Raw genomic sequence first — 56960 nt, 5'->3', positions numbered from 1 at the left:
GGCGCTGCTGGGCGCGGAGCGCGTGGTCGAGCTGCTCGATGCCTTGTTCGCCGCCTACCGCAGCGAGCGCTACCGCGTCAGCCCGCTGCTGCAGCAGCGCCGCTGGGCCTGAGCTGCGGTCGCTTCAGCGGCAAAAAGAAACAAAGCCACCGCGCCGGTTCGGCGGGGTGGCTTTTCCGTTCATGGGCCTGAGGCGGGGTTCAGAGCAGCATGCGCAGATGGGCTTGGGCTTGCAGCAGCGGCGGCAGGCAGTGCTCGACCATCTGGTCCATGCTCATGCGTGAGGCATGGACGCTGATGTTCATGGCCGCGACCACATCGCCGCGGTAGTTGCGCAGCGGCACGGCCACGGTGCGCAGGCCCAGCTCCAGCTCCTGGTCGATGCAGGCATAACCCAGGGCGCGAGCGCGGGCGATCTCGATGCGCAGGCGTTCCGGGTGGGTGATGGTGTGTGGGGTCAGCGGGGTCAGCTGCTGGCGGGCGATCCAGTCGTCCACCTCGGCCTGTGGCAGGGCGGCCAGCATCACGCGGCCGTTGGCGGCGCAGTAGGCCGGCACGCGGGCGCCGGGCTGCAGGGTGGGGGAGACCACGCGGCCAGCGCTGGTGGCGGCGATGCAGATGACGTCGCCGCCATCCAGCACGCCGGCCGAGCTGGCTTCCTTGAGTGCATAGGCCAGCTTGTGCAGCTCGGGCTCGACGATGCGCGGCAGGCGGGCCGAGTGCATATAGCTCTGGCCCAGGCGCAGCACCTTGGGCGAGAGCGCAAACATCTTGCGATCCTGGGTGACAAAGCCCAGGTGGGTCAGGGTCAGCAGGTAGCGGCGCGCAGCGGCGCGGGTCAGGCCGGTCCGGCCTGCCACTTCGCTGATGGTCAGGCGGGGGCGTTCTTGATCGAAGGCTTCGATCACGGCCAGGCCTTTTTCCAAGCCGGCCACCAGATCCCGCTTGAGCGGGCCATCGTTGGAGGGCTTGCTGTCGGACTTGGCGACAGCGGGCAGGGCGCCCTTGTCGAGCGAAGGCTCGGTCAGAGCGGGGACCGCCAGTGCGGTCAGGTCTTCAAATGCGCGTGCAGCAGACATGGCGATGTGTGTTGGGCGCCCTCAAGGCTCAGAGCGCGTTTCAGGATTCAAGACCATCAAATTCCACCCCGGTCGATTGCCGGGTTGATTCATCTCTCGGGCCGACGAAGCGGCCGAGCCGGGTTCACACGCAGGCGCCCGCTCGCCCTTCAGGCGGCGTTTCAGGCGCTTCCCAGTATCCGGTGCGAGCACCCGACACGGAACATTAGAACAGCGAATGCTTCGCATTCACGTTTCAAATCAAGTCTGTGAATCTGGCTGAGATGATTCGGCCTGGCAGGGCTGGCTGGGGTGAAAGAAAAGAAAGACGAAAGCTGAAATTTTTGGCCTGAGCGAGCATCGCATCGGGTGTTGGGCCCCGGTCCTGTCCCCTCCGGGCAGGTTTCACGCGTGATGTCCGCTTGGTGAATTGAATTCAGTATCCCATGCACATCGGGCCATGCCAAAAGACATGTGAAGCCGTTTGTCGGATAGAAAAAAGCGCTGCAGGAGCAGCGCGTGTAAAGAAATGTTATTGCGTTCCAGGTCGATTATTGGCAATTTTCCCTGGATCGAAAGATTGTTTCTTGCGTTTAAGCGAGCTCAGACCCGCTCGATCAGCACGGCGATGCCTTGGCCCACACCGATGCACATGGTGCACAGGGCGTAGCGGCCGCCGCTGCGATGCAGCTGATTCACCGCCGTGGTCAGCAGGCGTGCACCGCTGGCGCCCAGCGGGTGGCCCAAGGCGATGGCGCCGCCGTTCGGGTTGACGCGCGCATCGTCGTCGGCCACGCCCAGCTGGCGCAGCACCGCCAGGCCTTGGGCGGCGAAGGCTTCGTTGAGCTCGATCACGTCGAGTTGGGCCAGGCTGACGCCGGTCTGAGCCAGCAGCTTTTGCGTGGCCGGCGCCGGCCCCATGCCCATGATGCGCGGCGCCACGCCTGCGGTGGCCATGCCCAGCACGCGGGCGCGCGGGGTCAGGCCATGGCGGGCGGCGGCCGCTTCGCTGGCCAGGAGCAAGGCGCAGGCGCCATCGTTGACGCCCGAGGCATTGCCGGCCGTCACCGTGCCGTCCGGGCGCACGATGGGCTTGAGCTTGGCCAGCGCTTCGAGACTGGTGGCGCGCGGGTGTTCATCCTGATCGACGGTCAAGGCATCACCCTTTTTCTGGGCGATGTGGACCGGGGTGATCTCGGCCGCAAAAAAGCCAGCGGCCTGGGCGGCCACGGCTTTCTGCTGGCTGGCCAGGGCCATGCGGTCCTGGTCGGCCCGCGAGATGCCGAACTCGCTGGCCACGTTCTCGGCCGTTTCGGGCATGGAGTCGACGCCGTACTGCGCCTTCATCAGTGGGTTGATAAAACGCCAGCCGATGGTGGTGTCGTAGACGGCGTTGTTGCGCGAAAAGGCGCTCTCGGCCTTGGGCATCACAAAGGGTGCGCGGCTCATGCTTTCCACGCCGCCGGCCAGCATCAGATCGGCTTCGCCGGCGCGGATGGCGCGTGCGGCCATGCCGACGGCATCGAGGCCCGAGCCGCACAGCCGGTTCAGGGTCACCCCCGGCACGCCGATCGGCAGGCCGGCCAGCAGGGCCGACATGCGAGCGATGTTGCGGTTGTCTTCACCCGCCTGGTTGGCGCAGCCGTACAGCACATCGCTGACCGCTTCCCAATCCACGCCGGGGTTGCGTGCCATCAGGGCGCGCAGGGGGATGGCGCCCAAGTCGTCGGCGCGGACGGAAGACAGCGCGCCGCCGTAGCGGCCGAAGGGGGTGCGGATGGCGTCGCAGATGTAGGCGTGGTTCATGGCCTTGGGTCTCCAGCAGCATTGAGAGGCGGTGAAAACTACCCAAGGGTCTCGTTCGAGCTGTGCATTTCTGCTCAGCTGGCCGATATGCCAAGGGCAGGGTGTGAACGGGCGCGCATTCGGCCCAGACGTTGTTTGGTTCTTAATTAGAACATTGGTTCTTCAAGTGAACATTTCGAAGGGGTCAGGTCCAGCTTTCTTGTTCGCAGGCGTGACAATTTGCACGCCGTTTCATGGGCGTGCGTCAGTGATGGGCAATACTGGCGACAGGGCTCAAGTTTGGTGGCGCCGCGGCCGAAGCTGAGCCAGAGGGCGCCGTCAAAATGGCGTAGAAAGAAAATGAAGGACACCACTGCAGATCCTTTGATCGATGTCGGCCAGTTGAAGGTGGGGATGTTCATCCATCTGGATTTGGGCTGGATGTCGCATCCCTTTCCTCTCAGCAGCTTCAAGCTGAGTTCCGAAGACCAGTTGCTGATCCTGCGTCGCCTCGGGCTGCAGCAGGTGCGTTGGAGTCCGGGCAAGAGCGATCTGCAGACTGAAGCCTCGCCCCTTCCTCCCGAGCCTGCGCCTGAAGTGTCCAATGCGTTGTCGGCTGAAGAGCTGGCGCGCGAAGCGCATCGCAAGGCCTTGGAGGCCCAGCGCGCGGCACTCAATCTCTGTGAGCGCCAGTACGCGGAGGCCGCTGGTGCCTTTCGTGGCGTGATGGATCTGGTGCCCACCGATCCACGTCATGCGCGTGATCAAGCCACGGCTTTGACCGCCGCCTTGCTCGACAAGATGTTGGTCGAGGGTGATCTCAACATCCGCCTGCTCAACGAAGGTGCCGGTGACCGCGGCACGGCCCATGCCCTGAATGTCTCCATCATCTCCTTGCTGCTGGGCCGAGCTTTCGGCCTCGGCCGCGAGGAAATGATGGACCTGGGCGTCGGCGCCCTGCTGCATGACATCGGCAAGACCGAGGTGCTGGCCCGCCTGCGCCACCGCGACGACAGCTTCACGGCGGCCGAACTGAACGGCTACCAGTCCCATGTGGCCAAGGGCGTGGCCCTGGCCCAGGGCATGGGTCTGGCCGCCGGGCCCTTGCTCATCATTGCGCAGCATCATGAGAACGCCGATGGCAGCGGTTTCCCGCAGCGCATCAATGTCGATCGCATGAGCGCCGGCTCGCGCATCGTGTCCCTGGTCAATCGTTTCGATGGCTTGTGCAATCCCCTGCTGGCCTCCAAGGCCATGACGCCGCACGAGGGCCTGTCCCTGATGTTCGCGCAGGGGCGCAATCGTTTTGACGCGACCATGCTCAACGCCTTCATCCGCATGATGGGCGTTTACCCGCCGGGTTCGACGGTGCAGCTGACCGACGACCGCTTCGCCCTGGTGGTGGCGGTCAATTCCTCGCGGCCGCTCAAGCCCAAGGTCATGGTTCACGACCCCAAGGTGCCGCGCGAAGAGGCGCTGATCCTGAACCTGGAGCAGCATGCCGACCTGGGCATCCGCCGCAGCCTGAAGCCGCAGCACTTGCCACGCGCTTCGCTGGATTACCTCAGCCCTCGCACCCGTCTGGCTTACTTTTTCGAGCCGACGCTGGGTCCGGGTGCCGCGGAGTTGGCGGCGTGACCCTGGTCAGCCTGCCGCTGCCCTCACCAACGACTGCCACGCCCGCCCAGATCGCCCTGCTTGAGGGCATGCTGGAGGCCGCGTGGCTGGTCGATGGGAGCAGCCGCCGCATTCTTGCGGTGAATGCAGGTGCGGCCGCCTTGCTGGGCCTGAGCGCCGAGCAATGGCAAGGTCAAGGGGTGGAGGCACTGGCCAGCTCGCCCGAGGACGTCATGTTCTGGATGGAGGCCGCGCAGGATCGTCAGGCCCATCTGCTGTCCGACACCGTGATGCGCCACGCCGATGGCCGCATGTTGTGGGTGACGCGGCGTATCAGCTTTGTCGCCGATGCGGCCATGCCGGGTAACGGCTGCTGGCTGGTCAGTGTGCGCGACCAAACCCTGCAGCGCCAGGCAGAGGAGGAACGCGAGGCCTTGGTGGCCGAGCTTCAGGCCACGCTGGAATCCACGGCCGACGGCATTCTGGTGGTCGATCTGGCCGGGCGCATGCGCTCCTTCAACCGCCGTTTTGCCTCGCTCTGGGGCATTCCGCAAGACCTGCTGCGAGAGCGCAATGACGAGGCGGTGCAGACCTGGATGCGCCGCAGCGTCGTGGACGGTGCGGCCTATGTGGCGCGGCTCTCGGCCATCCAGGACGCCGCCTTGCTGCAGAGCAGCGATGTGATCAGCTTGTTGGACGGCCGGGTGCTGGAGCGGGTATCCCTGCCGCAGTTCAGCCGCGGTCGGCCGATTGGCCGGGTCTACTCGTTCCGCGATCTGAGTGAAAAACTGGCGGCCAGCCAACGCATCGAGGAGCTGGCCCATTCCGACATGTTGACCGGCCTGCCCAACCGCCGGGCTCTGGCCGAGCGCATCGACTATGCCCAGGCCATGGCCAAGCGCGAAAGCGCACCCTTTGCCTTGCTCAATGTCGATTTGGATCGCTTCAAGCAAATCAACGACACCTTGGGCCATTCCTATGGCGATCGCGTGCTGCGCGAAGTGGCCGAGCGTCTGAAGGCCTGTCTGCGCGAAGTGGACATGGTGGCCCGACTGGGCGCGGATGAGTTCGCCCTGCTGATCCACCAGGCCGACGCACGCGGCGCCGAAAACGCCGCGCGCCGGGTCCAGGAGGCGATGGCGCGGCCGTTCTGCTTCGACACCCTGAGTTTCACGGTCACCTGCAGCACCGGCATCGCCTTGTTCCCGGGCGATGGCGCCACGGCCGATGAGCTGATGAGCAGCGCCGAACAGGCCATGCACTGGGTCAAGGAAAGCGGCCGTTCGGCCTTTCACTTCCACCAGCCGCGCAAGGATGTGGACCTGCTCTCGCGCATGCGCCTGGACCACGCCATGCGCCAGGCGCTGCAGGAGGGGCAGTTCCGCCTGCACTACCAGCCACAGATCAATCTGGCCAGCGGACAGGTGATCGGCGCTGAGGCGCTGATTCGCTGGCGCGACCCGCTGCGTGGCGAGATCTCGCCGGCCGAGTTCATTCCGGTTGCGGAAGAGAGCGGCTTCATCGTCGCCATCGGCGAGTGGGTCTTGCATCAGGCCGTCGAGCAGGCGGCGCGATGGCTGCGCCAGGGCTGGCGCATGCCGGTCGCTGTGAATGTCTCGGCGCTGCAGTTTCAGCAAAGCCAGTTTGCCGACACGGTGGCCCATGCTTTGCGGGCCTCGGGCCTGCCGCCGGGCTTGTTGGAGCTGGAACTGACCGAATCCATCCTGCTGCGCGATGCCGAAGAAGCCTTGCGCCGGCTGCAAAGCCTGGCGGCGCTGGGCGTGTGCATGTCCATCGACGACTTCGGCACCGGTTACTCCAGCCTCGGCTACCTGAAGCGCTTCCCCATTCAGCGCCTCAAGATCGATCGCAGCTTCGTGAAGGCCTTGCCTTCAGACGCCAGCGATGCCGGCATCGTCAATGCCATCATCCAGATGGGGCAGGCGCTGCGCCTGCATGTGATTGCCGAAGGCGTGGAGACCGAAGCCCAGCGCGACTTCCTGCTGCGCGCCGGCTGTGACGAGTTCCAAGGCTACCTCTACGCCCCGGCCTTGGGGCCGCAGGAATTCGAGGAGCGGGTCTGGCGCCGCGGCAACCCCAGCAGCCCGGGTGGCGGCATGCGGCTGATGGGCGGCTTGTTGATCTGAAGCCGCCCGCGCAGCCATGACTGCGCCGACAATGGCTGGCATTCATCTGAACAGCCATTTCGGGGAGGACCTTCACCATGATCTACCGCTTCAAATCCAAGGCCGGCGCCGACGTGATCATGTTGCAGCCGCAGGGCGAGCAGATCCTGCGCCTGCTGGGGCGCGAGCCTTCCCCGCAGGGCATTTTGCGCGGCGCCGAGCTGCCGGCCGCAATTTCGAGCCTGGAGCAGGCGGTGGCCGAGGACGAGGCAGCGTTTGCTCAGCTGCAAGCCGAAGCCGAGGCCGCCGGTGAGCCGCTGCCGCGACGCGAGGGCATCAGCCTGCGTCAGCGCGCCTGGCCGCTGATCGAGTTGATCCGCCATGCCCAGCGCGCCGACAACGACCTGGTCTGGGGTGTTTGAGGCCATGCCGCTGGACAGCAGCACACGCGTGCTCGCCATTCGCCATGGCGAAACGGCCTGGAACCGAGACAAGCGCATCCAAGGCCAGCTCGATGTGCCCCTGAACGACACCGGGCGTGCTCAGGCCCAGCGTCTGGGCGAGGTCTTGGCCGGGGAATCCGTGGACGTGGTCTATAGCAGTGATCTGGGTCGGGCGCGCGAGACCGCTGCCGCTGCAGCCGCGGCGCTCGGGCATCCCGTGCACTTGGATCCAGGCCTGCGGGAGCGCAGCTTCGGCGTGTTTCAGGGCCAGACCTGGCAGGAGATTGCCGAGCGCTGGCCCGATCACAGCGAGCGCTGGCGGCGCCGCGATCCGGATTTCGGTGCCGAGGGCGGTGAAACCTTGCAAGAGTTTTATGCACGCAGCGTGTCTGCTGTGGAGCGTGTGCTGCAGCAACACGCCGGGCAGACCGTGTTGATCATGACCCATGGCGGCGTGCTCGACTGCCTGTACCGCGCGGCCACGCGCTTGCCCCTTCAAGCGCCGCGCACCTGGACGCTGGGCAATGCGGCGATCAACCGCCTGCTTTTTTCCGACGCCGGTTTCACGCTCGTGGGCTGGAACGATGACGCACATCTGGGTGGCCTGGGCCTCGACGAGCTGGCGTGAGCGAGCCAATCGACCGTTCTGGCAAGTGCCGATCCGCACGAAATGAGGTGTACCAGAGAAGTGTTGCAAATTCGCGTCGGTGCTGTTTCAGCGCTCCGAGCCACTTCTATACTTCCCTCACATTGCGCAGAAGACCGGGCGGCTAAGCCCAGCACACACTCAACTCACAAAAGGCATACGATGAAAAAGATCGCTCTCGTGGCTGCTATCGCAGCTCTGGCCGCTCCCGCCGCTTTCGCTCAAAGCTCGGTCACCCTGTGGGGCCGTATCAACACCACCGTCGAAAGCCAGAAGGTTGGCGCCGGTGATCGCAAGGTCGTCGTGGCCAACAACGCTTCGCGTCTGGGCTTCAAGGGTCAAGAAGACCTGGGCGGCGGTCTGAAGGCCAGCTTCGCCCTGGAACACGGCCTGAATTCGGACAACGGTGCAGCCACCGGTGACTTCTGGAACCGTGAAGCTTCCGTGCAACTGAGCGGCGCTTTCGGTGCTGTGCGTCTGGGTCGTTGGACCCCGGGCTCCTACTTCGCCACCGCTGACTACATCAGCAACCACAACCATGACACCGGTTCTTCTTCGGATGAACTGTATTCGTTCGCAACCTTCAAGCAAAAGAACAAGGTTGGCTATTTCACCCCCACCGTCGGTGGTTTCTCGGGTGAGTTTGCCGTGGGCGCGGGCGAGGGTGCTGAGCCTCGCAGCCTGGATATCTCCGGTAACTACGATCAAGGCCCTTTGCACCTGGGCGCTGGCTTCAGCAAGGTTGGTAGCGCCAAGCAGTTCGCCGTGCGCGGTCTGTATGAATTGGGCTCCATCGTTCTGGGCGCCTATGTTCAACGTGAAGATATGGGCACTGGAGCCAACGATTCCCGCACCATCGCTCGCGTGTCGGCGATGTACGTGATGGGCGCTTCGGAGTTCCATCTGAATGTTGGTGGCTCCAAGGCAGGTGGTTCGATTGGTTCCAATGGTGCCAAGCAGTACACCCTGGGCTACAACTACAACCTGAGCAAGCGTACCAAGGTGTACGGTTTCTACACTGCTATCGACTCCACCGCCGCCAAGAGCGCTGGTGACTTCAGCTCGCTGGCTGCTGGTATCCGTCACAACTTCTGATCGTTCTCGATCGATGTCAAAAAAGCGACCCTCGGGTCGCTTTTTTTATGGGCTTTTCGTCTGCGGCGACTGTGTGCTTGCACCTTGAGCGAGCGCAACAAGAGTCAGTCCTCAGCGAGCAGATGCAAGGGTGCAGCTTGCAGCGGCGTGCGCAGGCCGCGGTTCTGTTGTGCTGGCCAGCCCAACAGGCTTTCGCAAATCGGCCCGCAGATGCGGCCCTGGCATGCGCCCATGCCGCAGCGTGTCTGCAGTTTGGCTTCGCGCCAGTCGCTGTGAGCCTTGAGTTGTCCCAGGCTGACGTCCTCGCAGCGGCAGATGGTGGTGCTGATGTCGGCCAGCTTCAGCACTTCTGGGCGCGAGGAGAAGCGGCGCTGCAAAAGGTCGGCGAACTTCAGAGCGCCCCGTCTTGAACGGCTGGCACCGGCGCGTCCGAGCATGGACTGGGCGGCCAGCGAGCCTTCCACCACTGACTTGTCCACGCCGCCAATGCCTGTGCATTCCCCGGCGGCAAAGACGCCGGGCAGGTTGGTGGCCATGCCGGCGTCGACGGCAATTGCGCCGTCATCCGTGAGCTGGCAGCCCAGCATTTGGGCCAGTTCGGTGTTGGGCAAGAGCCCGAAGCCCAGGCCCAGCGCATCGCAGTCCAGGGCCCAAGTCGCTCGCCCCGTGCTCAGCTGTATGCTTTGCAGCCGGCCATCGCCGCTCGCGCTTTGCACCCAGGTGCCGCTGCGATAGGGGATGCCGCGCAGCCGCCATGCCAAGCCGGCCGCCTGCGCCGCTTTGGTCGCGGGCAAGCCAGCCGCAAAGCGAAGCAGGCTGGCGCGCGAGGCTTGCTCTGCAATCAGCAGGATCTGCCCGCCGGCCTGTCGCACCGTGTCTGCCGCGGCCAGCAGCAGGGGGCCGCTTCCGGCCAGCACCACACGCTGGCCTTCGATGGGCCAGCCTTGCTTGACCAGGGCTTGCAACCCTCCAGCCCCGGTGATGCCAGGCAAGGTCCAGCCCGGAAAGGGCAGAAAACGCTCGCGGCCTCCGGTGGCCAGCAGCAACTGGGGCGCCTGCACCTGGACCGGCACTCGGTTCGGGTGCGCCGGCTGGTACAGCCGCAGGCTCACGGCCTGATCGGTCGCTTCAATGTGCGCATCGATCACCGCATGGCCGAAGCAGCACTGCAGCGAAGGGTGGCTCAAGGCCGCCTCGACCTGAGCGCGCCAGTGGGCAGGCAGGCCCGCTCGCCAGATCTGGCCGCCGGCCTGCGCCGATTGCTCCACCCAGATCACACGCCGGCCGGCCTCCAGCAAGGGCAGCAGGGCGGCGATGCCTGCCGGCCCGGCGCCGATGATGAGGATATCGGCTTGCAAGTGCTGAGCCTTACGCTGCGATGTGCTGCTCATGTCTGCGTCTCGATCTGCATGCCGTCGACCACCAAGGTCATGCAGGCCAGCCGGTGATCATGGCCATCGATGCGAACCCGGCATTCCTGGCATTGGCCCATGCCGCAGAACGCGGCACGTGGCTGCCCGGTCTCGGAGCGGCGACTGTGGCTCAAGCCCGCGCGCTGCAGGGACGCGGCCACATTGCAATGGGCCGGCACCTGCAGGGCCCGGCCGTTGATGAAAACCTGGAACTCAGGCTGGGACAACGACATGCTGGCTTTCGCTGAAACGTTCGGGTCGGAAAGGACTGGGGTCCAGGCTACAGGGCTGGCCCAGGCTCAGCTGCACCAGCAGCTCGGCCGTGGCCAGGGCCGTGGTGATGCCCAGGCCTTCGTGCCCTGTGGCCAGCCAGCAGCGGCGTAAGAGGGGGTGAGCGCCGATCAGGGGCTGGCCGTCGCGGCTGGCGGGGCGCACGCCGGTCCAGCAGCGCAGCAGGCTGAGCTCGCCCAGGCCCGGCATGTAGTGCAGCGCCTGGCGCAGCATCTGCTTCAGCAGCGCGGGGTCCAGCTCGCGATCCTCGCGGCCGATCTGGCGCGAGGAGCCGATCAGCAGCTGTCCGCCCGGCCTCGGCTGCAGATTGAAGGACACCGTGTCCTGGTCCACCAGATGGGCGCGCTTCAAGTAGCCTAGCTCGACCAACTGGTGTTGCACCCGGCCGGGGTGGCGCTGGGTGATGGCCAGATGGCCTTTCTTGGGCAGCAGCCAGCCGGCGGGCAGATGCTGCTGCGCGGCCAGGCCGGTGCAGATCACGGTCATGGCGCCCCAGAGTTCGCGTCCATTGTCCAGGCGCACCGAGGCGCCATCAAAACCGACGGCCCGGGCGCGGAAGAGCTTGGCCTGTGCCTCCTGCAGCCAGCGGCCCGCCACGCGCGGTGGGTAGACGCGGCCATCGCCGGGCACACGCAGGGCGCCCCAGAGGTCGCGGCGCAGCAGGGGTTCCGCTTCGAACAAGGCCTCAGGTTTGAGCATCTCCGCCGCCAGGCCCTGGCCGCCAAACCAGGCGCACTTGCGCTCGGCCAGGTCCAGCTCCTCGGCGTCTGCGGCCAGCCAGAGCGTGCCGCAGCGGCTGTACTCGGCCAGCTCGCGGTGCGCCTCCTGGGCTTGCAGCCAGTCTTGCCAGAGCTGCAGGCTGCGGCGGCTGAAATCCGATTCGGTTTGATCGGCCGGGTCCAGGGCATCGACGGTGAGCAGATGGCCCATCGATGCCGCCGTGGCGCCGCCGCCGATCGGGCCCGGCTCGACCACGGCCACGCTCAGGCCCTGGCGTGCGTACTCGCGGGCGCAGGCGGCGCCGATGATGCCACCGCCGATGACGATCACATCGGCATGGCGACGCGTGGGTAGGGGGCTGGCGGCCATCAGCCGGCGCTGGCGCCGAGGGTCTGGCCTTCGTCCCGGATGCCCCAGGCGAAGGGGTCGCCGGGCTGGAAGACCAGGTTTGCATCGAGGGTGACAAACGCCTGTCCGTGGATGCGCGGCAGCACGCGGCCACCCTCTGCGGCCTGGTAGCTTGCCGTGAAATGGCTGCCGATCACACTTTCCTGCACCCAGGCTTGCCCGGGCGCCAGCTTGCCGTCGGCCGCCAGGCAGGCGATCTTGGCGCTGGTGCCGGTGCCGCAGGGGGACCGGTCGTAGGCTTTGCCGGGGCAGAGCACGAAGTTGCGGCCCTGGTGGGCTGGGTTTCGGGCCGGCCCGATCAGTTCGATGTGGTCGATCTCCTGGCCGCCTTCGCCAGTGATGCCCTGGGCCTGCAAGGCCTGGCGGATGCGCCAGGACAGATCGGTCAGGGCTTCGACCTCGCTCAGGCGCAGGTCCAGCCCATGGTCATCGCAAAGGAAGAACCAGTTGCCGCCCCAGGCCACATCGCCGTGGACGCGGCCATGGCCGGGCACTTCCACGGGAATCTGGCGAGCCCAGCGGTAGGCCGGCACATTGGCGACGGTGACGCTGCCGTCGGCGTGCAGGGTGGCGCTGACCGTGCCCACCGGCGTCTCGATGCGGTGCTCGCCCGGCTGGATGCGCCCGAGATAAGCCAGCGTGGCGACCAGGCCGATGGTGCCGTGGCCGCACATGCCGAGGTAGCCGACGTTGTTGAAGAAAATCACGCCCGCGCTGCAAGTCGGGTCTTGCGGCTCGCACAGCAGGGCGCCGACCAGCACGTCCGAGCCGCGCGGCTCGTTGACGATGGCGCTGCGCCAGGCGTCGTGCTGCTCGCGCAGGCGCGTCAGTCGCTCCGCCATGCTGCCGCGGCCCAGGTCCGGGCCGCCGTCAATCAGGATGCGGGTCGGCTCGCCGCCGGTGTGGGAATCGATGATGCGCATGGCGTGAAGATGACTGAAAAAGATGTCAGGCGATGACGGCGCTGGCAAAGCTGCGCAGATAGTCCATCAAGCCATCGGCCGCGGCACTGGCGCGCTCGGACTCGCCGGCCGCGATGGCCTCGGCCAGCACCAGGTGGCAGCGCGAGCCTTCGCTCATATCGCCTTGGTGCTGGTAGGCGTACCAGAAGCGCCGGCACTGGATGATCATGGGCACGACGGCCGCCACCGCGAATGGGTTGCGGCAGGCCGCATGCGCCACATGGTCCAGCGCCTGGTCGGCCGCCATGTAAGCCGCCAGATCGCCGGCCTGGCTGGCCTTGATCATCTGCTGCGCGCAGTGCAGCAGATCCTGGCGCTGCTGCGGCGTGGCACGGCGCGCGGCGGAGGTCGCGATCAGCCGCTCCAGCACGCGCCGCGCCTCGATCAGATCCAGATGCTCGGCCAGGCGGATGTCGCTGACCAGCAGGCCGCGGCGCGGCTGCTGCACGATCAGGCCGCTGGCCACCAGGCGCATCAGGGCCTCGCGGGTGGGCGTGCGTCCCAGGCCGGTGCGCTCGATCAGCTCGGCCTCGACGATGGGTGCGCCCGGACGCAACTCCAGGGTGGCGATCATGGACTCCAGTGCGTCGTAGGCCTGGTCGGCATAGCGGCGCTTGTCGGGCTCGCCGTCTGCCGCGGTGGCGGCGGCTGAGCTGATGAGGCTGGAGTCCTGGGTTCGGCTGGTTTTCATGGGCGCATCATCGCAGGCCCCGGGCCTGCTCGGGCAATCAGAACAGGCCGCTCAGGTCGGGCCGGGTGTCCAGGCCCCGCTGGATGATGGTGGCCACGCGTTCGCGTTCGGCGCCGACCAGGGGCAGGCGCGGGCGGCGCACGTGCTCGTTGCCAACGCCAGCCATGGCCTCGGCCAGCTTGATGTTTTGCACCAGCTTGGCGCTGACATCGAGGTGCAGCAGGGGCATGAACCACTGGTAGATCTTCAGCGCTTCGTCGTAGCGCTTGGCCTGCATCAGCTTGTACAGCGCCACGGTTTCTGCCGGGAAGGCATCGCACAAACCAGCCAGCAGGCCTTCGCAGCCCAGGGCCAGGGCTTCGAAGCTCAGGTCGTCGACGCCGATGAAGAGCTGGTAGCGGGTGCCCAGGGCATTGCGCAGGTCGGTGACGCGACGGATGTTGTCGGTCGATTCCTTGATGGCCACCAGCCACTCGCAATCGGCCAGCTCCACCATGTCCTCGGGCTTGAGGTCCACGCGGTAGGACACCGGGTTGTTGTAAATCATGATGGGCAGCTGGGCGGCCTGCGCGATGGTGCGCACATTGGCCATGGCCTCGCGCGTGTCGGCCGGGTAGAGCACGGCCGGCATCAGCATCAAGCCCTGAACGCCCAGCTTGGCGGCGGCTTCGACATAGCGGATGGCATTGCGGGTGCTGGTTTCCGACACATTGGCCAGCACCGGCACGCGGCCGGCCGAAACGCGCAGGGCGGTGGCGGCAACCTCGAGCTTCTCTTCCAGTGTCAGCGTGCTGGCTTCGCCGAGCGAGCCGCCGGTGACCAGGCCATGCACGCCGTTCTGGATCTGGAAGTCGAAATGGCGCTCCATCTCGGCAATGTCCAGGTCTTCGTTGGCCTTGAACTTGGTGGTCACAGCGGGGAAAACGCCGGTCCAGCGGGGCAGGTCGGCACGGGCGCAGGGGATTGTTGGGCTGAGGTCGGTCATGAAGAACTCCGTTGGTATTCTGTAAATATATTTATTGAAGGGCTTGCCGTCAAGCGGGCGCAACCCCAAATACAGCGACTCCGGCGTCGACTTCGTTCTGCGCTGCCCCAAACGTGCCGGCTACGGGTTGGTCTGGGCAACGGGTGAGGTCGTGGCGCACATACAATCCGCCGTTCATTTGATGCCGCCCTGGCCCAGAACTGGGTGTCGATTGAATCGCGCCCGACCACTCGGCTTCACCACATCTCCAAAGGGAATTTCCTCGTGTTCATCTCCAATGCTTTCGCCCAAGCTGCTCCCGCGGCAGCTGCTGCACCGGAATCCAGCCTGCTGAGCATGCTGCCCCTGGTGCTGATGTTTGTGGTGCTCTATTTCGTGATGATTCGTCCGCAGATGAAGCGCCAGAAGGAGCACAAGGCCATGATCGACGCCATCGCCAAGGGTGACGAAGTCATCACCTCCGGCGGTCTGCTGGGCAAGATCAGCAAGGTGGGCGAGAGCTATCTGAGCCTGGAAGTCGCCAATGGTGTGGAACTGCAAGTGCAGCGCGGCGCCGTGGTGCAAGTGCTGCCCAAGGGCACCATCAAGTAAGCCAATCCAAGAACACCGGTCGGCCCGCTCCGCAGAGGGAGGCGGCGCCGCTGGACTAGCCAGCCTGCCGCCGCGTGCGGCGGGCTCACCCGGCACCGCCGGCACTGCCTTGATGTTTCGAGGCGGCAGCCCCGGTGCATGGGCCTGAGAGGAAGCCTTCATGAACCGTTATCCGCTGTGGAAGTACGCGATCCTTGTTGTCGCGCTGCTGATCGGCTTCATCTACACGCTGCCGAATTTCTTCGGTGAAGCGCCTGCCGTGCAGGTGTCCAGCGGCAAGGTCACCGTCAAGGTGGACTCGGCCGTGGCCGCCCGGGTCGAAAAGGCGCTCAGCGATGCGCAGATCAAGCCGGACTATGTTCAGTTCGAAGGCAACTCCGTCAAGGCCCGCTTTGCCGACCTCGACACCCAGGTCAAAGCCAAGGACGCGATCAGCAAGGCGCTGAACACCGACCCCAGCGACCCGAGCTACATCGTCGCGCTCAATCTGTTGTCGCGTTCGCCGCGCTGGCTGACCGCCCTGCACGCCAACCCCATGTACCTGGGTCTGGACCTGCGCGGCGGCGTGCACTTCCTGATGCAGGTCGACATGAAGTCGGCCCTGACCAAGAAAGCCGAGAGCCTGACCGGCGATGTGCGCAGCATGCTGCGCGAGAAGAACATCCGCCACGCCGGCATCAGCCGCGATGGCAATGCAGTCAACGTCAATTTCCGCGAAGAGGCCGTGCGCCAGCAGGCGCTGACCGTGCTGAACGACCAACTGCCCGATGTGCAGTGGCAGCCGGTGACGGAAGGCCTGGATCTGCGCCTGGTCGGCACCCTCAAGCCCAAGTCCCAGGTGGCCGTGCAGGAAGCTGCGCTGCAGCAGAACATCACCACGTTGCACAACCGGGTCAATGAGCTCGGTGTGTCCGAGCCGGTGATTCAGAAGCAGGGTCTGGACCGCGTGGTCGTTCAGCTGCCTGGTGTGCAGGACACCGCCAAGGCCAAGGACATCATCGGCCGCACCGCCACGCTGGAACTGCGCATGGTGGATGACAGCGCCGAGGCGCAAGCCGCCCTGGCCGGTTCCGGCCCCGTGCCCTTCGGCACCGAGCGCTTCATCGATCGCGGCTTCGGCCCCATCATCGTCAAGCGCCAGGTGGTGCTGACCGGTGAAAGCCTGAACGACGCCCAGACCACCTTCGACGACAAGCAGCGCCCCGCCGTGAGCCTGACCGTGGACGCCAAGGGCGCCCGCATCATGAAGGACATCTCGCGCGAGAACATCGGCAAGCGCATGGCCATCATCCTGTTCGAAAAGGGCAAGGGCGAGGTCGTGACTGCACCGGTGATTCAGGGCGAGCTGGGCAACCGCTTCCAGATCACCGGTTCGATGAACACCCAGGAAGCCAACGACACGGCCCTGCTGCTGCGCGCCGGTTCGCTGGCCGCACCGATGGAGATCATCGAAGAGAAGACCATCGGCCCAAGCCTCGGTGCCGAGAACATCGCCAAGGGCATTGCCAGCGTGACCTGGGGCTTTGTCGCCGTGGCCGTGTTCATGTGCATTTACTACATGCTCTTCGGCCTGTTTTCGTCTCTGGCTCTGGGTTTCAACCTGCTGCTGCTCTTGGCCGTGCTGTCCATGATGCAGGCCACGCTGTCCCTGCCGGGCATCGCCGCCATCGCCCTGGTGCTGGGCATGGCGATCGACTCCAACGTGCTGATCAATGAGCGTATCCGTGAAGAGTTGCGTGCCGGCATGGCACCACAAGCGGCCATCAGCGTCGGCTACGAACGCGCCTTCGCCACGATTCTGGACTCCAACGTCACCACCCTGATCGCCGGCGTGGCCTTGCTGGCCTTCGGTTCGGGCCCGGTGAAGGGCTTTGCCATCGTGCACTGCCTGGGCATCCTGACTTCGATGTTCTCGTCGGTGGTGTTCTCGCGCGCCCTGGTCAACCTCTGGTACGGCCGTCAGAAGAAGCTCAAGTCCCTGTCCATCGGGCAGATCTGGAAGCCTGAGCCCAGCCCCGGCGCGGCCTCGGCCGGCGATGCCGACTCGCAACCCGTGGCCAAGGCCTGAGACCAAGAAAGCCTCGAATCATGGAACTCTTCCGAATCAAGCGGGATCTCCCGCTGATGAAGCATGCGTTGATCTTCAACGTCATCTCCTTCCTGACCTTTGCCGCCGCCGTGTTCTTCCTGGTCACGCGCAGCCTGAACTTCTCGATCGAATTCACGGGTGGTACCGTGATGGAGATCGAATACGCCAAGACGGCCGAGATCGACAAGACCCGTCATGTGGTCGAGCAGATGAATTTCGGTGAAGTCACTGTGCAGCCCTTTGGCAGCTCGCATGACGTCATGCTGCGCCTGCCGCTGCGTGGCGACATCAAGCAGACCGAGCAGGTCGGCCGCGTGTTCGCCGAGCTGTGCAAGGCCGAATCGGGCAGCATCAGCCAGCGCCAAACCGTCAGCGACAAGGGCGAGGCCATCAGCAAGCAGGTTTGCCTGACGCCGGACGGCGCCGAACCGGTCAAGCTCTCGCGCAGCGAAGTCGTCGGCCCGGCCGTCGGTGAGGAACTGGCGCATGACGCGGGCCTGGCCTTGGGTATGACGGTGATCGGCATCATGATCTACCTGGCCTTCCGCTTCGAGTGGAAGTTCGCCGTGGCCGGCATCATTGCCAACCTGCACGACGTGGTCATCATCCTGGGCTTCTTCGCCTACTTCCAGTGGGAGTTCTCGCTCGCCGTGCTGGCCGCCATCCTGGCCGTGCTGGGCTATTCGGTGAACGAGTCGGTGGTGATTTTTGACCGGGTGCGGGAAGCCTTCCGCAAGTACCGCAAGCTGAACACGCACGAGGTCATCGACCACGCCATCACCAGCACCATGAGCCGCACCATCATCACCCACGGCTCGACCCAGCTGATGGTGCTGTCCATGCTGATCTTCGGCGGCCCGACCCTGCATTACTTCGCCGTGGCGCTGACCATCGGCATCTTGTTCGGCATCTACTCCTCGGTCTTTGTGGCTGCGGCGATCGCGATGTGGCTCGGTGTCAAGCGCGAAGATCTGGTGAAGACGCCCATCAACAAGGAAGATCCGGACGATCCAAACGCCGGAGCCGTGGTGTAGAGTGGCCGAAAACCACTCAGCATGATCCACGAATTCTCATGAGCGCAGCCGCCCGCAATCAGGCCTTGGCCTCTCAGGCGCGGCGCATCTATATCGAGTCCCTGGTGCGCGGCATCTCGGCGCTCGGCAAGGTGCTCAACGAGGCTGCCGCCCAACTGTTGCTGCAGACCGCCGAGTACGCGGTAATGGTGGCGCGCCGTGACGGCGTACAGTCCTGGAACCGTCACGGCCCGGCCTGGGTGTCGGGCGTGATCAGCGGCCTGCGCCATGCCGCCGTCTACGGCATCATCGAAGCACCCAGCGCTGCAACCGCGACCTCTGCGGCACCGGCGCCAGCGGCCATGTCCCTGGTCGACGACGACACCATCGAGCGCGAGATCACCAGCTCGCGCCTGGCCCTGGCCATGATGGACAAGGCGACCTGGGAGTTCACCGATCTGCGCACCCGCATGCAGGTGCTTGAGAAGCAAGACGATCTGCCCGCGCAGGATTTGCTGCGTGCCAACGTCGTTGCCAAGCTGGTGATGGACGCCTGGATGCGCAGCGGCCTGGCCACCTCCGACTGGCAGATGCTGCGCAGCACCTTGCACGAGGAGTTTTCGCAGCTGCTGGTCGAGTGCTACCACGAGACCAACCGCTGGCTGGTTTCGCAGCAGGTCTTGCCCGAGGTGGACCTGCGCCCCTTCATTCGCCGCAGCGCCGACAACGGCCCGGTGCCCGCTGCCACGGCCTATGTGCCCGGCGCCGGTGTGCCCTACGGCGGCACCCAGTTCGGTGCGGCCACGCGCACACCGCAGATCCGCGGCTCCTCGGGCCTGCCCGAGGCCGGCCAGGCACCGGTGCGAAGCCCGGCCAGCAGCCAGGCCGAAGAGGTCTTGCAGCTGCTGCAGAAAATTGTCGGCCGCCAGGTGCCGGCTTTCGGGGCCACGGCCATGGCCGAGTCGGCTGCCACCCGCATGGGCGCCACCCGCATGGGCTCGGCGGCTGCGGTTCAGCCCCCGGGCGCCGGCGGCAGCCCGTCCGGCGCCAGCAGTGTCTCGGATCCGGCCATGGCGCCAACCCAGGTCGAGGCCCAGCCCTTCCCGCCCTCGCGGCCTGCCGCGCCGCGCCTGAGTGCGGCCATCAAGCATGCGCAGGAGTCTTTGCAGCGCGAATCCGTTCATTCCGACGGTCAGCCCGTGCCGGCGCCGCAGCTGCTGGAAGAGATCAAGACCCGCAACCAGGCCTTCAAGTCGGTGCTCAAGCAGGCCGCCGACACGCCGGCCGAGCGCGCCACCATCGAGCTGGTGGCCATGATGTTCCAGAGCATCCTGATGGAAGAGCACATCCCGGCCTCCGTGCGGGTGTGGTTCGCCCGCCTGCAGATGCCGGTGCTGCGTGTTGCTGTCAGCGAGCCCGATTTCTTTGCCACCACCGACCACCCGGCGCGCCAGCTGATCGACCGCATGGGCGCCTGCGTCATGGGTTTCAGTGGCAACACCGGCACCAGCGGCGCCGCGGGCGACCCGCTGGAGCGCGAGATCAAGCGCGTGGTGCAGGTGGTCGAGGCCTATCCGGACACCGGCCGCCGCGTCTTCCAGACCGTGCTGACCGAGTTCGAGAAGTTCCTCGACAACTATTTCAAGAACGAGAACCAGACCACCCGCCACGGCGTGTCCCTGGCCCAGCAGGTCGAGCAGCGCGAGACCCTGGCCATCCAGTACACCATCGAGCTGCGCAAGATGCTCAACGAGGTGCCGGTGCAGGACGGCGTGCGCGAGTTCCTGTTCCACATCTGGGCCGATGTGCTGGCCGTGACCGCGGTGCGCACCGGCGCCCAGTCCGACAACACCAAGCAGATGAAGCGCGCGGCGGCCGATCTGATCTGGTCGGCCAGCGCCAAGGTCTCGCGCGAGGAGCGTGCCGAGGTGATCCGCCGCCTGCCGCCCCTGCTCAAGACCCTGCGCGACGGCATGGGCCAGGCCGGTTTGTCTGTGGACAAGCAGGACGAGCACATCCGCGGCCTGAACAATGCCCTGGCTGCGGCCTTCACCGCCAAGACCGCCGCCATCCCGCGTGAGCGTCTGGACGAGCTGATGGATCAGCTGGAAACGCTGGAAACCATGCTGCCCGAGGACGGTGAGGAGTCCGACATCAGCGAGCTGCTGGTGCGCGACCTGTCCGGCCACGAGGCCGAAGGCATGGAGGTGGTGGCCGAGGGTGGCTCGGCGCCGACCCCGGCCATGCTGGCCTGGGCCCGCGAGCTGCAGGTTGGTGGCTGGTTCATGCTGGATTACCGCGGCCGCAACGAAGCGGTGCAGCTGGCCTGGCGTGGCAACCGCCGCCACATGACGCTGTTCGTCACGCCGACCGGCCGTGGCGTGCTGTTCCCGCTCAACCGCCTGGCGGCGTTCCTGCAGGCCGGCCTGCTGCGCCCCGCGCAGGACGAAGCCCTGACCGTGCGCGCGACCCGCAATGCCTTGGCCAAGCTGGACGTCGATCCCTCGCGTCTGCTGAACTGAGCGGACGCGAAGGCCGGCAAAAGCGGGCAAAAAAGCGGGCAAACAAAAGGGCTGCCTCGGCAGCCCTTGTCGTTCATGCGCGCCGAATTGCTCGGCAGCCCTAGTGGATCAGCCGGTCTTCCGGGGCCACGAAGAGTTCGTCCAGGATCAGCGCGTCGGGCTCTTCGCCCAGGCTCCAGAACACCATCAGCACGATGATCTTCAGGTCTTCGAGGTCCATGGGGCCACCGGAGATGGCCATGGCGCGGTCGATCACCATCTCACGCATGGGCGGGCGCAGCACGCCGGCCGAGGCGAGGAAGGTGATGAAGCCGACCGAGGGCTCGCCCAGGTGGTCCAACTCGGCGGTGGAGTACACACGCAGACTGTCGACGCCTTGCTGGCCCTGGAAGGAGGTGGCCGCGCTGGCCAGGCCATCCAGCCAGGACAGGGCTTCCTGGATTTCGTCCGTCTCAAAGCCCACTGCCGACAATTTGCGAGTCAGCTGGGCATGATCCGGGCAGGCGTCCGGCCGCCAGTAGGTTTCGTAGAGGTAGACCAGGACGTCAAACATGGGCTGACTATAACCCAGGGCCTCCGACGGAATGGGGCGAGAAACCGGCCAAACAGGCCAGAAAAGCCCGTCTCAAGGCCCCAAACTGCGTTTCCGAGCGAGGGCGGCGCGCCGGCTTCAAGCCCCGCCGCGGCGCTGGAATTGCTGCCCCGGCAGGCGGCCGATCGCGCCGTTGAGCTCCAGTTCCAGCAGGTGAGCACTGAGCTCGGCCACTGGCCAGCCGCCACGGGCCTGCAGGGCATCGAGGCCGATGGGGTCGAAGCCCATCAGCTCCAGGACCTGGCGTTGGGCGGGGCTGCAGTCCAGCGCTTCAAAGGGCGCTGACGGCTGCATGCTGCTGGTCGCCACCGGGCTGCCCGGCCAACTACCGGGCGGCAGCTCTTCCAGCACGTCCTGGGCGGTTTCCACCAGCTTGGCGCCCTGGCGGATCAAGGCGTGGCAGCCTCGGCTCATGGGTGAGTGAATCGAGCCCGGGATGGCGAACACCTCGCGGCCCGCCTCGCTGGCCAGCCGGGCCGTGATCAGCGAACCCGAGGGCAGGGCGGCTTCCACCACCAAGGTGCCCAGGCTCAGGCCAGCGATCAGGCGGTTGCGGCGCGGGAAGTTGCTGGCCAGGCCCGGCATGCCCCAGGTGTACTCGCTCAGGATCAGGCCTTGCTCGCTGATCTGCGCGGCCAGCGCCTGGTGCCGACGCGGGTAGATCTGGTCAAAGCCGGTCCCCATCACCGCGATGGTGGCGCCACCGGCGGCCAAAGCGCCCTGATGCGCGGCGCCGTCCACGCCCAGGGCCAGGCCCGAGGTGATGCACAAGCCGGCCTGAGCCAGTTCGCGGGCAAAGGCGCGGGCATTGTCCCGGCCTTGCGCTGTCGGGTTGCGGCTGCCCACCACGGCCAGGCAAGGCGAGCGAAGCAGCTCGCGCCGGCCCTGCAGATAGAGCAGCAGCGGCGGGTCGGCCGTGGCCATCAGCTGCGGCGGGTAGTCGGCATCGCCGAGCAGCAGAATCTGGTGCGAGGGGTCGGCCTGCAGCCAGGCCCAGGTGCCGTCCAGCGCCGCGTCCAGGTGCTCGGGCGGGCGACTCAGGCTTTCGCGCTGCTTGGGGGTCAGCAGATCCTGCCAGGCGGCACCCGGTAGATCGAACACCGCTTGCGGCGAACCCAGGCTCAGCAGCAGGCGGCGCGCGGTGTCGAGGCCGATGCCGGGGCTTTCCAGCAGGCGCAGCCAGGCGCCCAGTTCATCGCGGTCCCACATGGCTTGGCGACCGCGTGGCCGACCTCAGGGCTGGGTGAAACGATCGCCGGCCTTGACGGGGTCCTTGACCGAGATGATCAGGGCGTAGGACACGCGGGCGTAGACCTGGAACACAAAGAGCACACCGTGGCGCTCGTCGGGCAGCTTGATCTCCTCGCGCTGGCCGCCGCTGCGGTCCACCATGCGCCGGCCTTGCTGCCACAGGGCCAGCACATGGCCGCGCTCCATGCCGTCACGGGCGCCGCGGTTCAGGGCCACGATCTGGTTCTGGCCGGCATTCAGACCATCGCCGTAGATCGAGACGATCTGGCCCGACATGGGCTGAGCCGGTGCATGCGGCACGTAGCGCGAGAAGCTGCGCTGCGGCACCGGGGCCAGGCGGTCGCCGACGCCAATTTCCTGGCGCACCGACTTGATGGTCAGGGTGGCCGGCACGATTTCGCTCTTGCCATCGGGCAGCTGCGTGGTCTGGCCCGGGCGGGTCAGCTCGGCAGTGCCGAGGTAGGGCGCTTCATAACCGAGCAGTTCCTTGGTGCTGGGGTCCAGCAGCGGGCGGGTGTTGCGGAACACGCGGTAGTCGGTGGCCTGGCTCAGGTCGCCGCGGGCATAGGCCAGGTCGCCGCGGGTCAGCAGCACGCGGCTTTCCGGCGTGGCGACGATGCGGGGCGCCTTGGCCAGCTCATCGCTGTCGAAGACCACGGCGTCGTTGAGGAAGGGCTCGATCAGGTTCAGGGCAATGGCGCTGATGGAGCCGTCGTCCACGCCTGAGCTGCGCACGCGCGGCGACAACTTGACCGTGTCGCCGCTGCTGCCGCTGCCCACCGGCTGGGCCAGTTGCAGGCGGGCGCGGCCGTCCACCTTGACCAAGACCAGCACCTGGCCGGGATAGATCAGGTGTGGGTTGCTGATCTGGTCGCGATTCATGCCCCAGAGTTCGGGCCAGCGCCAGGGGCTCTTGAGGAAGAGCTTGGAGATGTCCCAGAGCGTGTCGCCGGCCTTGACGGTGTGGGAGTCGGGGGCGTCGGCGGCCAGCTCGCTCAGCGGCACGCCGGCCTGGGCCACGCGGTCGGCGGTGGCGCGTTGTTGTCCGGTGATGGGCAGGCTGCTTGTTTGCGCGGCGGCGCCCAGGCTGAGGGCCGAGAGGCTGGCCGCCAGCAGCAGGTTCTTCACAAACAGGGCGGTGTTCTGGGCGGGCCGGGCGGACATCAGCGATTCACAAACAGGCATCGAGCACTCTCTACCGCAGACCGGCTGCGGGTGGGTTGGACAGACTTCGGGGTCTTTTTTTCAAGCCATCGCACGGGGTGCTTTGCCGCGGCCTCGGACCAGCGGCGCCAATTCAGCGAAAATCCCCCCAGGCCGCGACGATTCTGCCCCCAAAAACAGGGCGTCGCAACGAACAAAGCGGGCGCTTTTGCCCTCTTGCAAGCTCTTACAAACAGGCGTTGTGCTGAGTCCACACACGCAAGCTCATGGCGAAACTGAACATTCTGCGTTACCCCGATCCTCGTTTGCACACCGTGGCCAAGCCGGTCACGGCGGTGGATGAGCGCATCCGCCAGCTCGTCGATGACATGCTGGAAACCATGTATGCCGCTGAAGGCGTGGGTTTGGCCGCCAGCCAGGTCGATGTGCACGAGCGCGTGGTGGTGATCGACACCTCCGAAGAGCGCAACGAGCCCCGCGTGCTGATCAACCCCGAAATCATCGAGACCAGCGCCGAGTTCACCGAAGGTGAAGAAGGCTGCCTCTCGGTGCCGCAGATCTACGACAAGGTGCCGCGTCACTCGCGCGTCACGGTGCGCGCGCTCAACCGCGAAGGCCAGAGCTACGAGTTCAAGGCCGAGGGTCTGCTGGCCGTCTGCGTGCAGCATGAGCTGGACCACCTGATGGGCAAGGTCTTCGTCGAATACCTGAGCCCGCTCAAGCGCGAGCGCATCAAGACCAAACTGGTCAAGAAGGCTCGCGAAGAAGAAGGGCGCCGCCGCTGATGGCCGGCGCTGCTGTGTCGGCTTCGCGTTCGGGCGGCCCGCGGGTCGCGTTCGCGGGCACGCCGGAGTTTGCGGCCACCGCCCTGGCGGCCTTGATCGCGGCCGGTTTTGAAGTGCCTCTCGTGCTGACCCAGCCCGACCGGCCCGCCGGCCGTGGCATGAAGTTGCAGGCTTCGGCCGTCAAGCAGCTGGCTTTGCAGCATGGCATCCCGGTCGCCCAGCCGCGCAGCTTGCGCCTGGATGGCAAGTTCCCGGACGACGCCGAGGCGGCCCGCCAGGCCTTGCTGGACGCCCGCGCCGATGTGATGGTGGTCGCCGCCTACGGTCTGATCCTGCCGCAATGGGTGCTGGATCTGCCCGGCGCAGGCCGCAGCACGGGCCTGCGCGGTTGCCTCAACATCCACGGCTCGGTGCTGCCGCGTTGGCGCGGTGCCGCGCCCATCCACCGCGCCATCGAGGCCGGAGACGCCGAAACCGGCATCACCATCATGCAGATGGATGCCGGCCTGGACACGGGTGACATGCTCTTGATCGAGCGCCTGCCCATTGCCGCGGATGACAGCACAGCCCGCCTGCACGACAAGCTGGCGGCCCTGGGCGGCCGCATGATCGTCGAGGCCCTGGAGCTGGGCGCCTGCGGTGGCTTGACGGCCACGCCCCAGCCGGCCGAAGGCGTCTGCTATGCCCACAAGATCGAGAAGGCCGAGGCGCAGATCGATTGGCAGCAGGATGCGGCCCAGATCGCCCGCCGCCTGCGCGCCTTCGATCCTTTCCCAGGCGGTGCTTCACAGCTGGACGGCGAGCTGCTCAAGATCTGGCGCGCCGAAATCTGCGAGCGCGGGGACGGCCTTGCCGCCGAGGGTCAGGTCTTGCGGGTGGATGAGTCCGGCATCGTCGTCGCCTGCGGCCAGGGCGCTGTGCGCCTGACCGAGCTGCAGCGCGCCGGCGGCAAGCGCTTGCCGGCGGCGGCCTTTTTGCAGGCGCGGCCGGTGGCCGTGGGGGCGCGTTTCGAGCGCAGCGCCGCCTGAGGCGGTTCTTTCTGAATCTGCTTGAAATCGGGTCTTTCGGCCCGATGTGCCTGCTTCCACCGAAGTCTCGCGAGGAGCCCGCTGCCATGTTCAATCTGATGAAGACCGCCATCCTGATGGCCGCCATCACGGCCTTGTTCATGGCCCTGGGGCGCTTGATCGGCGGCCAGGCGGGCATGATGCTGGCGCTGCTGGTGGCCCTGGGCATGAACTTCTTCAGCTACTGGTTCTCCGACCAGATGGTGCTGAAGATGTACCAGGCCCGCGAAGTGGACGAGACCTCGGCGCCGCAGTTCTACGGCATGGTGCGCGAGCTGGCCCAGCGTGCCCAGCTGCCCATGCCCCGCGTCTACCTGATCGACGAGGACGCGCCCAATGCCTTTGCCACCGGCCGCAACCCCGAGCATGCCGCCGTGGCGGCGACCACGGGCATCTTGCGGGTCTTGTCCGAGCGCGAGCTGCGCGGCGTGATGGCGCACGAGCTGGCCCATGTGAAGCACCGCGACATTCTGATCAGCACCATCAGCGCCACCATGGCTGGTGCGATCTCCATGCTGGCCAATTTCGCCATGTTCTTCGGCGGCCGCGACAGCGAGGGCCGTCAGAGCAATCCGCTGGTCGGTTTGCTGGTGTCGATTCTGGCGCCGATTGCGGCCGGCCTGATCCAGATGGCCATCAGCCGGGCGCGTGAGTTCGAGGCGGACCGCGGCGGCGCCGAGATTTCCGGCGACCCGCAGGCCCTGGCCTCGGCCCTGAACAAGATCCATCGCTTTGCCCAAGGCCTGCCGATGGAAGCGGCCGAGCGCCACCCCGAGACGGCGCAGATGATGATCATGAACCCGCTCTCCGGCAGTGGCCTGGCGGGCCTGTTCAGCACCCATCCGGCCACTGAGGAGCGGGTGGCGCGGCTGATGGCCATGGCGCAGGGGCGCTGAAGCCTCGCCCTTCGTTCATTCCCTGTCTGCGAACGCGGCGCTCAAGCTGACCCGTGGCTGGCCGATACTGAAGACATGAAGTCGCACCCGACCGCGCCTCGTCGCGCCCTCCTGACCCTGTCTTTGCTGGCCAGCCTGCTGGCCCTGACCGGCTGTGAGCAGCTGGGCATCGAGGACCCGGCCAAGGTCATGGCCGCCAAGGAAGCCGAGGGCAAGGCCATCGGCAGCGCCTGCCGTCACGCCATGCGCGCCATCGAAGACTGCTACACCTTGAACCCCAAGGCCCACAAAGCCTCGGTCTTCAATGGCTGGAAGGAGATGGACGAGTACATGCGCGAGAACAAGCTCGAAGGTGTGACCCCGGTCGTACCGAGGCCGCCCAAGCCGGGCAGCCCCGAGGCCCTGGCGCTGGAAGAAAAGGCTGCTGCGGCGGCCGAAGCCAAGGACAACGCCGAGAAAGAAGCTGGAAAAGAGGGCGGGAAAGACGGCGCCAAGGCGAGCAAGGCCAAAGCCCACTGATCGCGCCCACGCCGCCCGCCCTGCGTGAGCCCCGGCCGCTGCAGCCCCGTGCTGCCGCGGCTTTTTCACACCTTGGCTTCATGTGGTTCCGTGCTTTTGGCATTTGAAGCTGCCGCGCCTGCATTTGGTCGAATCGCGCTGGGCGAGGTCCGGCGGCACGCCGAAGATGCATGCACCTCATCTTCTTTCGGAGCCTGACCATCATGTTGCAACGCCGCCTGTTCTCTCTCGCTGCCGTCACCGCCCTGACTGCCCTCAGCCTGACCTCAGTCAGCAGCCAGGCCTGGAGCTGGGGCAGCTCCGAACGCATCAAGGGCACGGGCGATGTCAGCAGCGAAGTCCGCGATCTGGGCAGCTTCGAGAGCGTCAGCCTGGCCGGTGGCTTCAAGCTGCTCGTGCGCCAAAGCTCGCAAGGTCGGGTCGAGGTCAAGACCGACCGCAACCTCCACAGCTATATCGAAACCCGCATCGTCGAGGGCAAGAAGGGCGGCCGCACCCTGGAAATCAGCCCCAAGCGAGGCTATGAGGTGCAGGGTTCGGTGACCCCCGAGATCGTGCTGGACATGGCCCAGCTGCGCAGCATTGCCGTGGCCGGCTCGGGTGATGTGCGGGTCGAGGCCATGAAGACCGGTGAGGTGGATGCCAGCGTGGCCGGTTCGGGCGATGTGCTGTTCGCCGATCTGAGCAGTGAGCGCCTGGGTGTCAAGGTGGCCGGCAGCGGCACGGTCACGGCCAACGGCCGCTCGGGCAGCCTGAGCCTGTCGATCGCTGGATCGGGCGATGTGCGCGCGCGCGGCCTGCTGGCCGAGGCGGTCAAGGTCTCGATCGCAGGCAGCGGCGATGCCGAAGTCAATGCCAGCAAGACGCTCAAGGTGTCCATCGCCGGTTCCGGCGATGTGGGCTATGTGGGCTCGCCCGAGCTCAGCACCTCCATGGCGGGCAGCGGCCGCGTGCGCCGCTTAAACGGCAACTGAGCGGCAACTGAGCTGCCCTGCTGGCAGCCGGGCGGTCGCAGGATCGCCCCGGGCGGTGCTGGCGTGATCTCCCTGCGACAGCGGCCCCGCGCTCGGGCCGCGACAATGGCGCATGCTTCAAACCTTGAAGGCGCAGTGCCGCCACCCTGAATTCCGGCGCGGCGCGCGTGAGATGGCGGGCATCACCCTGGGCATCTCGGCCTGGGGCCTGGTGACCGGCGTGGCCATGATCAAGAGCGGCCTGTCAGTCGGGTTGGCGCTCTTGATGAGTCTGGTGGTGTTTGCCGGCAGTTCGCAGCTGGCGGCCTTGCCCCTGATCGCCAGCGGTGCGCCCATCTGGGTGATCTGGGCCACGGCCTTTTGCGTCAACCTGCGCTTCATCATCTTCAGCGTGCAGTGGCGCATGTACTTCGGCCACCTGCCGCTGCTTCAGCGCCTGCACATCGCCTACTTCGCGGCCGATCTCAACTACGTCGCCTTCCTCAAGCGCTTTCCCGAGGCCAAGCCGCACCCCGATCAAGCGCCCTATTTCTGGGGCGGGGTGTGCTTGAACTGGGCGGCCTGGCAGATCCCGTCCATCGCCGGCATCCTGCTGGCCAACCATGTGCCCACGCAGTGGGGCCTGGGTTTCGCGGGTGTGCTGGCGCTGCTGGGCCTGTCCTACACCTTGCTCAAGGACCGCAAGACCTGGGTCTCGGCGGCCCTGGCCGGCTGCGCCGCGGTGGCGGCCTATGCCTTGCCGCTGCGCCTGAACATCATGGTGGCCATCGCCGTGGCGGTGACGGCCGGGCTGCTGATGGAGCATTGGTCGCCCTCATCGGCTGAGGCGGCACGAGAGGTGCGTGAGTGATGGCCACGACGATGATGATGAACGACTGGCTGATCGCCCTGGCCATCGTCGGCATGGGCTTGATCACGCTGCTGACCCGTGGCTTTTTCATGATTCCGAAGAAAGAGCTGCCCATGCCCGACTGGGCCAAGACGGGCCTGCGCTATGCCCCCATCGCCGCACTGGCCGCCGTGATCGTGCCCGAGATCGTCATGACCCAGGGCCAGCTGATCAGCACCTGGCAGGACGCCCGGCTTTACGCCACCGCAGCCGGCACCGCCTACTTCTTCTGGAAGCGCGGCATCCTCGGCACCATCGTCTGCGGCACGGCCGTGATGCTGGCCCTGCGCATCGGCCTGGGTTGGTGAAACCGCTTGGATTCGGTGTGCGGCATCGGGCTTGGTAAGCTAGCGGGCCTCGCACGGCCGGGTCCTTGTTCGACCCCGCCACCCCCCGAATTCCAAACTAGCCCTGAGCTCAACCCATGAACGTGATCCGTTTCACCGACCTGATCGCCGCTGGCAAAGTTGCCGGCCAACGCGTCTTCATCCGCGCCGACCTGAATGTGCCGCAGGATGATGCCGGCCACATCACCGAAGACACCCGCATCCGCGCCTCCATCCCCTGCATCGAGCAAGCCCTGAAGGCCGGCGCTGCCGTGATGGTCACGTCCCACCTGGGGCGCCCGACCGAGGGCGAGTTCAAGCCCGAAGACTCCCTGGCCCCGGTGGCCCAGCGCCTGGGTGAACTGATGGGCCGCGAGGTCAAGCTGGTTGCCAACTGGGTGGACGGCGTGGATGTGAAGCCCGGCGAGCTGGTGCTGCTGGAAAACTGCCGCGTCAACAAGGGCGAGAAGAAGAACAACGAAGAGCTGGCCAAGAAGATGGCCGCTCTGTGCGACATCTACGTCAACGACGCCTTCGGTACCGCCCACCGCGCCGAGGGCACGACCTACGGCATCGCCCAGTTCGCCAAGATCGCCTGTGCCGGCCCGCTGCTGGCCGCCGAGATCGACGCCATCAGCCAGGCGCTGAGCGCGCCGAAGCGCCCCCTGGTGGCCATCGTCGCCGGCTCCAAGGTCTCGACCAAACTGACCATCCTCAAGGCCCTGTCCGAGAAGGTCGATGGCCTGATCGTCGGCGGCGGCATCGCCAACACCTTCATGCTGGCTGCTGGCTTGAAGATCGGCAAGTCGCTGGCCGAGCCCGATCTGGTGGCCGAAGCGCAGGCCGTGATCGATGCGATGAAGGCGCGCGGCGCCGCCGTGCCGATTCCGGTGGACGTGGTGGTGGCCCAGCGCTTCGCGGCCGACGCCCCGGCGACGGTCAAGGACGCGGCCGATGTGGCTGAAGACGACCTGATCCTGGACATCGGCCCCAAGACTGCGGCCCTGCTGGCCGAGCAGCTGAAAGCCGCCGGCACCATCGTTTGGAACGGCCCGGTCGGTGTGTTTGAGTTCGACGCCTTTGCCCAGGGCACCGAAACGATCGCCCGCGCGATCGCCGCCTCGCCGGCTTTCAGCATCGCCGGTGGTGGCGACACCCTGGCAGCCATCGCCAAGTACGGCATCGAAAAGGACGTGGGCTACATCTCCACCGGCGGCGGCGCCTTCCTGGAAATCCTGGAAGGCAAGACCCTGCCGGCCTTCGAGATCCTGAGTCGGCGCGCACAAGGGTGACGGCTCACCCCTCCTGATACGGGCCATTGGGCAATGCGGCCACGCACTTGCTGAGCGTGCTGATTGCAGACTGGGCCTCGCATTGCGAGGCCCTTTTTGCGAGCAGCCCCGGGTCTGTCGAGCAAATGCCTGTGGAGTTGGCGAACGCATTGACCCGGCCTCGCCGCTTGGTCTCTTGTCGCTGACGCTGGTTGCCCATGGTTTGGTGGCGTGACATTGCTCACATCTGCCGGAGCCGCTACAACTTCAGGCTGTTCAGGCCAGGCTTGCCGGCGTAGGCTCAAGCCACTGAAGCGGCGAGGCTTGCAGATGCGCTGGACTGGCGAACTTGAGATGTTTCCGTGTCGTGGGTCGCTGGCATTCACCCAGGAGGCCGGTGCGAATGAAGCCGCAGACCTGGAGCAAGTGGCAGTGCTGGCCTGGGGTCTGCGTCAGCAGGACAGTGAGCGTGCGCTGCAGTTGGCCCACGAGGTACTGGCGCAGGTGCCGTTGAGCGACCTCGCGGACGAGGTGCGCAATGGCATTCAAGCGCGCATGCGCCTGGTGCAGGCCGAGGTGGCCTTGCTGGGTATGAGGCTGGATGAGGCACAGGGGCTGCTCGATCAGGCCGAGCTCGATTTCAGCGCGCTGCAGGATTTGCGCGGCTTGTGCGATTTGCATTGGTTGCGACATTACGTCGCGGCCGATCGGGGTCAGGCTGAGTGCTTGCGGCAGGGGCTGGAAACAGCCATCGAGCTGGCAGAGCGCGTGGGCGATGGCGAGAGACTCCTTCTTTTGCAACTGACCTTGGCGCGCTCAGAGCTGTTTCGCGACCAGATGGTGGCCAATCACACCTGGGATGCGCGACTGCCTCGCAGCACCGAGGGCTTGAGCCCAGCGTGTGCGGCTGCAGTGGCCGACTACCGTGGTCTGCAGTGCGGCCTGTCGTCCGAGTTTGCGCCGGCGGCGCAATGGCTGATCGAGGCCTACCGCTGGTCGGTGGCCTCGGGCCAGCTGCGGCGGGCCTTGTCGGTGGCATCCAACCTGGGCTACACCTACACCAGCATGTCCGACTATGCGCAGGCGGTGGAGTGGCTGCAGCGCGGCCTGAGCCTGGCGCGTGAGTCCGGCTGGCCCGGCTCGCTGTCACTGGCATTGGCGCAGACCGGGGATGCAATGCGGCGCATCGGCCAGCTCAGCGCGGCGCGCGAGCTCTTGTTGGAGTGCCAGGCCTTGCTGGCGGCCCACCCTCACAACCGCAGTGCCATGCTCGCCCTCAAGTACCTCTCGGAGATCGAGCTGGATCTGCAGGAAAACGAGAGCGCGCTGCAGCATTTCCAACTGTTGGCGGAGCGGGCGCAGTCGGTCGACTCCAAGGACATGCACACCGACGCGGCCCTGGGGCAAGCGCGCGCCCTGTTGCGCCTGAGGCGCCTGGCCGAGGCCCGAGAAGCTGCCCTGCATGCTCGCGAGGTGGCGCAGCAGCAGCGTGAGCGCAGCACCCTGGTCGACATCTTGTGGACGCTGGCCGAAATCGGCCAGGCCGAGGGCCAGTCGCCCGAGGCGGTGCTGCCCTGGTTGCAACAGGCCCTGGCCCAGGCCGAGCGTTTGCCCGGGTACTGCACGCCGCCGGCCTTGCTCGAAAGTGCTGCGGCTGCGCACGCGGCCCGGGGAGATTTCAGTGCCGCGTACCAGCTCAGCCAGCGGGCCAGCGAAGTGCGGCAGCAGGTGTTCACGGAAGAATCCGGTAAGCAGGCGGCGGTGCTGCATGTCCAGCATCAGGTGGAGCGCGCGCGCGCCGAGCAAGAGCATTTGCGGCAGTTGGCGCAGGCCGAGTCGGCGCGTTCGCAGGCTTTGCAGAGCTTGCACACGGTGTTGTTGCATCTGGGCGAGAGCGGCAAGGAGATCACCGCGCAACTCAATGTCGGCCGGGTGCTGGCTGTGTTGCAGCGTCATGTGGAGGAATTGCTGCAGAGCAGCCGGCTTTCGTTTTTTTTGCTCGACGAACGCGGCGAATGGTTGGAGTGCGCGCTCGGATGCCTGGATGCAGCCACGGCTGGCGCCCGCATCGCAGTGTCCGACGCTCAGCACGAATGCGTCCGCGCCCTGCGCAGCCGCACCGAACTGATGATCGAAGGTCAACGTATGGTTGCACCTTTGCAAGTGGCTGATCGCGTCATTGGCGTGATGCGTGTGATTGGGCTCCAGGCACAGAGCTTTGGCGAGCGCGAGCAGCTGGTCTTCAGAAACCTCTGCGCCTACGCTGCCGTGGCCATGGACAACGCCAAAGCCTACGAGAAGCTGGGCGAGTTGCAACGACAGGTGGCGGCGCAGGAAAAGATGGCCTCGATCGGGCAGTTGGCGGCCGGCGTGGCCCATGAGATCAACAATCCCATCGGTTTCGTCAATAGCAATCTGGGCACGCTGGCGCGCGATGTCGGCAGCTTGCTGGCGCTGGTGCAGGCTTACCGGGAGGCTTGCGGCGAGAGTGCCAGTGCTGAACAGCGACAGCGAGCCCAGACGCTGGAGCAAGCCCTGGATCTCGCCTTTTTGGCGGAAGACCTGCCGCAGATGATCCACGAGAGCATCGATGGCCTGCAGCGGGTCAAGCGCATCGTGCAGGACTTGCGCAGCTTCTCGCGCGTGGATGCCTCCGACTGGCTGTATGCCGACTTGAACGAGGGCATCGAGTCCACCCTGAACATGCTGATGCATGAGATTCGCTATAAGGCGCAGGTGCGAAAGGAACTGTCACCCCTGCCGGCCGTGTACTGCCTTGCCGCGCAGATCAATCAGGTGCTGATGAATCTTCTGGTCAATGCTGGCCATGCCATCGAGCGAGATGGGTTGATTCTGATCCGCTCCTGGGTGGACGGAGCCTGGGCCTGCGTCTCGGTGCGTGACAACGGCTGCGGCATGGCTGCCGAGGTGATGAAGCGCATTTTCGAGCCCTTTTTCACCACCAAGCCGGTCGGACAGGGCACCGGGCTGGGGCTGTCCCTGTCCTTCTCCATCATCCAAAAGCACAAGGGCCGGATTGATGTCGATTCCGCCCCCGGCCAGGGCACCTGCTTCACCCTGCGTCTGCCTGTTCAGGGCCCGGACTCGGTGGTGGCTTGAGACCCGCTGGGCTGGGCCGGTTCGTCGGTGCATCATGCGGCCGGTATTGCCGTCTTTGCATGAAAGTCAAAACTCTCGGCATCAGCGCGTCACATGGGTCGATGTAACCTCCCGGAACTTTGATTTTTCCCAATTTCCAGGAGAGCAGGGAATGAGCGAACAGAACAACAAGGCTTTGTCCCCGGCTGAAGCCGCGCTGCGCGATGCCGCCCGCGAGTACCACCGCAGCCCGACGCGCGGCAAGATTGCCGTCACCCCGACCAAGGCCTTGTCCAACCAGCGCGACCTGTCCCTGGCCTATTCGCCCGGTGTGGCCTATCCCTGCCTGGACATCGAGGCCGACCCGCAGAAGGCGGCCGACTACACCTCGCGCGCCAATCTGGTCGGCGTGATCACCAATGGCACGGCGGTGCTGGGCCTCGGTGACATCGGCCCGCTGGCCGCCAAGCCGGTGATGGAGGGCAAGGGCTGCCTGTTCAAGAAGTTCGCCGGCATCGATGTGTTCGACATCGAACTGGCCGAGCGCGACCCCGACAAACTGGTGGACATCATTGCCGCCATGGAGCCCACCCTGGGCGGTGTGAACCTGGAAGACATCAAGGCGCCCGAGTGCTTCTACATCGAGAAGAAGCTCAAGGAGCGCATGAACATCCCGGTCTTCCACGACGACCAGCACGGCACGGCCATCATCTCCAGCGCCGCGCTGCTGAACGGCCTGGAACTGGTGGGCAAGGACATCGGCGCCGTCAAGCTGGCTGTGTCCGGCGCCGGTGCGGCGGCGATCGCCTGCCTGGACGTGATGGTGGGCTTGGGCGTCAAGCGCGAGCACATTTTTGTCTGCGACTCCAAGGGCGTGATTCACGCCGAGCGTGAGGATGCCAAGGCCGGCAAGCTCGATGAATCCAAGCAGCGCTACTGCCAGACCACGACGGCGCGCACTTTGGCCGATGTGGTGAATGGCGCCGACGTCTTCCTGGGTTGCTCGGCCGCCGGCGTGCTCACGGCCGAGATGGTCAAGACCATGGCTGCCAGCCCCATCATCCTGGCCCTGGCCAACCCCGAGCCCGAGATCCGCCCCGAACTGGCCAAGGCCGTGCGCCCGGATTGCATCATCGCCACCGGCCGCTCCGATTACCCGAATCAGGTCAACAACGTCCTCTGCTTCCCCTACATCTTCCGCGGCGCGCTGGACTGCGGCGCCAGCAAGATCACCGAGGAAATGAAGCTGGCCTGCGTGCGCGAGATCGCCGCCCTGGCCAAGGCCGAGACCAGCGATGAAGTCGCCGCGGCCTATGCCGGCGAAGAGCTGCACTTCGGCCCCGACTACCTGATCCCCAAGCCCTTCGACGCGCGCCTGATTCTGCGTATCGCGCCGGCCGTGGCTCAGGCTGCCGCCGACTCCGGCGTGGCCGAGCGCCCGATCGCGGACATGGCGGCCTACCGCCAGTCGCTCGAGCGTTACGTCTACCAGACCGGCATGTTCATGCGCCCGGTGTTCACGGCCGCCAAGGCCAACCCGGCGCGCGTGATCTACGCCGAGGGCGAGGACGAGCGCGTGCTGCGTGCGGTGCAGGTGGCGCTGGACGAAGGCATCGTCAAGCCGACGCTGATTGGCCGGCCCGAGGTCATCGCCACCCGCATCGAGCGGGCCGGCCTGCGCCTCAAGCTGGGCGAGGATGTGGCCGTCATCGACCCGAACAATGACGCGCGCTTCCGCCAGTACTGGGAGGCGTACCACCAGGTCATGGGCCGCCAGGGTGTGACGCCCGAGATGGCCAAGGCGGCCGTGCGCCGCTCCGCCACCACCATCGGCGCCCTGGCCATCAAGCTCGGCGATGCCGATGCCATGATCTGCGGCATGGTCGGTCGCTTCGACAACCATCTGGAGCATGTCTCCGACCTGATCGGCCTGAAACCCGGCGCGCGCAATTTCGCCACCATGAATGCGCTGATGCTGGACGAGCACACGCTCTTCATCACCGACACCTTCGTCAACGACCAGCCCGATGCCGAGCAGCTGGCCGAGATCGCGGCCATGGCGGCCGAGGAGGTCAAGCGCTTCGGCCTGCCGCCCAAGCTGGCCTTTGTGTCGCACTCGATGTTCGGCTCCAGCAAGCGGCCCTCGGCCGTGAAGATGCGCCGTGCGCGCGAGCTCTTCACCCAGCATGCGCCCGATGTCGAGTGCGATGGCGAGATGCATGGCGATGCGGCCCTGAGCGAATCGGTGCGCAACACCTTCCTGCCCGACAGCACGCTCAAGGGCGCCGCCAATCTGCTGGTGCTGCCTTCGCTGGATGCGGCCAATATCTTGTTCAATGTGCTCAAGATCACCGCAGGTCAGGGCGTGACGGTCGGCCCCATCCTCTTGGGTTCGGCCGCGCCGGTGCACATCCTGACGCCTTCGGCCACGGTGCGCCGCATCGTCAATATGACGGCGCTGGCGGTGGCCGATGTGCTGGCCGCGAAGGGCTAATGGCCGGACACTGGTTGTAACTCGCTGAAACCCTTGTTCGACGTTTGAGCGGCCACAAATGCGCCGCATAATCAGCCGCTTGTAACTTTATTTCAGCGAGATCTGCCATGTCCCGAGCCACCAAGATCGTTGCCACCCTGGGCCCTGCGTCCTCCTCACCGGAGGTGCTGGAGCGCATGATCCGAGCCGGCGTCGATGTGGTGCGGCTCAATTTCTCGCATGGCAAGGCGCAGGATCACATCGACCGCGCCCGCCTGGTGCGCGAGGCCGCCCGGGCCGCCGGCAAGGAAGTGGCCATCATGGCCGATATGCAGGGCCCCAAGATCCGCGTCGGCAAGTTCGAGAACGGCAAGATCGAGCTGATCAACGGCGAGCGTTTCATCCTCGACGCCGACCGCACCGAGCTCGGCAATGAGCAGGCCGTGGGCCTCGATTACAAGGAACTGCCGCGCGATGTGAAGCCCGGCGACACCTTGCTGCTGAACGACGGCCTGCTGGTGCTGACCGTGGAAGCGGTGCGCGGCGCGGCCGTGCACACCATCGTCAAGCTGGGCGGCGAACTGTCCAACAACAAGGGCATCAACAAGCAGGGCGGCGGCCTGACCGCCCCGGCCCTGACCGCCAAGGACATGGAAGACATCAAGACCGCGATGAGCTTCCGCTGCGAATACCTGGCAATCAGCTTCCCCAAGAACGCCACCGACATGGAAATGGCCCGCCAGCTGGCCAATATGGCCGGCGAGCCTTACGGCCACAAGCCCAGCATGATTGCCAAGATCGAGCGCTCGGAGGCCATCCCTCACCTTGAGGCCATCCTCAAGGCCAGCGACGGCATCATGGTGGCCCGCGGCGACTTGGCCGTGGAGGTCGGCAACGCCGCCGTGCCGGCCCTGCAAAAGCGCATGATCAAGATGGCGCGCGAGCTGGACAAGGTGGCCATCACCGCCACGCAGATGATGGAGTCCATGATCGTCAACCCGGTGCCCACGCGTGCCGAGGTCTCGGACGTGGCCAATGCCGTGCTGGACGGCACCGATGCCGTGATGCTGAGCGCCGAGACGGCGGCCGGCAAGTTCCCGGTCGAGACCATCGAGCAGATGGCAGCCATCGCCCTGGAGGCCGAGCGCGCCGAGTTCGTCAGCCTGGACACCGATTTCGCCGGCCGCCAGTTCGGCCGCATCGACCAGTCCATCGCCATGGGGGCGCTGTTCACCGCCCACCACCTGGGCTGCAAGGCCATCCTGGCCCTGACTGAATCGGGCTCGACCGCGCTGTGGATGAGCCGCCACCGCATCCAGGTGCCCATCTACGCCCTGACCACCCAAGAGGTCAGCCAGCGCAAGATGACGCTGTACCGCAATGTGCGCCCGCTGCTGATGCCCAAGTTCGAGGACCGCGACGCCGCGCTGAAGGCGGCCGAGCAAATCCTGGTCGAGCAGGGCGTGCTGATGCCGGGCGACACCTATGCCATCACCTGCGGTGAGCCCATGGGCTATCCCGGTGGCACCAATATGCTCAAGGTCTGCCGCGTCGGTTAAGTGTTTGAGAGTTTTTTACTGCGCGACTGCCATGAGTCGTTGGTCCGGTGTTGGCTCCGACATCACATTCGCTTCGCGAATATGAGTCTTGCCGCAACTCCGTTGTCGGAATCCTCACGTACAAGAAGTACGTTCCGGTTCCTGCGCTCCGTCCGCCTCGCCTGACAGCCGCTCGCTACAAAAACTCTCAAACACCGGTTGGTCGAAGGCGGGTAGAGCCCGGCCAACGTCGACGGGTCTCTTGGTTCTCAGGCGTTCTGCGCGCTCTTGATCAGCGCTGCGATGCGCGGCGTCATGTGCGTCGGCACCAGTTCCACCTCGGTGTGGGCGCGGGCGAAGACGCGGAACAGCTCGTCGGTGAAACCGTGGCCCACATCCTCCACCCCTTCAAAGCTGACCTCGGCCCGTTTGAACTGCGGCAGCCGGGCCGCCACGCGGCGAGCCTGGGCGCGTGAGTCCAGGGCCTGGCCGGGGCCGGCCAGCAGGCGTAGATTGATGGTGGTGCGGTCGAATTCGATGCCATCACCGGCCAGGCTCCAGGATTCCATCACCTGGTCCAGGCTGCGCTTGGTGTCCAGGGCGATCGCCATGTAGATGGAGCTGCCCTGGCGCGGCAAGGGTTTGCCTTTTTGCCAGCCGGTGCTTTCCCAGGCGCGACGCTGGAAGGCGGTGCCGTTGGCATGGATGTCGAAGACATCGGCCAGCTGCGAGCTGAAGAACAGGCCGCGGCCGGTGTGCATCTCGGGCTGGCTGGTCAGCCGGCCCTTGCTCAGCTCCAGCATGGCGTGTTGGGCATCGGCGATGTCGAAGGCCGAACAGATCTTGTCGAACACGCCGCAGCCATCGTCGGACACCAGCAGCTGCACATGGCTGGGCGTCTGGCGCAGCGAGACGGTGACGCTGGTGCCGCCGCTGTGGTCGATGGCGTTGTTGACCAGTTCGGTGAAGCCATGCTGGATCATGCGCGCCACATGGGGCGGCAGGTCGAAGTGGGGCGCAAAGTCGCGCTGCCAGGGCAGGTCTTCCTGCAAACCGTGCAAGGTGTAGGAGCGCGCCACCTGGCGCAGCAGGCCCGGGCCGTAGACCGGCCGGCGGCTGCTGCCTGAGCGCACCAGCCAGTGCGCGTCGACCAGGCGGCGCAGCGCGCCCAAGGCCGAGCGGTGGCTGGCGCCGGTGCGCTCCTCGAGATGCTGGGCCAGGTCGTGCGAATGCTCGCGTGCGGCGGCGGTGATCCAGAGGGTCAGCTGGTCGAGTGCGAGTCGTGTCATGCGTGGGGCTCCATGCGTGCAGTGTGACCAGGGTTGGCCCCCGTGAAGGCGTGAACAAAAGGGCACTGAGAGCCTAAATGCTTGTCAACATTGACACAAGCGAGGCTGCCCGGGCTGTGGTTTGCCACCCCACCGCTAGAATCCGCGCCAGTTACAACGCGGTTACATGGCCCGCGCCGTCATCAATCGACGGATGATGGGCTTGTAGGCTGCGTCAATCGGATTTCAAACTCCCGGAGAACTTCCATGGCTCTCGTCTCAATGCGCCAACTGCTGGACCATGCCGCCGAACACGGTTACGGCATCCCGGCCTTCAACGTCAACAACCTCGAGCAGGTCCAGGCCGTGATGGCCGCCGCCGACGAGGTCGGTGCCCCGGTGATCCTGCAGGCCAGCGCAGGCGCCCGCAAGTACGCCGGCGAGCCCTTCATCAAGCATCTGATCCAGGCCGCGGCCGAGATGTACCCACACGTTCCCCTGGTCATGCACCAGGATCACGGCACCAGCCCCAAGATCTGCCAGGGCGCCATCGACCTGGGCTTCGGCTCGGTGATGATGGACGGCTCGCTGATGGAAGACGGCAAGACGCCCTCGTCCTTTGAGTACAACATGGACGTGACCCGCCGCGTCGTCGAAATGGCGCACAAGGTCGGCGTCACCGTCGAGGGCGAGCTGGGCTGCCTGGGCAATCTGGAAACCGGCGATGCTGGCGAGGAAGACGGCATCGGCGCCGTCGGCAAGCTGGATCACAGCCAGATGCTGACCGACCCGGAAGAGGCCGCCACCTTCGTCAAGGCCACCCAGCTGGACGCCCTGGCCATTGCCATCGGCACCAGCCACGGCGCCTACAAGTTCAGCCGCAAGCCCACCGGTGACATCCTGGCCATCAGCCGCGTCAAGGAAATCCACGCCCGCATTCCCAACACCCACCTGGTGATGCACGGCTCCTCGAGCGTGCCGCAAGAGCTGCTGGCCATCATCAACCAGTACGGCGGCCAGATGAAGGAAACCTTCGGTGTGCCGATCGAGGAAATCCAGGAAGCCATCAAGCACGGCGTGCGCAAGATCAATATCGACACCGACATCCGCTTGGCCATGACCGGCGCGGTGCGCAAGTTCCTGTTTGAAAACCCCGACAAATTCGACGCCCGCGAATGGCTCAAGCCGGCCCGCGAAGCCGCCAAGGCCGTGTGCAAGCAGCGTTATCTGGAGTTCGGTTGCGAAGGCCAGGCCGGCAAGATCCAGCCGCGCACGCTGGTGGACATCGCCGCGGCCTACGCCCGCGGTGAGCTGAACCAGATCGTTCAGTAAGACCGACCGAGGACGCCCGTCCGACCCAGGCCCGCCCGGTTCGCGCCCGGCGGGCCTTTGCGTTGTTGAATGCCGCCTAAAATCCCGGCGAACTTTTCCCGGATGCCCACCATGACCGCTGCCTTGCTGAACTCGACCCTCACCTCCTTGCCCCTGATCGCGCGCGGCAAGGTGCGCGAAAACTATGCGGTGGGCGAGGACCGCATCCTGATGATCGCCAGCGACCGCATCTCGGCCTACGACGTCATCATGGGCGAGCCCATCCCGGGCAAGGGCGAGTTGCTGACCCAGATGGCCCTGTTCTGGTTCGACAAGCTCGACGGCATCGTGCCCAACCACCTGACCGGCGACGACCCGCTGTCGGTGGTGACGGCCGAGGAGCAGGCCCAGGTGCGCGGCCGCTCCATGCTGGTCAAGCGCCTCAAGCCCCTGCCGGTCGAGGCCGTGGTGCGCGGCTACCTGGCCGGCAGCGGCTGGGCCGAGTACAAGACGAACGGCCAGGTCTGCGGCGTGCAACTGCCGGCCGGCCTGAAGAACGCTTCCAAGCTGCCCGAGCCCATCTTCACCCCGGCCACCAAGGCCGAGATGGGCGACCACGACGAGAACATCAGTTTCGACAAGATGGTCGACATCATCGGCCTGGATCTCGCCACCCGCGTGCGCGACATCTCCATCCAGCTCTACCAGCGCGCCGCCGATTACGCGCTGAGCAAGGGCATCATCATTGCCGACACGAAGTTCGAATTCGGCCTCGATGCCGACGGTACCCTGACCCTGATGGACGAAGTGCTGACGCCCGACTCCTCGCGTTACTGGCCGGTGGAGAGCTATGCCGAAGGCATCAACCCGCCCAGCTACGACAAGCAGTTCCTGCGCGACTGGCTGGAGGCGGCGCAAGTCGACGGCAAGCTCTGGGGCAAGACCGCGCCGGCGCCGGCCCTGCCGGCCGAGGTGATCGAGAAGACCGCCGCCAAGTACGCCGAAGCGCTGCAGCGCCTGACCCAGTCATGAGTGGCGCCAGCCGCAGCCCCTCGGGCAAGCGAGCCGCGGGCGCCGCGCGTGCGCCGGCGGCGGCGGGCGAGGTGATCAAGAACCGCCTGCTCACCCGCATCGAGGCCGAGATCGCCGCGGCCACCAACCAGACCCAGTCGGCTTGCGCGCGCGCCCGTCGGGCCCTGCTGCTGGCCCGCCATGGCCGCATGGAGCAGGCGCGCAGCGAACTGACCGGCCTGCACCAGCTGGCCTTCCAGCACCCCCATCCCGAACTCGGCGCCTGGCTGCATTTCGCCGAAGGGCTGATGAGCTACTACACCGATTTCAGCAGCTCTTCGCACGAGAAGATCGCCCGCGCCCAGCAGATCGCCCGCGCGGCCGGCCTGGCCGATCTGGAGGCGCTTTGCGCCGCCTGGCTGTCCCAGCTGGCCTATGTGCGTCATGCCGAGGACGAGATGCTGGCGCAAGCGGCGCTGTGCGACCGCCTGGCCGCGGCCGACGATCATGGCGCCCGTTACCGCTTGTGCATGACCCTGGGCCTGGCCCATCAGCACGCCAATCTCAACACCGAAGCCCTGGCCTGGTATTCCCTGGCCCGCCGCCATGCGCTCAGCGACGGCGACGATGCCTCGCTGTCGGCGCTCATGTACAACATGGCCGAGATGCGCACCGCGCAGGCGCGGCGCGCCAGCCTGTCGGAGGCTGTCAAGGCCGGTGAGGGCCTGCTGCTGGGTGCCGATTCGATCAAGCATTACGACGCGGCCATGGGTGGTTCGGTCATGCCCGATCTGACGCCGCTGCTGCGCGCCCAGATCCTGGTGGTGGAAGGGCAGTTCGCCCAGGCGCTGGAGCTGTACGAGGCCCATCTGCCGCAGGCCATGGCCAATGGCCTGGCGCGACTGGGCAGCAGCCTGCTGGCCGACCTGGCCTGGTGCCGGGTCAATCTGGGCCAGCCCGAGCGGGCGCTGATGCAGGCGCGTGAGTCCGAGTTCGAGCTCGATGCGCACTGCGATGTGGACGACCGTGCGGCCACGCACAGCCGCCTGTCCCAGGTATACGCCGCCCTCGGTCAGGCCGAGGTGGCGGCCCAGCAGGCCAGCCTGGCGGCCAGCGAGTGGCGCGAATTTGCGGCCCACCAGGCGCAGCTGGCGGCACGCCTCAAGGCGCTGGCCCTGCAGCCGCGCTGAGCTGCGAAAGCGGGCGCCGCTGGCTCGTGCCTGCAGCGCCCGTGGCGTTCAGAACAGCGCCATGCTGAGCTTGCGGCGGTACTGGTCGATCAGCGGGTCGCTGGGTGGCACGACGGCACGGCCGGCCAGCTCCAGGGCGCTCTTGGGCTCGTTGGCGGCCGGCTTCGGGGCCGGCTTGCTCAGCAGCTCCAGGATGGCGACATAGGTCTTGCGCGCCAGCTCGCCGTTCCAGGCCTTGTCGCGCATGATGATTTCCAGCAGCTCGTCCATGGCTTCGGTGAAGCTCTGGTTGGCCATCAGGCCCTGGGCTAGGGCGTAGCGGGCCTCGAAGTCGCGCTTGTTGGCGGCAATTGCGGCCTGCAGGGCGCCGATGTCCAGGCCGGCGGCCGTGCGCTCGCAGGCCTGCAGCCACAGGCCCAGGGCGGCGAAGCGCGGATGCGGCGTCAGCGTGTCGGCGGCCTTGGCTGCCACCGGCGCGAAGGCGGCCTGGGCTTCCTTCAGCAGGTCCAGCTCCAGCAGGGCGCGGACGTAATCGAAACGGGCCTGGTCGTTGGCCGGGTCGGTCTCGACCGCGGCTTGCAGCTTGACCAGGGCCGATTCCAGATCGCCCTCGGCCATCAGGCCTTCGGCCTCGGCCACTTCTTCCTGAGCCTCCAGCATCTCGCCGCTGGGCACATGCTTGTCCAGGAATTCGCGGATCTGGGCTTCGGGAATCGCGCCGACAAATCCGTCCACCGGCTGGCCGCCGGCAAACATCACGCAAAACGGAATGCTGCGCACGCCGAACATCTGGCTCAGCTGGCTGGCGATCTCGGGCACCTCGTCGCTGTTCAGCTTGGCCAGCTTGAAGCGGCCGGCATAGGCCACTTCGAGTTTTTCCAGCACCGGGCCCAGGCTTTTGCAGGGGCCGCACCAAGGCGCCCAGATGTCCAGCAGCACCGGCTGCTGCATCGAGCCCTGGATCAGTTCGGCTTCAAAATTCTGGAGGGTGATGTCGATCATGGTGGCGTGTCGGTCTCGATGTGGCGCGGGCCTCGGGCCTGCGGAGTCGGGGGAGGGGCGGCGCGTGCAAAGCCGGTCGCCAGCGGTCAGATGGCTGCGGCCGCCTACAATTCAAGGTTTCCCAAGCCCTGGAGCGCGTCGTGCCGGATTCTCAACATCATCAGCAACAGTCAGCGAGCACAGCCCCCCTGGTTGGCGTGGTGATGGGTTCCAGCAGCGACTGGGACACCATGAAGCACGCTGCCGACATTCTCACCGAGTTCGGCATTCCCTTCGAGGCCAAGGTCGTGTCCGCGCACCGCATGCCGGACGATATGTTCGCCTATGCCGAGAGCGCCGCCAGCCGTGGCCTGCAAGCCATCATCGCTGGTGCCGGTGGCGCCGCCCATCTGCCCGGCATGTTGGCGGCCAAGACGCCCGTGCCGGTGCTCGGCGTGCCCGTGGCCAGCCGCCATCTGCAAGGCGTCGATTCCCTGCATTCCATCGTCCAGATGCCCAAGGGCATCCCGGTCGCCACCTTCGCCATCGGCACGGCCGGCGCCGGCAATGCCGCCCTGTTCGCCGTGGCCATGCTGGCCAATCAGAACCCCGCCCTGCGCGCCCAGCTGGAGGCCTTTCGCGCCCGCCAGACCGAGGTGGCCCGGGCCATGAGCAAGGACCTGGTCTGATGTCGGCGGCCTCGCTGAAACCTCTGCTGCCCGGCGAAGCCACGCTGGGCGTGATGGGCGGCGGCCAGCTGGGCCGCATGTTCGTCCACGCCGCTCAAAGCCTCGGTTGTCGAGCCGTGGTGCTGGATCCGGATGCCGACAGCCCGGCCGGACTGGTGGCCCACGAGCACATCCACGCCGGCTATCTCGACGAGGCGGGGCTGGCGCGTCTGGCCGAAGTGGCCGACGCCATCACCACCGAGTTCGAGAACGTGCCGGCGCAGGCGCTGGCTCGTCTGGCCGAGCGCCGTTTTGTCGCGCCGGCCGGTGCCGCCGTGGCCTACTGCCAGGACCGTGCCGCCGAGAAAGCGCATTTCGGCGCCAGCGGCGTCGCTTGCGCGCCCTACGCGGTGATCGAGAGCGCGGCCGATCTGGCCGCGGTGGCCGACAGCCTGCTGCCCGGCATCCTCAAGACCAGCCGCATGGGTTACGACGGCAAGGGCCAGATCCGCGTGCGCAACCGCGCCGAGCTGCAAGCCGGCTGGGACGAGCTCAAGCAAGTGCCCTGCGTGCTGGAGCAGATGTTGCCGCTGGCGCTGGAGCTCTCGGTGCTGAGCGCCCGTGGGGCCGATGGCACAGTGGTTCAGTTCCCGGTGCAGCAGAACCTGCATCGTGACGGCATCCTGGCCGTCACCCAGGTGCCGGCGCCCGCGGTCAGCGAGGCCTTGCAGCAGCAAGCTTTGGCCTCGGCCGCCCGCATCGCCACCGAGATGGGCTATGTCGGCGTGCTCTGCGTCGAGTTCTTCGTGCTGCAGGACGGCTCCCTGGTCGTCAACGAGATGGCGCCGCGCCCGCACAACTCGGGCCACTACACGATGAATGCCTGCGATGTCTCGCAGTTCGACTTGCAGGTGCGCGCCATGGCCCGCCTGCCGCTGCGCACGCCGCGCCTGCATTCGCCGACGGTGATGCTCAATCTGCTCGGAGATTTGTGGTTTGACGCAGCCGGCGCCGAACGTACGCCTCCCTGGGACGCAATTCTTGCCTTGCCCGGCACCCATCTGCATCTTTACGGCAAGACCAGCGCGCGCCCCGGCCGCAAGATGGGCCACCTCAACATCACGGCCGCCACCCCGGCAGAGGCCGAGCGCCTGGCGCGCGAAGCTGCGGGCCTGCTGGGCTTGCCCCAGGATTGGTGAGCGAGGCCGCCATGCTGCTCGACGCCCGCCAGCCCGATGCCATCGCCGCGGCGGCCGCCCGCCTGGCGGCCGGCGAGTTGCTGGCGCTGCCGACCGAGACGGTCTACGGCCTCGGTGCTCGTGCCGACGACGATGCGGCCGTGGCCAAGATTTTTGCGGCCAAGGGCCGTCCGGCTGACCATCCGCTGATCGTCCACGTCGCCGATGCGGCCGATGCTGAGTTGTTTGCAGCCGAGCTGCCGCCGGTGGCGCGGCGCTTGATGGCGGCCTTCTGGCCCGGTCCCTTGACCGTGATCGTGCCGCGCAAGCCCGGCGTGGGCGCGGCCGCAGCCGGCGGGCAGGACACGATTGGCCTGCGCTGCCCGGCCCACCCGGTCGCGCGCGACTTGCTGATCGCTGCTCGCGCTCTGGGCGTGGCCGGTGTCGCGGCGCCCAGCGCCAACCGTTTCGGCCGGGTCAGCCCGACCCAGGCCCGCCATGTGGTCGATGAATTCGAGCCGGGTCTGTGGGTGCTGGATGGCGGCGATTGCGAGGTCGGCATCGAATCCAGCATCGTCGATTGCAGCCGCGCCCATCCGGTGCTGCTGCGCCCTGGCGTGCTGACGCCGGAAGAGATCGCAGCCGCCGCGGGTGAGCCGCTGCGCGCGCCGGACGCTCAGGCGCCGCGCGCCTCGGGCACCCTGGTTGCGCATTACGCACCCCGTGCGGTCGTGCGCCTGTACGACACCGAAGCCTTGCGTCAGGCCCTGGCCGAAAGCGGCTCGGGCGGCCGGCTGGCCGGGGGGCTGGCGGTATATTCGCGATCGGTCGAGCCGCCGCAGGGTGTGCTGAGCCGGCGCATGCCGGCCGAGGCACGCGCCGCGGCGCATGAGTTGTTCGCCGTTCTGCGCGAGCTGGACGGTGCGGGCGCGGCCGAGATCTGGATCGAACTGCCGCCGCTGGATGCGGCCTGGGACGGAGTCAGGGATCGCCTGAGCCGTGCTGCCGCGGCCTTTGTAGGCCTGTAGGTCCCGCGGGATTGATGGAAGATGGAGCGCGGAGCCAGGTGCCATGGGGTGCCGACCCGCTGAGCTTTTAATGGTTGGAGTGTTCATGAAGAGTTGCAAACCGGGCGCAGGTCAAGAGATTCGCCAAACTCGTACCTGGGTGGCGATGCTGGCTTTGGCCGCTGCCGGTGTTCTGTCGGCTTGTGGTGGCGGCACCCAGCAGATCGACCCTTTCGTTCCGACCCGCATCATTGCCTTGGGCGATGAGGCCAGCGCCATCACGGCGGCCGGCAAGAAATACACCATCAATGGCCTGGATGCGACCACCGGCTTGCTGGCTTGCGCCGCCAATCCGAACTGGGTGCAGATCGTGGCGGGCAACTTCGGCCTGGTGTTCAAGGAGTGCAACCCCACCAATATCGCCACGCCGACCGGCATCATGTACGCCGCCGCCGGCGTCAAGGTGGCCGATGTGCGGGCCCGCCTCGACGCGCATTTCGCCAATGGATCGTTCGGCCCCAAGGATCTGGTGACGGTGATGGCCGGCACCAACGACATCCTGGAGCTTTATGCCCAGTACCCGGCGCAGAGCAGCGATTCCTTGTTGGCCGAAGCCCGCGCCCGCGGCAAGCTGCTGGCCCAACAGGTCAACCGCATCGCCGATGCCAATGGCCGCGTGGTGGTGGCCGTGGTGCCCGATGTGGGCCTGACGCCTTTCGCCGTCAAGGAAGCTGCGGCCAAGCCGGGCAGCCTGGACCGCGCCAAGTTCCTGTCCAGCCTGACCGAAGAGCTGAATTTGGAAATGACCATCAACCTCAAGAACGATGGCCGCCTGATCGGCCTGGTCAAGACCAATGACGACGGCAGCGGTGGCATCCAGACCATGGTCAAGTTTGCTTCGGGCTTTGGCTTTGCCAACGTCACGTCTGCGGCCTGCCTGGACGCCGTGGCGCTGACCGATTGCACCACCAAGACCCTGGTGACCGGCGCCGCCGTGGACACCTGGCTTTGGGCCAGCGATGTGCAGCTGAGCCCGGCTGGCCATCAGCGCCTGGGCTCGCTGGCCCTGGTGCGGGCGCGCAACAACCCCTTCTGAAGCCCCGGCGCGTTCGGCGCCGCCTTCCGCCATCGCCGGGTCGCGCAAGCGCCCCGGCGTTTGCTTTTTTGAGTCCTTTGCAAGCCCGGGGCCGCCAAGGCCCGCGGCTACACTTCCGCCATGACCGTGTTGTTGGCCCTCGACAGTTCCACCGAAACCATGGCCCTGGCCCTCAGCAGCCCGGCGGGACGCTGGTTGTTTGAGGCCGAGGGTGGCCCGCAGGCCTCGGCCCGGCTGGTGCCGGAGGCCCAGGCTTTGCTGGCCCAGGCGGGCCTGGCCATGGCCGAGCTGGATGCCATCGCCTTCGGCCGCGGCCCCGGTGCTTTTACCGGCTTGCGCGCAGCCTGCGCGGTGGTGCAGGGCCTGGCTTTTGCGCTGAACAAGCCGGTGCTGTCGCTGTGCAGCCTGCAGCTGGTGGCCGAGGACGCGCGTCATCAAGCCGAGGCCGAGGGTCGGGCGCTGGAAGGCACGATCTGGGTGGCCATGGACGCGCGCATGAACGAGATTTACGCCGCGGCCTTCCGCTGGGATGGCGTGCGTTGGCATCAGGAGGCCGCGCCGGCTCTGTACTCGCCCGCCGCCTTGCTGCAGTGCTGGGAGACCCCGCCGGCGGCCTTGGCAGGCTCGGCGCTTGCGGTGTTCCCTGAGCTGCAAGGCCAGGCCTTGGCGGGCGTGCGCCAGTGGCCGCGCTGCCAGTCACGCGCCGCGGCCTTGGCGGAGTTGGCGCGCCAGGCCCATGCGCGGGGCGAAGGGCTCGATGCCGCCGAGGCCATGCCGCTCTATGTGCGCGACAAGGTGGCGCAGACGACCGAGGAGCGCTTGGCGATTCGCCTGGCGGCCGAGAAGCAGGCCGAACGACAGAGCGAACTTCAGGCCGGGAGTGCCGCATGAGCGCCTGCCCCCGGGAAGCAGATGTGTTGGCCGCCGAGCCGCGCCTGCGCGCCATGCGTGGCAGCGATGTGCCGGCCGTGCTGGAGATCGAGCGCGCCGCCTACCCCCTGCCCTGGACCGAGGGCAATTTCATCGATTCTTTGGCGGCCGGCTACAGCGCCTATGTGCTGCAGTCCGAGGACGGCCGCGTGCTCGGCTACTGCCTGGCCATGCAGGGCTTTGGCGAGGTCCACTTGCTCAATATCGCGGTGGACCCGGCCTGCCAGGGCCGCGGCCTGGCGCGGCGCATGCTGGCGACCCTGGCCCAGCTCTGCCGTGATCGCAAATGCCCGCAGCTCTGGCTGGAGGTGCGGGTGAGCAACCAGCGCGCCCGCGAGGTCTATCTGCGCTATGGCTTTCGCGAAGTGGGCTTGCGCCCGGCCTACTACCCGGTGTTGCAAGGCCCGCGCGAAGACGCGGTGCTGATGAGCCTGGACGTCATGGAAGACGGCGAGGCACGGCCATGAGCTGGGACGCCCGCCAAACCGCCATGCTGGCGGCCATGGGCCTGCGGGTCTGGCCGCGCCCCGATACGGCTGAAGCCTCGACCGACCCGGCGGACAGCGCGGTGGCCGTGGCGGAGCGCGAGGCGCCGGCCGTTGCCGCGCCTGCGGCCGTTCGCCCGCCCGCCGCTGCGCCGGCGCCTCGCCCACCCGCACCGGCCCCGGTCGCCGCGCTTGCCGCCGTGGCCGAGCTGCTGCCACGCGCTCCGCAGGCGGCACCCGCGCCCAGTCGCCCCGCCTTGCCTGCTGGTCAGCGCGAGCAGCTGGTGGCCGGCCTGGGCTGGCCCGAGTTGCGCTATGAGGCGGCCGAATGCCAGGCCTGCCGGCTCTGCCAGGGCCGTCGCGCCCATGTCTTCGGTGCCGGGCCTGAGGCGGCCGATTGGCTGATCGTGGCCGACCCGTCCGGCGAGGCCGAAGATCCAGCCCAGCCCTTCGGTGGCGAGGCCGGCGCCTTGCTGGCCAATATGATGCGCGCGCTCAAGCTGGACCCGGCGCCCGCCCTGGGCCGGCCAGCGGCCGAGCCGGCCGCACGCGAGCGCCAGGCCTACATCAGCCTGCCCCTCAAATGCCGAGCTGGCCCGGGCGTGCCGAGCGGCCCGGCCGAAATCCAGCAGTGCAGGCCCTTGCTGGCGCGCCAGGTGGCCCTGCTGCAGCCGCGCGTCATCGTCGCCCTGGGCCGGGCATCGGCCCAGGCCTTGCTGGGCAGCGATGAGCCGCTGGGCCGCTTGCGCGGCCGGGTTCATCACTTTGAAGGCATCCCGGTGCTGGTCAGCTATGGCCTGGACTACCTCCTGCGCAGCCCGGCCGACAAGGCCGGTGCCTGGGCCGACCTGTGCCTGGCGCTGGAGTCTGCCAAGGGTCAGGCATGACGCTGACGAGCTTGCCGCCCTCTCAGCCGGAGCCGCTGGGCTGGGATGAGTTGCCCTGCGCCGCTTGTCTCTTGAGCCCGGAAGCCACGCTGCTGCAGGCCAACAGCGCCTGGCATGCGCTGCATCCAGTCTGGGCCGGCAGCGAGCCTGGGCGCTGGTTGGAGGCTGTGTCGGCCGCCGACCGGGCCCGCTTGCGCGCGCTGCTGGCGGCCCGGGCCGACTTCGAGTTTCAGCTGAGCGGCGCCGATGCCGGCCCGGACCTGGCATGCCGTGCACGTTGGTTGCCCGCGCGCGAGGCCTTTGCCTGCTGGTGGAGCGATGTCACGGCCCAGCGCCGCCAGGCCCAGCTGGCGCGGGAGCAGAGCGAGGCATTGGCCTTGCAAGCCAGCCAGATGCGCTTGCTGGCCGATCATGTGCCGGCGCTGCTGGCCTTTTACGACGCGCAGACCTATCGCTGCCATTTCGCCAACCGCCAGTACGCCCAGGCCTTCGGGCTGGACGAGCAGAGCATCCTCGGCCGCAGCTTCACCGAGGTCATCGGGCACGATGCCCAGCTGCTGGTTCAACCCCAGGTGGACCGCCTGCTGCGCGAGCGGGTGACCGTCAGCTATGAGCGTTATCTGCCCGGCCCTGACCCGGCACGCAGCGAGGATGGGCGCTGGGTCGAGGTCAGCCTGATCCCGCATCTGGTGGGCGCCGGCGAGCCGCAGGCCTGCTTTGTGATGATCAACGACATCACCCGCCACCGCGTGGCCGAGATTGCCGCGCGTGAGTCCGAGGCGCGGCTGCAGAAATTCATGCAGGCCTCGGTCGAGGGCATTCTGTTTCACCGCCAGGGCCGGATCAGCGACGCCAACCCGCCGCTGTGCCGCCTGCTGGGCTACGGCCTGGACGAGATGGTGGGGCGCGCGGCGCTGGATTTCGTCGTCGATGATTTGCGCGAGCAGGCCGCCCGCGTGATGGCCGAGCGGCGCGAGCTCAGCTACGAATCGGCCCTGTTGCACCGCGACGGCTCGCGCATCCCGGTCGAGCTGATCGTGCGCACGCTGGAGGCGCAGGGTGAGCATCTGCGCATGACCATCGTGCGCGACATCCGCGACCGCCTGGCCGCTCAGGCCCGCATCCAGCACCTGGCTCACCACGATGCCCTGACCGGCCTGCTCAACCGCGCAGCCTTCATGGAGCAGCTGGGCCCGGCCCTGCAGCTGGCCGAGAGCCGCGATCGCCGCCTGGCCCTGCTCTTCATCGACCTGGACAACTTCAAGCGCGTCAACGATTCGCTCGGTCATCTGGAAGGCGACAAGGTGCTGACCACGGTGTCCGAGCGCATCACCGATTGCCTGCGCTCCACCGATTTGGTGGCGCGCTTCGGTGGCGATGAGTTCGTCATCCTGCTGCGCGACATCACCAGCCGCGAGGATGTGATGGTGGTGCTGATGGCGCTGCTGGCCGTGGTCGAGGTGCCGGTGCTGGCCGATGGCTGCCGCTTGTGCGTCACGCCCTCGATCGGCGTGGCCATGTTCCCCGAGCATGGTGGCCGGCCCGAAGAGCTGATCCAGCATGCCGACATGGCCATGTACCAGGCCAAGGCCGGCGGCCGCGCCAACTACCAGTTCTTCGATGCGGAACTGGCCCGCCATGCCTACTCCGACCTGGTGCTCGAGAGCGAGCTGGCCCAAGCCCTGGAGCGCGGCGAGTTCGAGCTGTTCTTCCAGCCCCAGGTGGCGGCGCTGGGCGGCGAGCAGGGTGGAGCACTGATCGGCGCCGAAGCCTTGCTGCGCTGGCGCCACCCCACGCGCGGCCTGCTCGGGCCCGATGCCTTCATCGATGTGGCCGAGCGCCATCGCCTGATGCTCAAGCTCGGCGAATGGGTGCTGCGCGCGGCGGCCCTGCAGGCACGCGACTGGCGCGAGCGCCGCGTGGCGGCGGTGCCGATTGCCGTCAACCTCTCGCGCATGCAGTTCCGCCTGGAGGGCTTCGGCGCTGCCGTGGCGCGGGTGCTGGACGAGGTCGGCATTGCCGGCGAGTGCCTGGAGCTGGAGCTGACCGAGCGCATGCTGATGGACGAGATCGCCAGCGCGCCGGCCACCCTGACGGCCCTGCGGGCACTGGGTCTGGGCGTGTCGGTCGACGACTTTGGCACCGGCTACACCTCGCTGGCCCACCTGACCCAGCTGCCCCTGGACAAGCTCAAGATCGACCAGAGCTTTGTCGCCAAGCTGCCCGAGGACGGCGGTGCCGCGGCCATCACCCGCGCCATCATCCAGATGGCACGCGGCCTGGGCCTGCATGTCAGCGCTGAGGGCGTGCGCAACAGCGCCCAGCGCCGCCTGCTGGCCGATTGGGGTTGTGATGAGCTGCAGGGCGAGCTGATCGGCCCGCCCATGGCCGCCCCCGATTTTGAGCAATGGCTGCGGCAGCGCCGCAGCGCTTTCCATGACTGACGATTCTTCCCAAGCAAGCCCGCTGAGCGAGCGCATTGCCGCCGAGATCCGCGCCGCTGGCGGCTGGCTGCCCTTCGACCGTTTCATGGCCCTGGCCCTGTATGCCCCGGGCCTGGGCTATTACAGCGGCCCCAGCCAGAAGTTCGGCCTGATGCCGCAGAGCGGCTCGGACTTTGTCACCGCGCCGGAGCTGAGCCCGCTGTTCGGCCGCGCGCTGGCGGCCCAGGTCGGACAGGCCTTGCAGGCCTGCGGCTGCGACGAGGTCTGGGAGTTCGGTGCCGGCACCGGCGCCCTGGCCGAGCAATTGCTGGGTGCTCTGGGCACGCAAATTCGTCGTTATCGCATCGTCGATCTCTCCGGCACCTTGCGCGCCCGCCAGGCCCAGCGCCTGGCCGCCTGGGGCGATCAGGTGGAGTGGCTGGACCAGCTACCCGAACAGCTCGACGGCATCGTCGTCGGCAACGAGGTGCTGGACGCCATGCCTGTGCAGCTCCTGGCCTTCGACGGTCAGGCCTGGGCCGAACGTGGCGTGGTCTGCACGCCCGAGGGGGGCTTTGCCTACGCCGACCGTGTTCAGCCGGGCCTGGCTCTGCCGCTGAGCGAGCCGCCGGTGGGCGCCTTTCCGCCCGGCATGGTCACCGAGACCCATGCCCAGGCCGAGGCTTTTGTCCGCACCCTGGCCCAGCGCCTGCGGCGCGGTGCAGCTTTTCTGATCGACTACGGTTTTCCCGAGCGCGAGTACTACCACCCGCAGCGCCACGGCGGCACCCTGATGTGCCACCATCTGCACCGCAGCGACCCCGATCCTTTGGTGCTGGTGGGCGAGAAAGACATCACCGCCCACATCAACTTCACCGGCATCGCCCTGGCCGGCCAGGACGCCGGGCTCGAAGTGCTGGGCTACACCAGCCAGGCGCATTTCCTCTGGAACTGCGGCCTGGCCGCCCTGCTCGAAGGCGCGGGCGTGGCCGAGCGCAGCATGGCCCACAAGCTGGTTGCCGAGCACGAGATGGGCGAGCTGTTCAAGGTGATCGGCTTTGCGGCCGCGGGCTCGGGCTTCGAAGCGCTGGGGTTTGCAAGCGGGGATCGCTCGCACATGTTGTGAGCCGCTGCTGCCGCATTGGGTTTGAAGGCAAGCTCGATGCGGCCTCGTCTGGGAAGATGAACTTGAAGTCGCACTGGCAGATGCATCTTCTTGATGTGATCCGAGCAAGCTGGGCGGCCTGCGTCCCGCCGCGTTGAGCTTGTATCAGTTTCGCGCTCGAAGCCCTGATGCCGCGTGATGCGGTCAAGCTGTAAGTCCTGACAGGCTGACGGCCGCAAGCTCTTTGAGCATATTCCCGCCCGGGACAAACGCGGGCCTTGGACCAGCTCCAACTCAGCGCGTTTGGCGACATCAAGCAGAGAACAACAACAGGTTCCGTGACCGAACCGTGAGCGCAGCCACCAGGCCGCCCGGATCTTGGCGAGGGAGTGATTCATCAATTGGGTGAGCTTTCATCAACGCCTGTGCGTGGGGCCGTGGTGCGCCTGCGCGCTTTGTGGGTGGCCGTGGCAACGATCTCGGCCTGCGTCTCCGCAGGAGCGGCAACCTACTACGAGGAGCAGGGGCAACTGATTCGCGGTGGCCGTTCGGTCGCGGCCTTGGGGCCCAATCTGTTCGGCGACAAGGTCAATCTGTACACCGGCGCGACCGAGTTTGTTCAGACGGATGTGTCGCTGCCCGGCAATGACGCCCTGCCCATTGCGGTCACTCGCCGCCTGAGCTCCGGCGTGGCCGCGCAAGAAGTGTCTGGACTGTTTGGCCGTTGGGATCTTGATTTGCCTCGGGTGCAGGGCATTTTTTCGACTCGCAATGGCTGGTCCATCGGTGGCGCCTCGGGAAACAACCGCTGCAGCAATTTTGTGTCGCCCGGTACGGTGCGCGGCACCAATCTGAGCTCGTACTGGGATGCTCCTGAGTACTGGCGAGGCTCCATGCTGTATGTCCCAGGCCAAGGTGAAACTGAGATCTTGAAGCGGGCCCCGTTCTCTCCTCCGGGGCCGAGTGATGGCTATACCTATCCGCTGTTGACCCGCGACTTTTGGAACATCCGCTGAATTTCGCTGAAGTCCAATGCCTTCGCTTCGGAAAGTCAGAACAACGCGGGTGAAGGCTTTCTCGCCGTCAAGCCCGACGGCACGAGCTATCGCTTCGACTGGCTGGTTCGCCGCACGGCTTCGGTCATCTATCGCGCATCAGAAGTGCCTGATGGTTGGGCTGCCGAGCCTGCGGATCCGAATCGCAAGCTGGACCCTGCGGCCGTTCCTACCCCTTCCTTGCTGCGCAGCGAAGTGCTGATTCTTCCCACCGAGATACGCGATCGCTTCGGCAACCGCTTGCTGCTCAAGTACAACTCAGCCAGCCCCTGGCAGCTGGAGTCGATCACGTCAGATGACGGGCGCTCCTTGACCTTCAGCTACGTCGCCGGCAGCTACCGTGTTGCGACGGTCAGCGATGGCACGCGAACCTGGCGCTACAACTACGGCCCCGATCGTGATTTGAGCTCGGTCGAGCAGCCCGACGGCAAGCTCTGGACCTTCTCCAACGCCGGTGTCTTGGCCTACCCCCCGAGATACGCGATCAACCCGGATTGCTCGGGTTCACCGGGGGTGTTGGCTCCGTTCTCAACCACACCGATCAGCTTCCAGCACCCCAGCGGAGCGCGAGGCGAGTTCCGGTTTCAGGCGATCAGCCATGGTCGATCTTTTGTCCCCGAGCAGTGCTTCGGTGGAACCGAGGAAAGACTGCGTTATCCCCTGTAATTTGCCTCGGCCGCGCTGACGCAAAAGACGCTCTGGGGACCCAGCGTGCCGACGCAGGACTGGGGCTACGCTTACCCAAACGCGGCGCCTGGTGCGGGCAGTTGGAGCACCTGCAGCGGCAATTGCCCCGACACCAAGGTTGTCACCGTCACCGCGCCCGGTCAGCGGGTCCATCGTTACACCTACGGCACCCGCTATGAGCAAACCGAAGGCATCTTGCTCAAGCAGGAGGAGGGCTATTCCAGCGGCAGCGCCTTGCGCGTGACGAGCTTTCAACACCGCCGACTCAACCTGGCCGGATACAGCGTTTTCGATCTCGGCGACAGCGCCATTGGCAGCCGGCCCATGCCTCTGGAAGCGCGAAGCGTCAGCCAGCAGGGCAGCACCTTCAGTTGGGTGGTGAACAGCATGGACACTGTTTTCGCCCGCCCATTGAGCGTGACCCGCTCGGGCCCGGGCGGCAGCCGCAGCGAAACCATCAGCTATGCCGACAACACCAGCCTCTGGGTTCTCGGCCAGGTGGACACCATCACCTCCAATGGCCAGACGGTGGTGGACAACGACTATTTCCCCAGCAACGCCATGCTGCGCAGCAGCAGCAAGTTCGGGGTCTTCCAACATCGCTTCACCTACAACACCGACGGCACCCTGGCCAGCCGCACTGATGGTCGCGACTACACCACCTACTTTGACAACTACAGGCGCGGCGTGCCACAGGTCGTGCGCTACCCAGATGGCAGCAGCGAGTCCGCGGTGGTGAATGACCTGGGTCTCGTGACCAGCGTCACCGGTGCCGCCGGCTACACCACGGGCTATGGCTACGACAGCATGGGCCGACTGGCCAGCATCAATCCGCCTTCGGGCTGGGCGAGTACCAGCTTGACCTTTGCGCAGAACTGGACGCCGCAGTACGGCTTGCCTGCCGGTCACTGGCGGCAGACCATCAGCAAGGGCAATGCCCAGACCGACACCTACTTCGATGCGTTCTGGCGGCCCGTGATGACACGCAGCTTTGATGCGGGGGACGAGGCCAACACCCGCAAGGTCACGGTCAAAGCGTTTGATGCCGAGGGGCGGGTGACGTTTGAGAGCTACCCGCAGCGCGATTTCGCCACGGTGGCCGTCAGCTCACCCGGCAAGCGCAGCAGCTACGACGCCCTCGGTCGCCTCACGCAGCAAGATGCCGACAGTGAACTCGGCACCCTGAGCAGCACGACCGAGTACCTCAGTGGCTTTCAGGTCCGCCACACCAACCCGCGCGGCAAGCAAAGCACACAAACCCTGTGGGCGCTGGACAACCCATCTGAGGCCCAGCTCAGCGCCATCAGCGTGCCGGCCGGTGGCGGCCTGCCTGGGGGTATGAGCGTCAGCATCGCGCGCGATGCCTTTGGCAAGCCCACCAGCATCACCCGCAGCGGCAATGGCGTCAGCGTCACGCGCAGCTATGTGTATGACTCAGGCCAGCGCCTGTGCAAGACCGTGGAGCCCGAGGTCGGCGCCACCATCCAGGACTATGACGCCGCCGGCAATATCGACTGGCGCGCGCCCGGTGTCGGGCTGACATCCGCCACCTGTGACCGAGCCAGCGTGCCGGAGTCGGCTCGTGTCAAGTACCGCCATGACCCGGTCAACCAGTTGGACACGACGGTGTTCGGTGATGGCAGCCCTGCCATCACACGAACCTACTGGCCCGACGGCAAGCTCAAGACCATCAGCACGGGCAGTGGAGACAACTGGAGCTACAACTACAACAGCCTGCGCCTTCTGGACAAGGAAGTGTTCACCTATGCCGGTCAGACCTTTGAGTTTCTCTGGAGTTATGACAGCAACGGCAGCCTCAGCAGTTTGACTTTTCCAGGTGGCAGCCCCTCGGTCACCTATTCGCCCAATGCCCTGGGGGAGCCGCGCAGCGTCGGTGTCTACGCCAGCGCCGTGAAGTTCCACCCCAACGGCGCGGTGGAGAGCTACACCTTGGGCAACGGCATTGCCCACAGCCTGACGCAAAACCTGCGCGGTCTGCCCCTGGTGAATCGCGACGCCGGGGTGATGCAGGACCAGTACAGCTACGACGCCAATGGCAACGTCAGCGCCATCGCCGATCAGCAAGAAAACGGGCTCTTCAACCGGGCGATGACGTATGACGATCTGGACCGACTCTGGACGGCCAATGCGCCCCGCGTCTGGGGCAATGCTACGTACACGTATGACGCCGTGGACAACCTGCGTACGGCCATCGTCGGCAGCCGCAGCAGCACGCTGAACTACGACGGCAGCAACAAGCTCAGCAGCATCGTCACCAACGGCAGCCAGGCCAACTATGGCTATGACGCCCGCGGCAACATCAGCAGCAAGGGCGGCCAGAGTTTTGCGTTCGATCTGGGCAACCGCCTCAGCAGCGCCA

General features: G+C 66.5%; 49 protein-coding genes and 1 other RNA gene (2 of these 50 running past the window's edge). 37 read left to right on the top strand and 13 right to left on the bottom strand.

Features of this window, described 5'->3' with window-relative positions:
• Positions 1–112, top strand: partial view of a 3-hydroxyacyl-CoA dehydrogenase gene (locus tag C1O66_RS13240; protein WP_102768313.1) — the final stretch only. 1418 nt of this gene lie to the left of the window's left edge; the window shows 112 of its 1530 coding nt (coding positions 1419–1530); its start codon lies off the left edge, out of view; it ends in the stop codon at positions 110–112.
• A gap of 88 nt (positions 113–200) precedes the next feature.
• Here C1O66_RS13240 and C1O66_RS13235 read toward each other — a convergent pair whose 3' ends face one another.
• The gene (locus tag C1O66_RS13235; protein ID WP_102768312.1) at positions 201–1079 is read right to left on the bottom strand and encodes an IclR family transcriptional regulator domain-containing protein; all 879 of its coding nucleotides are present in this window, start codon (positions 1077–1079) and stop codon (positions 201–203) included.
• Positions 1080–1661: 582 nt separating this feature from the next.
• The gene (gene pcaF / locus C1O66_RS13230; protein WP_102768311.1) at positions 1662–2864 is read right to left on the bottom strand and encodes a 3-oxoadipyl-CoA thiolase; all 1203 of its coding nucleotides are present in this window, start codon (positions 2862–2864) and stop codon (positions 1662–1664) included.
• Positions 2865–3203: 339 nt separating this feature from the next.
• On the opposite strand from pcaF, the gene C1O66_RS13225 reads away from it, so the two are divergent.
• The 5 genes from C1O66_RS13225 (at position 3204) to C1O66_RS13205 (ending at position 8770) form a co-directional block, all read left to right on the top strand.
• Positions 3204–4481, top strand: a complete 1278-nt coding sequence (locus C1O66_RS13225) for an HD-GYP domain-containing protein (protein ID WP_102768310.1) — start codon at positions 3204–3206, stop codon at positions 4479–4481.
• Complete coding sequence (locus C1O66_RS13220) at positions 4478–6607, top strand: putative bifunctional diguanylate cyclase/phosphodiesterase (protein WP_279305047.1); 2130 nt, start codon at positions 4478–4480, stop codon at positions 6605–6607. The genes C1O66_RS13225 and C1O66_RS13220 overlap by 4 nt, the downstream gene beginning before the upstream one ends.
• A gap of 77 nt (positions 6608–6684) precedes the next feature.
• Positions 6685–7008 (top strand): DUF1840 domain-containing protein, encoded by a 324-nt coding sequence (locus C1O66_RS13215; RefSeq protein WP_102768309.1) that lies wholly within the window; start codon positions 6685–6687, stop codon positions 7006–7008.
• Complete coding sequence (locus tag C1O66_RS13210; protein ID WP_243392790.1) at positions 6968–7657, top strand: histidine phosphatase family protein; 690 nt, start codon at positions 6968–6970, stop codon at positions 7655–7657. Before C1O66_RS13215 ends, C1O66_RS13210 begins: the two co-directional genes overlap by 41 nt.
• Positions 7658–7837: 180 nt before the next feature.
• Positions 7838–8770 carry a porin gene (locus tag C1O66_RS13205; protein ID WP_102768307.1) on the top strand — a complete coding sequence of 311 codons (933 nt, stop codon included), beginning with the start codon at positions 7838–7840 and terminating at the stop codon, positions 8768–8770.
• A 104-nt stretch (positions 8771–8874) separates the two neighbouring features.
• Here the strand turns inward: C1O66_RS13205 and C1O66_RS13200 are convergent, their stop codons facing one another.
• The 6 genes from C1O66_RS13200 to C1O66_RS13175 are packed head-to-tail and all read right to left on the bottom strand — an operon-like array spanning position 8875 to position 14239.
• Positions 8875–10161 (bottom strand): FAD-dependent oxidoreductase, encoded by a 1287-nt coding sequence (locus tag C1O66_RS13200; protein WP_102768306.1) that lies wholly within the window; start codon positions 10159–10161, stop codon positions 8875–8877.
• Positions 10158–10415, bottom strand: a complete 258-nt coding sequence (locus tag C1O66_RS13195; protein ID WP_102768305.1) for a (2Fe-2S)-binding protein — start codon at positions 10413–10415, stop codon at positions 10158–10160. Before C1O66_RS13195 ends, C1O66_RS13200 begins: the two co-directional genes overlap by 4 nt.
• Positions 10396–11562, bottom strand: a complete 1167-nt coding sequence (locus C1O66_RS13190) for an NAD(P)/FAD-dependent oxidoreductase (RefSeq protein ID WP_102768304.1) — start codon at positions 11560–11562, stop codon at positions 10396–10398. The genes C1O66_RS13195 and C1O66_RS13190 overlap by 20 nt, the downstream gene beginning before the upstream one ends.
• Positions 11562–12524, bottom strand: coding sequence for a 4-hydroxyproline epimerase (locus tag C1O66_RS13185; protein ID WP_102768303.1), 963 nt, complete (start codon positions 12522–12524; stop codon positions 11562–11564). The genes C1O66_RS13190 and C1O66_RS13185 overlap by 1 nt, the downstream gene beginning before the upstream one ends.
• A gap of 25 nt (positions 12525–12549) precedes the next feature.
• Complete coding sequence (locus C1O66_RS13180) at positions 12550–13254, bottom strand: GntR family transcriptional regulator (RefSeq protein WP_102768302.1); 705 nt, start codon at positions 13252–13254, stop codon at positions 12550–12552.
• Positions 13255–13291: 37 nt separating this feature from the next.
• Positions 13292–14239 carry a dihydrodipicolinate synthase family protein gene (locus C1O66_RS13175; RefSeq protein ID WP_102768301.1) on the bottom strand — a complete coding sequence of 316 codons (948 nt, stop codon included), beginning with the start codon at positions 14237–14239 and terminating at the stop codon, positions 13292–13294.
• Positions 14240–14503: 264 nt separating this feature from the next.
• On the opposite strand from C1O66_RS13175, the gene yajC reads away from it, so the two are divergent.
• From yajC to C1O66_RS13155, 4 genes are all read left to right on the top strand, one after another.
• Complete coding sequence (yajC, locus tag C1O66_RS13170; protein ID WP_102768300.1) at positions 14504–14830, top strand: preprotein translocase subunit YajC; 327 nt, start codon at positions 14504–14506, stop codon at positions 14828–14830.
• 160 nt (positions 14831–14990) lie between these two features.
• Positions 14991–16898, top strand: a complete 1908-nt coding sequence (gene secD / locus C1O66_RS13165; protein WP_102768299.1) for a protein translocase subunit SecD — start codon at positions 14991–14993, stop codon at positions 16896–16898.
• A gap of 20 nt (positions 16899–16918) precedes the next feature.
• Positions 16919–17953 (top strand): protein translocase subunit SecF, encoded by a 1035-nt coding sequence (gene secF, locus C1O66_RS13160; protein WP_102768298.1) that lies wholly within the window; start codon positions 16919–16921, stop codon positions 17951–17953.
• A 38-nt stretch (positions 17954–17991) separates the two neighbouring features.
• Positions 17992–20454 carry a DUF1631 family protein gene (locus C1O66_RS13155; protein WP_102768297.1) on the top strand — a complete coding sequence of 821 codons (2463 nt, stop codon included), beginning with the start codon at positions 17992–17994 and terminating at the stop codon, positions 20452–20454.
• Between the two features lie 100 nt (positions 20455–20554).
• On the opposite strand, the gene C1O66_RS13150 is transcribed toward C1O66_RS13155, so the two are convergent.
• The 3 genes from C1O66_RS13150 to C1O66_RS13140 all read right to left on the bottom strand — a co-directional run bounded on the left by C1O66_RS13150 (position 20555) and on the right by C1O66_RS13140 (position 23461).
• Positions 20555–21007, bottom strand: a complete 453-nt coding sequence (locus tag C1O66_RS13150; RefSeq protein ID WP_102768296.1) for a Smg family protein — start codon at positions 21005–21007, stop codon at positions 20555–20557.
• A gap of 117 nt (positions 21008–21124) precedes the next feature.
• Positions 21125–22255 carry a DNA-processing protein DprA gene (gene dprA / locus C1O66_RS13145; RefSeq protein WP_102768295.1) on the bottom strand — a complete coding sequence of 377 codons (1131 nt, stop codon included), beginning with the start codon at positions 22253–22255 and terminating at the stop codon, positions 21125–21127.
• 24 nt (positions 22256–22279) lie between these two features.
• Positions 22280–23461, bottom strand: a complete 1182-nt coding sequence (locus C1O66_RS13140) for a LysM peptidoglycan-binding domain-containing protein (RefSeq protein ID WP_102768294.1) — start codon at positions 23459–23461, stop codon at positions 22280–22282.
• Between the two features lie 266 nt (positions 23462–23727).
• On the opposite strand from C1O66_RS13140, the gene def reads away from it, so the two are divergent.
• The 12 genes from def to C1O66_RS13080 all read left to right on the top strand — a co-directional run bounded on the left by def (position 23728) and on the right by C1O66_RS13080 (position 37523).
• Positions 23728–24246 (top strand): peptide deformylase, encoded by a 519-nt coding sequence (def, locus tag C1O66_RS13135; RefSeq protein ID WP_102768293.1) that lies wholly within the window; start codon positions 23728–23730, stop codon positions 24244–24246.
• A complete protein-coding gene (fmt, locus tag C1O66_RS13130; protein WP_102768292.1) occupies positions 24246–25274 on the top strand; it encodes a methionyl-tRNA formyltransferase in 1029 nt (342 codons plus the stop codon). The genes def and fmt overlap by 1 nt, the downstream gene beginning before the upstream one ends.
• Before the next feature lie 86 nt (positions 25275–25360).
• The gene (gene htpX, locus C1O66_RS13125; protein ID WP_102768291.1) at positions 25361–26209 is read left to right on the top strand and encodes a zinc metalloprotease HtpX; all 849 of its coding nucleotides are present in this window, start codon (positions 25361–25363) and stop codon (positions 26207–26209) included.
• A gap of 75 nt (positions 26210–26284) precedes the next feature.
• Positions 26285–26728, top strand: a complete 444-nt coding sequence (locus C1O66_RS13120) for a hypothetical protein (RefSeq protein WP_102768290.1) — start codon at positions 26285–26287, stop codon at positions 26726–26728.
• A gap of 203 nt (positions 26729–26931) precedes the next feature.
• Positions 26932–27702 carry a head GIN domain-containing protein gene (locus C1O66_RS13115; RefSeq protein WP_165794599.1) on the top strand — a complete coding sequence of 257 codons (771 nt, stop codon included), beginning with the start codon at positions 26932–26934 and terminating at the stop codon, positions 27700–27702.
• A gap of 112 nt (positions 27703–27814) precedes the next feature.
• Positions 27815–28552, top strand: coding sequence for an AzlC family ABC transporter permease (locus C1O66_RS13110; protein WP_102768288.1), 738 nt, complete (start codon positions 27815–27817; stop codon positions 28550–28552).
• A 17-nt stretch (positions 28553–28569) separates the two neighbouring features.
• Positions 28570–28899: an AzlD domain-containing protein gene (locus C1O66_RS13105; protein ID WP_394341041.1), complete on the top strand. Its 330-nt coding sequence runs from the start codon at positions 28570–28572 to the stop codon at positions 28897–28899.
• Between the two features lie 116 nt (positions 28900–29015).
• Positions 29016–30209 carry a phosphoglycerate kinase gene (locus C1O66_RS13100; protein WP_102768287.1) on the top strand — a complete coding sequence of 398 codons (1194 nt, stop codon included), beginning with the start codon at positions 29016–29018 and terminating at the stop codon, positions 30207–30209.
• A 333-nt stretch (positions 30210–30542) separates the two neighbouring features.
• Positions 30543–33308, top strand: coding sequence for an ATP-binding protein (locus tag C1O66_RS13095; protein ID WP_102768286.1), 2766 nt, complete (start codon positions 30543–30545; stop codon positions 33306–33308).
• A 151-nt stretch (positions 33309–33459) separates the two neighbouring features.
• Positions 33460–35781 (top strand): NADP-dependent malic enzyme, encoded by a 2322-nt coding sequence (locus tag C1O66_RS13090; RefSeq protein ID WP_102768285.1) that lies wholly within the window; start codon positions 33460–33462, stop codon positions 35779–35781.
• 107 nt (positions 35782–35888) lie between these two features.
• Positions 35889–37319 carry a pyruvate kinase gene (gene pyk / locus C1O66_RS13085; protein WP_102768284.1) on the top strand — a complete coding sequence of 477 codons (1431 nt, stop codon included), beginning with the start codon at positions 35889–35891 and terminating at the stop codon, positions 37317–37319.
• 116 nt (positions 37320–37435) lie between these two features.
• Positions 37436–37523: non-coding RNA, sX9 sRNA (locus C1O66_RS13080), on the top strand.
• Between the two features lie 44 nt (positions 37524–37567).
• On the opposite strand, the gene C1O66_RS13075 is transcribed toward C1O66_RS13080, so the two are convergent.
• On the bottom strand, positions 37568–38587 hold the full coding sequence (locus C1O66_RS13075) for an ATP-binding protein (protein ID WP_102768283.1): 1020 nt from the start codon (positions 38585–38587) through the stop codon (positions 37568–37570).
• Positions 38588–38833: 246 nt separating this feature from the next.
• Here C1O66_RS13075 and fba point away from each other — a divergent pair, with 246 nt between their 5' ends.
• From fba to C1O66_RS13060, 3 genes are all read left to right on the top strand, one after another.
• Positions 38834–39898: a class II fructose-bisphosphate aldolase gene (gene fba, locus C1O66_RS13070; protein WP_102768282.1), complete on the top strand. Its 1065-nt coding sequence runs from the start codon at positions 38834–38836 to the stop codon at positions 39896–39898.
• 111 nt (positions 39899–40009) lie between these two features.
• Positions 40010–40909, top strand: a complete 900-nt coding sequence (locus C1O66_RS13065) for a phosphoribosylaminoimidazolesuccinocarboxamide synthase (RefSeq protein WP_102769634.1) — start codon at positions 40010–40012, stop codon at positions 40907–40909.
• Positions 40906–42078, top strand: coding sequence for a hypothetical protein (locus C1O66_RS13060; protein WP_102768281.1), 1173 nt, complete (start codon positions 40906–40908; stop codon positions 42076–42078). Before C1O66_RS13065 ends, C1O66_RS13060 begins: the two co-directional genes overlap by 4 nt.
• 48 nt (positions 42079–42126) lie before the next feature.
• Here C1O66_RS13060 and C1O66_RS13055 read toward each other — a convergent pair whose 3' ends face one another.
• Positions 42127–43080 carry a tetratricopeptide repeat protein gene (locus C1O66_RS13055; RefSeq protein ID WP_102768280.1) on the bottom strand — a complete coding sequence of 318 codons (954 nt, stop codon included), beginning with the start codon at positions 43078–43080 and terminating at the stop codon, positions 42127–42129.
• Positions 43081–43310: 230 nt separating this feature from the next.
• On the opposite strand from C1O66_RS13055, the gene purE reads away from it, so the two are divergent.
• The 12 genes from purE to C1O66_RS12995 all read left to right on the top strand — a co-directional run.
• Positions 43311–43748, top strand: a complete 438-nt coding sequence (gene purE, locus C1O66_RS13050) for a 5-(carboxyamino)imidazole ribonucleotide mutase (protein WP_394341027.1) — start codon at positions 43311–43313, stop codon at positions 43746–43748.
• Complete coding sequence (locus C1O66_RS13045) at positions 43748–44926, top strand: 5-(carboxyamino)imidazole ribonucleotide synthase (protein WP_102768279.1); 1179 nt, start codon at positions 43748–43750, stop codon at positions 44924–44926. Before purE ends, C1O66_RS13045 begins: the two co-directional genes overlap by 1 nt.
• Before the next feature lie 11 nt (positions 44927–44937).
• Complete coding sequence (locus C1O66_RS13040; RefSeq protein WP_102769632.1) at positions 44938–45933, top strand: L-threonylcarbamoyladenylate synthase; 996 nt, start codon at positions 44938–44940, stop codon at positions 45931–45933.
• Positions 45934–46018: 85 nt separating this feature from the next.
• Positions 46019–47008, top strand: a complete 990-nt coding sequence (locus tag C1O66_RS13035) for an SGNH/GDSL hydrolase family protein (protein ID WP_133155205.1) — start codon at positions 46019–46021, stop codon at positions 47006–47008.
• Between the two features lie 120 nt (positions 47009–47128).
• A complete protein-coding gene (gene tsaB / locus C1O66_RS13030; protein ID WP_102768277.1) occupies positions 47129–47899 on the top strand; it encodes a tRNA (adenosine(37)-N6)-threonylcarbamoyltransferase complex dimerization subunit type 1 TsaB in 771 nt (256 codons plus the stop codon).
• Positions 47896–48405 (top strand): ribosomal protein S18-alanine N-acetyltransferase, encoded by a 510-nt coding sequence (rimI, locus tag C1O66_RS13025; protein ID WP_102768276.1) that lies wholly within the window; start codon positions 47896–47898, stop codon positions 48403–48405. Before tsaB ends, rimI begins: the two co-directional genes overlap by 4 nt.
• Positions 48402–49310 (top strand): uracil-DNA glycosylase, encoded by a 909-nt coding sequence (locus C1O66_RS13020; RefSeq protein ID WP_102768275.1) that lies wholly within the window; start codon positions 48402–48404, stop codon positions 49308–49310. Before rimI ends, C1O66_RS13020 begins: the two co-directional genes overlap by 4 nt.
• Positions 49307–51754, top strand: a complete 2448-nt coding sequence (locus C1O66_RS13015) for a putative bifunctional diguanylate cyclase/phosphodiesterase (RefSeq protein WP_102768274.1) — start codon at positions 49307–49309, stop codon at positions 51752–51754. The genes C1O66_RS13020 and C1O66_RS13015 overlap by 4 nt, the downstream gene beginning before the upstream one ends.
• A complete protein-coding gene (locus C1O66_RS13010; protein WP_102768273.1) occupies positions 51747–52859 on the top strand; it encodes a class I SAM-dependent methyltransferase in 1113 nt (370 codons plus the stop codon). The genes C1O66_RS13015 and C1O66_RS13010 overlap by 8 nt, the downstream gene beginning before the upstream one ends.
• Positions 52860–53275: 416 nt before the next feature.
• A complete protein-coding gene (locus C1O66_RS13005; protein WP_102768272.1) occupies positions 53276–53854 on the top strand; it encodes a hypothetical protein in 579 nt (192 codons plus the stop codon).
• Between the two features lie 219 nt (positions 53855–54073).
• Positions 54074–54559 (top strand): hypothetical protein, encoded by a 486-nt coding sequence (locus C1O66_RS13000; protein WP_102768271.1) that lies wholly within the window; start codon positions 54074–54076, stop codon positions 54557–54559.
• Positions 54560–54604: 45 nt separating this feature from the next.
• On the top strand, positions 54605–56960 hold the 5' portion of the coding sequence (locus C1O66_RS12995) for an RHS repeat domain-containing protein (RefSeq protein ID WP_102768270.1). 1121 nt of this gene lie beyond the right edge of the window; the window shows 2356 of its 3477 coding nt (coding positions 1–2356); it begins with the start codon at positions 54605–54607; the stop codon falls past the right edge of the window.

Origin of the sequence: Paucibacter aquatile, from assembly GCF_002885975.1 — a bacterium.
GTDB classification, from domain to species: Bacteria; Pseudomonadota; Gammaproteobacteria; order Burkholderiales; family Burkholderiaceae_C; genus Paucibacter_A; species Paucibacter_A aquatilis.
Note: the sequence above shows the minus strand (reverse complement) of the source record. Positions and strands in the feature narration are given on the sequence as shown.

Excerpts from the sequence above, each read along its gene's own strand:
- C1O66_RS13235 (WP_102768312.1), bottom strand. The coding sequence starts at position 1,079 with ATGTCTGCTGCACGCGCATTTGAAGACCTGACCGCACTGGCGGTCCCC.
- pcaF (WP_102768311.1), bottom strand. The coding sequence starts at position 2,864 with ATGAACCACGCCTACATCTGCGACGCCATCCGCACCCCCTTCGGCCGC.
- C1O66_RS13225 (WP_102768310.1), top strand. The coding sequence starts at position 3,204 with ATGAAGGACACCACTGCAGATCCTTTGATCGATGTCGGCCAGTTGAAG.
- C1O66_RS13215 (WP_102768309.1), top strand. The coding sequence starts at position 6,685 with ATGATCTACCGCTTCAAATCCAAGGCCGGCGCCGACGTGATCATGTTG.
- C1O66_RS13210 (WP_243392790.1), top strand. The coding sequence starts at position 6,968 with ATGCCCAGCGCGCCGACAACGACCTGGTCTGGGGTGTTTGAGGCCATG.
- C1O66_RS13205 (WP_102768307.1), top strand. The coding sequence starts at position 7,838 with ATGAAAAAGATCGCTCTCGTGGCTGCTATCGCAGCTCTGGCCGCTCCC.
- C1O66_RS13200 (WP_102768306.1), bottom strand. The coding sequence starts at position 10,161 with ATGAGCAGCACATCGCAGCGTAAGGCTCAGCACTTGCAAGCCGATATC.
- C1O66_RS13195 (WP_102768305.1), bottom strand. The coding sequence starts at position 10,415 with ATGTCGTTGTCCCAGCCTGAGTTCCAGGTTTTCATCAACGGCCGGGCC.
- C1O66_RS13190 (WP_102768304.1), bottom strand. The coding sequence starts at position 11,562 with ATGGCCGCCAGCCCCCTACCCACGCGTCGCCATGCCGATGTGATCGTC.
- C1O66_RS13185 (WP_102768303.1), bottom strand. The coding sequence starts at position 12,524 with ATGCGCATCATCGATTCCCACACCGGCGGCGAGCCGACCCGCATCCTG.
- C1O66_RS13180 (WP_102768302.1), bottom strand. The coding sequence starts at position 13,254 with ATGAAAACCAGCCGAACCCAGGACTCCAGCCTCATCAGCTCAGCCGCC.
- C1O66_RS13175 (WP_102768301.1), bottom strand. The coding sequence starts at position 14,239 with ATGACCGACCTCAGCCCAACAATCCCCTGCGCCCGTGCCGACCTGCCC.
- secD (WP_102768299.1), top strand. The coding sequence starts at position 14,991 with ATGAACCGTTATCCGCTGTGGAAGTACGCGATCCTTGTTGTCGCGCTG.
- secF (WP_102768298.1), top strand. The coding sequence starts at position 16,919 with ATGGAACTCTTCCGAATCAAGCGGGATCTCCCGCTGATGAAGCATGCG.
- C1O66_RS13155 (WP_102768297.1), top strand. The coding sequence starts at position 17,992 with ATGAGCGCAGCCGCCCGCAATCAGGCCTTGGCCTCTCAGGCGCGGCGC.
- C1O66_RS13150 (WP_102768296.1), bottom strand. The coding sequence starts at position 21,007 with ATGTTTGACGTCCTGGTCTACCTCTACGAAACCTACTGGCGGCCGGAC.
- dprA (WP_102768295.1), bottom strand. The coding sequence starts at position 22,255 with ATGTGGGACCGCGATGAACTGGGCGCCTGGCTGCGCCTGCTGGAAAGC.
- C1O66_RS13140 (WP_102768294.1), bottom strand. The coding sequence starts at position 23,461 with ATGTCCGCCCGGCCCGCCCAGAACACCGCCCTGTTTGTGAAGAACCTG.
- def (WP_102768293.1), top strand. The coding sequence starts at position 23,728 with ATGGCGAAACTGAACATTCTGCGTTACCCCGATCCTCGTTTGCACACC.
- fmt (WP_102768292.1), top strand. The coding sequence starts at position 24,246 with ATGGCCGGCGCTGCTGTGTCGGCTTCGCGTTCGGGCGGCCCGCGGGTC.
- htpX (WP_102768291.1), top strand. The coding sequence starts at position 25,361 with ATGTTCAATCTGATGAAGACCGCCATCCTGATGGCCGCCATCACGGCC.
- C1O66_RS13120 (WP_102768290.1), top strand. The coding sequence starts at position 26,285 with ATGAAGTCGCACCCGACCGCGCCTCGTCGCGCCCTCCTGACCCTGTCT.
- C1O66_RS13115 (WP_165794599.1), top strand. The coding sequence starts at position 26,932 with ATGTTGCAACGCCGCCTGTTCTCTCTCGCTGCCGTCACCGCCCTGACT.
- C1O66_RS13110 (WP_102768288.1), top strand. The coding sequence starts at position 27,815 with ATGCTTCAAACCTTGAAGGCGCAGTGCCGCCACCCTGAATTCCGGCGC.
- C1O66_RS13105 (WP_394341041.1), top strand. The coding sequence starts at position 28,570 with ATGAACGACTGGCTGATCGCCCTGGCCATCGTCGGCATGGGCTTGATC.
- C1O66_RS13100 (WP_102768287.1), top strand. The coding sequence starts at position 29,016 with ATGAACGTGATCCGTTTCACCGACCTGATCGCCGCTGGCAAAGTTGCC.
- C1O66_RS13095 (WP_102768286.1), top strand. The coding sequence starts at position 30,543 with ATGTTTCCGTGTCGTGGGTCGCTGGCATTCACCCAGGAGGCCGGTGCG.
- C1O66_RS13090 (WP_102768285.1), top strand. The coding sequence starts at position 33,460 with ATGAGCGAACAGAACAACAAGGCTTTGTCCCCGGCTGAAGCCGCGCTG.
- pyk (WP_102768284.1), top strand. The coding sequence starts at position 35,889 with ATGTCCCGAGCCACCAAGATCGTTGCCACCCTGGGCCCTGCGTCCTCC.
- C1O66_RS13075 (WP_102768283.1), bottom strand. The coding sequence starts at position 38,587 with ATGACACGACTCGCACTCGACCAGCTGACCCTCTGGATCACCGCCGCC.
- fba (WP_102768282.1), top strand. The coding sequence starts at position 38,834 with ATGGCTCTCGTCTCAATGCGCCAACTGCTGGACCATGCCGCCGAACAC.
- C1O66_RS13065 (WP_102769634.1), top strand. The coding sequence starts at position 40,010 with ATGACCGCTGCCTTGCTGAACTCGACCCTCACCTCCTTGCCCCTGATC.
- C1O66_RS13060 (WP_102768281.1), top strand. The coding sequence starts at position 40,906 with ATGAGTGGCGCCAGCCGCAGCCCCTCGGGCAAGCGAGCCGCGGGCGCC.
- C1O66_RS13055 (WP_102768280.1), bottom strand. The coding sequence starts at position 43,080 with ATGATCGACATCACCCTCCAGAATTTTGAAGCCGAACTGATCCAGGGC.
- purE (WP_394341027.1), top strand. The coding sequence starts at position 43,311 with ATGAAGCACGCTGCCGACATTCTCACCGAGTTCGGCATTCCCTTCGAG.
- C1O66_RS13045 (WP_102768279.1), top strand. The coding sequence starts at position 43,748 with ATGTCGGCGGCCTCGCTGAAACCTCTGCTGCCCGGCGAAGCCACGCTG.
- C1O66_RS13040 (WP_102769632.1), top strand. The coding sequence starts at position 44,938 with ATGCTGCTCGACGCCCGCCAGCCCGATGCCATCGCCGCGGCGGCCGCC.
- C1O66_RS13035 (WP_133155205.1), top strand. The coding sequence starts at position 46,019 with ATGAAGAGTTGCAAACCGGGCGCAGGTCAAGAGATTCGCCAAACTCGT.
- tsaB (WP_102768277.1), top strand. The coding sequence starts at position 47,129 with ATGACCGTGTTGTTGGCCCTCGACAGTTCCACCGAAACCATGGCCCTG.
- rimI (WP_102768276.1), top strand. The coding sequence starts at position 47,896 with ATGAGCGCCTGCCCCCGGGAAGCAGATGTGTTGGCCGCCGAGCCGCGC.
- C1O66_RS13020 (WP_102768275.1), top strand. The coding sequence starts at position 48,402 with ATGAGCTGGGACGCCCGCCAAACCGCCATGCTGGCGGCCATGGGCCTG.
- C1O66_RS13015 (WP_102768274.1), top strand. The coding sequence starts at position 49,307 with ATGACGCTGACGAGCTTGCCGCCCTCTCAGCCGGAGCCGCTGGGCTGG.
- C1O66_RS13010 (WP_102768273.1), top strand. The coding sequence starts at position 51,747 with ATGACTGACGATTCTTCCCAAGCAAGCCCGCTGAGCGAGCGCATTGCC.